The 57,671-nt window shown below is 71.2% G+C and carries 46 protein-coding genes, 3 tRNA genes and 8 pseudogenes (2 of these 57 cut by a window edge); 31 read left to right on the forward strand and 26 right to left on the reverse strand.

From position 1 onward, the window contains the following. The 7 genes and pseudogenes from LUW75_RS12335 to trxA all read left to right on the forward strand — a co-directional run. Positions 1–969: the end of a DUF6049 family protein gene (locus LUW75_RS12335; RefSeq protein ID WP_250335652.1), read on the forward strand. 1,380 nt of this gene lie to the left of the window's left edge; 969 of the gene's 2,349 nt are visible here — the last part of the coding sequence; its start codon lies off the left edge, out of view; it ends in the stop codon at positions 967–969. A 45-nt stretch (positions 970–1,014) separates the two neighbouring features. Next, on the forward strand, positions 1,015–3,225 hold the full coding sequence (gene murJ, locus LUW75_RS12340; RefSeq protein ID WP_250335653.1) for a murein biosynthesis integral membrane protein MurJ: 2,211 nt from the start codon (positions 1,015–1,017) through the stop codon (positions 3,223–3,225). A 119-nt stretch (positions 3,226–3,344) separates the two neighbouring features. Then, positions 3,345–5,059, forward strand: a pseudogene (locus LUW75_RS12345) (protein kinase family protein). Between the two features lie 58 nt (positions 5,060–5,117). Further along, the gene (sigM, locus tag LUW75_RS12350) at positions 5,118–5,822 is read left to right on the forward strand and encodes an RNA polymerase sigma factor SigM (RefSeq protein ID WP_250335654.1); all 705 of its coding nucleotides are present in this window, start codon (positions 5,118–5,120) and stop codon (positions 5,820–5,822) included. After that, positions 5,819–6,733, forward strand: coding sequence for a hypothetical protein (locus LUW75_RS12355; protein WP_250335655.1), 915 nt, complete (start codon positions 5,819–5,821; stop codon positions 6,731–6,733). The genes sigM and LUW75_RS12355 overlap by 4 nt, the downstream gene beginning before the upstream one ends. Positions 6,734–6,857: 124 nt before the next feature. Next, positions 6,858–7,832 carry a thioredoxin-disulfide reductase gene (gene trxB / locus LUW75_RS12360; RefSeq protein ID WP_250335656.1) on the forward strand — a complete coding sequence of 325 codons (975 nt, stop codon included), beginning with the start codon at positions 6,858–6,860 and terminating at the stop codon, positions 7,830–7,832. A 47-nt stretch (positions 7,833–7,879) separates the two neighbouring features. Then, complete coding sequence (gene trxA / locus LUW75_RS12365; RefSeq protein WP_250335657.1) at positions 7,880–8,224, forward strand: thioredoxin; 345 nt, start codon at positions 7,880–7,882, stop codon at positions 8,222–8,224. Positions 8,225–8,309: 85 nt separating this feature from the next. Here the strand turns inward: trxA and LUW75_RS12370 are convergent, their stop codons facing one another. The 9 genes from LUW75_RS12370 to rpmH form a co-directional block, all read right to left on the reverse strand. Then, positions 8,310–8,927: a GNAT family N-acetyltransferase gene (locus tag LUW75_RS12370; protein WP_250335658.1), complete on the reverse strand. Its 618-nt coding sequence runs from the start codon at positions 8,925–8,927 to the stop codon at positions 8,310–8,312. 173 nt (positions 8,928–9,100) lie between these two features. Beyond that, positions 9,101–10,201: a ParB/RepB/Spo0J family partition protein gene (locus tag LUW75_RS12375; RefSeq protein ID WP_250335659.1), complete on the reverse strand. Its 1,101-nt coding sequence runs from the start codon at positions 10,199–10,201 to the stop codon at positions 9,101–9,103. Further along, on the reverse strand, positions 10,198–11,283 hold the full coding sequence (locus LUW75_RS12380) for a ParA family protein (RefSeq protein ID WP_250335660.1): 1,086 nt from the start codon (positions 11,281–11,283) through the stop codon (positions 10,198–10,200). Before LUW75_RS12380 ends, LUW75_RS12375 begins: the two co-directional genes overlap by 4 nt. A 234-nt stretch (positions 11,284–11,517) precedes the next feature. Beyond that, a complete protein-coding gene (gene rsmG / locus LUW75_RS12385; RefSeq protein WP_250335661.1) occupies positions 11,518–12,252 on the reverse strand; it encodes a 16S rRNA (guanine(527)-N(7))-methyltransferase RsmG in 735 nt (244 codons plus the stop codon). A gap of 71 nt (positions 12,253–12,323) precedes the next feature. Next, positions 12,324–12,830, reverse strand: coding sequence for a Jag family protein (locus LUW75_RS12390; RefSeq protein WP_250335662.1), 507 nt, complete (start codon positions 12,828–12,830; stop codon positions 12,324–12,326). A 14-nt stretch (positions 12,831–12,844) separates the two neighbouring features. Then, a complete protein-coding gene (gene yidC / locus LUW75_RS12395) occupies positions 12,845–14,065 on the reverse strand; it encodes a membrane protein insertase YidC (protein WP_250335663.1) in 1,221 nt (406 codons plus the stop codon). Between the two features lie 3 nt (positions 14,066–14,068). Next, positions 14,069–14,395: a membrane protein insertion efficiency factor YidD gene (gene yidD, locus LUW75_RS12400; RefSeq protein WP_250335664.1), complete on the reverse strand. Its 327-nt coding sequence runs from the start codon at positions 14,393–14,395 to the stop codon at positions 14,069–14,071. Beyond that, positions 14,392–14,763 (reverse strand): ribonuclease P protein component, encoded by a 372-nt coding sequence (gene rnpA / locus LUW75_RS12405; RefSeq protein WP_250335665.1) that lies wholly within the window; start codon positions 14,761–14,763, stop codon positions 14,392–14,394. The genes yidD and rnpA overlap by 4 nt, the downstream gene beginning before the upstream one ends. Before the next feature lie 18 nt (positions 14,764–14,781). Further along, entirely contained in the window at positions 14,782–14,919 is a 138-nt protein-coding gene (rpmH, locus tag LUW75_RS12410) for a 50S ribosomal protein L34 (RefSeq protein WP_006141295.1), read from the reverse strand. Between the two features lie 361 nt (positions 14,920–15,280). Here rpmH and dnaA point away from each other — a divergent pair, with 361 nt between their 5' ends. The 11 genes and pseudogenes from dnaA (at position 15,281) to LUW75_RS12465 (ending at position 29,930) form a co-directional block, all read left to right on the forward strand. Then, positions 15,281–17,158 (forward strand): chromosomal replication initiator protein DnaA, encoded by a 1,878-nt coding sequence (gene dnaA / locus LUW75_RS12415; RefSeq protein WP_284453830.1) that lies wholly within the window; start codon positions 15,281–15,283, stop codon positions 17,156–17,158. An 873-nt stretch (positions 17,159–18,031) separates the two neighbouring features. Beyond that, positions 18,032–19,162, forward strand: a complete 1,131-nt coding sequence (gene dnaN / locus LUW75_RS12420) for a DNA polymerase III subunit beta (protein ID WP_189534448.1) — start codon at positions 18,032–18,034, stop codon at positions 19,160–19,162. Positions 19,163–19,254: 92 nt separating this feature from the next. Continuing rightward, positions 19,255–20,129: pseudogene (gnd, locus tag LUW75_RS12425) on the forward strand (phosphogluconate dehydrogenase (NAD(+)-dependent, decarboxylating)). Between the two features lie 31 nt (positions 20,130–20,160). Then, entirely contained in the window at positions 20,161–21,291 is a 1,131-nt protein-coding gene (gene recF / locus LUW75_RS12430) for a DNA replication/repair protein RecF (RefSeq protein ID WP_250335666.1), read from the forward strand. Next, positions 21,288–21,845, forward strand: coding sequence for a DciA family protein (locus LUW75_RS12435; protein WP_250335667.1), 558 nt, complete (start codon positions 21,288–21,290; stop codon positions 21,843–21,845). Before recF ends, LUW75_RS12435 begins: the two co-directional genes overlap by 4 nt. A 384-nt stretch (positions 21,846–22,229) precedes the next feature. After that, positions 22,230–24,362 (forward strand): DNA topoisomerase (ATP-hydrolyzing) subunit B, encoded by a 2,133-nt coding sequence (gene gyrB, locus LUW75_RS12440; protein WP_250335668.1) that lies wholly within the window; start codon positions 22,230–22,232, stop codon positions 24,360–24,362. Between the two features lie 41 nt (positions 24,363–24,403). Continuing rightward, on the forward strand, positions 24,404–27,061 hold the full coding sequence (gene gyrA, locus LUW75_RS12445) for a DNA gyrase subunit A (protein WP_250335669.1): 2,658 nt from the start codon (positions 24,404–24,406) through the stop codon (positions 27,059–27,061). Between the two features lie 3 nt (positions 27,062–27,064). After that, entirely contained in the window at positions 27,065–27,715 is a 651-nt protein-coding gene (locus LUW75_RS12450) for a DUF3566 domain-containing protein (RefSeq protein ID WP_462933725.1), read from the forward strand. Between the two features lie 58 nt (positions 27,716–27,773). Beyond that, positions 27,774–27,847, forward strand: a tRNA-Ile gene (locus LUW75_RS12455). Between the two features lie 185 nt (positions 27,848–28,032). After that, positions 28,033–28,161 (forward strand): DLW-39 family protein, encoded by a 129-nt coding sequence (locus LUW75_RS12460; protein WP_010467770.1) that lies wholly within the window; start codon positions 28,033–28,035, stop codon positions 28,159–28,161. A gap of 446 nt (positions 28,162–28,607) precedes the next feature. After that, a complete protein-coding gene (locus LUW75_RS12465; RefSeq protein ID WP_462933792.1) occupies positions 28,608–29,930 on the forward strand; it encodes a hypothetical protein in 1,323 nt (440 codons plus the stop codon). Between the two features lie 22 nt (positions 29,931–29,952). Here LUW75_RS12465 and LUW75_RS12470 read toward each other — a convergent pair. Together LUW75_RS12470 and LUW75_RS12475 are read right to left on the reverse strand one after the other, a co-directional pair. Further along, positions 29,953–31,217: pseudogene (locus LUW75_RS12470) on the reverse strand (serine/threonine-protein kinase). Positions 31,218–31,297: 80 nt separating this feature from the next. Next, on the reverse strand, positions 31,298–31,846 hold the full coding sequence (locus LUW75_RS12475) for a helix-turn-helix domain-containing protein (protein ID WP_250335672.1): 549 nt from the start codon (positions 31,844–31,846) through the stop codon (positions 31,298–31,300). Positions 31,847–31,995: 149 nt separating this feature from the next. Here LUW75_RS12475 and LUW75_RS12480 point away from each other — a divergent pair. Together LUW75_RS12480 and LUW75_RS12485 are read left to right on the forward strand one after the other, a co-directional pair. Further along, positions 31,996–32,068: transfer RNA gene (locus LUW75_RS12480), tRNA-Ala, on the forward strand. Between the two features lie 413 nt (positions 32,069–32,481). Continuing rightward, entirely contained in the window at positions 32,482–32,898 is a 417-nt protein-coding gene (locus LUW75_RS12485; protein WP_250335673.1) for a DUF6344 domain-containing protein, read from the forward strand. Between the two features lie 28 nt (positions 32,899–32,926). Here the strand turns inward: LUW75_RS12485 and LUW75_RS12490 are convergent, their stop codons facing one another. Next, on the reverse strand, positions 32,927–33,610 hold the full coding sequence (locus LUW75_RS12490; RefSeq protein WP_250335674.1) for a DUF5324 family protein: 684 nt from the start codon (positions 33,608–33,610) through the stop codon (positions 32,927–32,929). Positions 33,611–33,803: 193 nt separating this feature from the next. Between LUW75_RS12490 and LUW75_RS12495 the strand changes: the two genes are divergently transcribed. Together LUW75_RS12495 and LUW75_RS12500 are read left to right on the forward strand one after the other, a co-directional pair. Next, complete coding sequence (locus LUW75_RS12495) at positions 33,804–34,331, forward strand: peptidylprolyl isomerase (protein WP_250335675.1); 528 nt, start codon at positions 33,804–33,806, stop codon at positions 34,329–34,331. A 102-nt stretch (positions 34,332–34,433) separates the two neighbouring features. After that, positions 34,434–35,312 (forward strand): rhomboid family intramembrane serine protease, encoded by an 879-nt coding sequence (locus LUW75_RS12500; protein WP_250335676.1) that lies wholly within the window; start codon positions 34,434–34,436, stop codon positions 35,310–35,312. 262 nt (positions 35,313–35,574) lie between these two features. Here the strand turns inward: LUW75_RS12500 and crgA are convergent, their stop codons facing one another. Continuing rightward, a complete protein-coding gene (crgA, locus tag LUW75_RS12505; RefSeq protein ID WP_250335677.1) occupies positions 35,575–35,832 on the reverse strand; it encodes a cell division protein CrgA in 258 nt (85 codons plus the stop codon). Between the two features lie 144 nt (positions 35,833–35,976). Here crgA and LUW75_RS12510 point away from each other — a divergent pair, with 144 nt between their 5' ends. From LUW75_RS12510 to LUW75_RS12530, 5 genes are all read left to right on the forward strand, one after another. After that, on the forward strand, positions 35,977–36,744 hold the full coding sequence (locus LUW75_RS12510) for a DUF881 domain-containing protein (RefSeq protein WP_250335678.1): 768 nt from the start codon (positions 35,977–35,979) through the stop codon (positions 36,742–36,744). A gap of 91 nt (positions 36,745–36,835) precedes the next feature. Beyond that, positions 36,836–36,997 carry a hypothetical protein gene (locus LUW75_RS12515; RefSeq protein WP_250335679.1) on the forward strand — a complete coding sequence of 54 codons (162 nt, stop codon included), beginning with the start codon at positions 36,836–36,838 and terminating at the stop codon, positions 36,995–36,997. Further along, complete coding sequence (locus tag LUW75_RS12520; protein WP_250335680.1) at positions 36,994–37,632, forward strand: aminodeoxychorismate/anthranilate synthase component II; 639 nt, start codon at positions 36,994–36,996, stop codon at positions 37,630–37,632. The genes LUW75_RS12515 and LUW75_RS12520 overlap by 4 nt, the downstream gene beginning before the upstream one ends. Further along, on the forward strand, positions 37,629–39,005 hold the full coding sequence (locus LUW75_RS12525) for a class E sortase (RefSeq protein ID WP_250335681.1): 1,377 nt from the start codon (positions 37,629–37,631) through the stop codon (positions 39,003–39,005). Before LUW75_RS12520 ends, LUW75_RS12525 begins: the two co-directional genes overlap by 4 nt. Before the next feature lie 23 nt (positions 39,006–39,028). Then, positions 39,029–39,706 carry a class E sortase gene (locus LUW75_RS12530; protein WP_250335682.1) on the forward strand — a complete coding sequence of 226 codons (678 nt, stop codon included), beginning with the start codon at positions 39,029–39,031 and terminating at the stop codon, positions 39,704–39,706. Positions 39,707–40,074: 368 nt separating this feature from the next. Here LUW75_RS12530 and pknB read toward each other — a convergent pair whose 3' ends face one another. The 6 genes and pseudogenes from pknB to LUW75_RS12560 form a co-directional block, all read right to left on the reverse strand. Then, the gene (pknB, locus tag LUW75_RS12535) at positions 40,075–42,126 is read right to left on the reverse strand and encodes a Stk1 family PASTA domain-containing Ser/Thr kinase (protein WP_250335683.1); all 2,052 of its coding nucleotides are present in this window, start codon (positions 42,124–42,126) and stop codon (positions 40,075–40,077) included. 145 nt (positions 42,127–42,271) lie between these two features. Next, the gene (locus LUW75_RS12540; protein WP_250335684.1) at positions 42,272–43,738 is read right to left on the reverse strand and encodes a peptidoglycan D,D-transpeptidase FtsI family protein; all 1,467 of its coding nucleotides are present in this window, start codon (positions 43,736–43,738) and stop codon (positions 42,272–42,274) included. Beyond that, complete coding sequence (locus LUW75_RS12545; protein WP_250335685.1) at positions 43,735–45,156, reverse strand: FtsW/RodA/SpoVE family cell cycle protein; 1,422 nt, start codon at positions 45,154–45,156, stop codon at positions 43,735–43,737. Before LUW75_RS12545 ends, LUW75_RS12540 begins: the two co-directional genes overlap by 4 nt. A 28-nt stretch (positions 45,157–45,184) precedes the next feature. Beyond that, a complete protein-coding gene (locus LUW75_RS12550; protein WP_250337642.1) occupies positions 45,185–46,660 on the reverse strand; it encodes a Stp1/IreP family PP2C-type Ser/Thr phosphatase in 1,476 nt (491 codons plus the stop codon). Positions 46,661–46,786: 126 nt separating this feature from the next. Further along, positions 46,787–47,280 (reverse strand): annotated as a pseudogene (locus LUW75_RS12555) (FHA domain-containing protein FhaB/FipA). Between the two features lie 10 nt (positions 47,281–47,290). Continuing rightward, the gene (locus tag LUW75_RS12560) at positions 47,291–48,130 is read right to left on the reverse strand and encodes an FhaA domain-containing protein (RefSeq protein WP_250335686.1); all 840 of its coding nucleotides are present in this window, start codon (positions 48,128–48,130) and stop codon (positions 47,291–47,293) included. A gap of 469 nt (positions 48,131–48,599) precedes the next feature. On the opposite strand from LUW75_RS12560, the gene LUW75_RS12565 reads away from it, so the two are divergent. Beyond that, a tRNA-Leu gene (locus LUW75_RS12565) sits at positions 48,600–48,683 on the forward strand. 183 nt (positions 48,684–48,866) lie between these two features. On the opposite strand, the gene LUW75_RS12570 is transcribed toward LUW75_RS12565, so the two are convergent. The 6 genes and pseudogenes from LUW75_RS12570 to LUW75_RS12590 form a co-directional block, all read right to left on the reverse strand. Further along, a complete protein-coding gene (locus tag LUW75_RS12570; protein WP_250335687.1) occupies positions 48,867–49,166 on the reverse strand; it encodes a hypothetical protein in 300 nt (99 codons plus the stop codon). A gap of 156 nt (positions 49,167–49,322) precedes the next feature. Beyond that, positions 49,323–50,545: pseudogene (locus LUW75_RS12575) on the reverse strand (IS3 family transposase). A 105-nt stretch (positions 50,546–50,650) separates the two neighbouring features. After that, positions 50,651–51,442, reverse strand: a complete 792-nt coding sequence (locus tag LUW75_RS12580) for a thioesterase II family protein (protein WP_250335688.1) — start codon at positions 51,440–51,442, stop codon at positions 50,651–50,653. A 72-nt stretch (positions 51,443–51,514) separates the two neighbouring features. Continuing rightward, positions 51,515–51,919, reverse strand: coding sequence for a phosphopantetheine-binding protein (locus tag LUW75_RS12585; RefSeq protein WP_349816415.1), 405 nt, complete (start codon positions 51,917–51,919; stop codon positions 51,515–51,517). Then, a pseudogene (locus LUW75_RS24650) lies at positions 51,920–52,105 on the reverse strand (condensation domain-containing protein); the annotation flags it as partial. A 44-nt stretch (positions 52,106–52,149) separates the two neighbouring features. Next, a pseudogene (locus LUW75_RS12590) lies at positions 52,150–52,890 on the reverse strand (phosphopantetheine-binding protein); the annotation flags it as partial. A gap of 748 nt (positions 52,891–53,638) precedes the next feature. On the opposite strand from LUW75_RS12590, the pseudogene LUW75_RS12595 reads away from it, so the two are divergent. From LUW75_RS12595 to LUW75_RS12605, 3 genes and pseudogenes are all read left to right on the forward strand, one after another. Then, positions 53,639–55,149: pseudogene (locus tag LUW75_RS12595) on the forward strand (DUF2252 domain-containing protein). Between the two features lie 34 nt (positions 55,150–55,183). Then, a complete protein-coding gene (locus LUW75_RS12600) occupies positions 55,184–56,134 on the forward strand; it encodes a hypothetical protein (protein ID WP_462933726.1) in 951 nt (316 codons plus the stop codon). A 3-nt stretch (positions 56,135–56,137) separates the two neighbouring features. After that, entirely contained in the window at positions 56,138–56,482 is a 345-nt protein-coding gene (locus LUW75_RS12605; RefSeq protein WP_250335689.1) for a rhodanese-like domain-containing protein, read from the forward strand. 358 nt (positions 56,483–56,840) lie between these two features. Here the strand turns inward: LUW75_RS12605 and LUW75_RS12610 are convergent, their stop codons facing one another. Beyond that, on the reverse strand, positions 56,841–57,671 hold the 3' portion of the coding sequence (locus LUW75_RS12610; protein WP_250335690.1) for a 2Fe-2S iron-sulfur cluster-binding protein. 231 nt of this gene lie beyond the right edge of the window; the window shows 831 of its 1,062 coding nt (coding positions 232–1,062); its start codon lies beyond the right edge, outside the window; its stop codon occupies positions 56,841–56,843.

A 57,671-nucleotide genomic window follows, 5' to 3' on the forward strand; every position in this document is an offset into this window, starting at 1 on the left:
AGCATCGTCGTCGCCCCTCAGCGGATGCCCACGGCCTCCCAGGCGGAGTCCCTGGCGAGCGCCTTGCGGATTCTGGGTTCGGAGCGCTGGTCGCAGTTCTCGGATCTGATCACCGCAACGACCGCCAAACCCGACCCCAGGGCGACGACGAGCGTGCCGTCCGCCGGGAAGTACCCCAAGGCGCTCAGTCGGCGTGAGCTGCCGGAGGCAGTGTTCCGGCAGATGCGGAACACCCGGGACAGTCTGGAGAACTTCCAGGTCATCCTCACCGCCGCCTACCGCGTCGTCACTCCGTTCGGGAATGCGATCAAGCGGGAGATGTCCACGTCGTGGCGGGGCCGCCCCGAGCAGGCCGTCGAGTACGGCAGGGGCGTCCAAGCCCACCTGGAGAGCCTCACCGACGAGGTGAAGCTGATCGAGAAAACGGACCTGACGCTCTCCGGGCGCAGCGCCACTATCCCGGTGACCGTGCAGAACAAACTGGTGCAGGGGGTCGAGCACCTGGTGTTGAGGCTGAGGTCGACCAAGCCGACCCGTCTGAAGCTCAACGGCGGCGAGACGGTCGCCGAGCTCCCGGTGCGGATCGAGGGCGGTCACAGCCAGTCGGTGAAGTTCACCGCCTCCGCCAACGCGAACGGTCCCGTCCCCGTCGAGGCTCAGCTGTACACGGAGGACGGCCGGCGGTACGGCGCCGCCATGACCTTCACCGTCAAGGTCTCCGAGATCACGTCGACGGTGATGCTCGTCATCGCCGGGGGAGTGCTGCTTCTGGTCCTCGCCGGTGTCAGGATGTACAGCCAGCGCAAGCGTGCCGCGGCACGACGTGATGACGCCGACACGACCGAGGAGGCCGGCCCCGCCCAGCCGGTGGCCGGGAGCGCTGCTCCGGTGCAGCCGAGTGACCCCGCGACGGACACCGGACCGCAAAGCACCGACCCGTCGGGCCCGGGTGAGAAAGTGGAGCACTGAGCGATGTCGTGGCCGGCCGGCCGGGGACGATGAGGTGGGGTAACCATGAACGCGCCGTACGACGGTGACCGCGGCCAGGGCGCGGCTGGCGGCAGTACGCCTCCGGGTGGGACACCGTCCGTTCCGACTCCGGAGTGGACGGCGCCCGCCGGCCCGCCCGCTCCGCACGCCCCCCACCCGCACGATCCCTACGTCCAGGATGCCTACGACCACGATCCGTACCGCTTCCACGACCTCTCCTCGCAGGACCCCGTCGACGAGGTCCTGTACGACCGGGCCGCGCATCCGCCGCCTCCGCCCGGCACGGAGCCCCGACCGCTCTACCAGCAGCCCGCCGCTCCGCAGTACGCGCCCGATCCCCGGGTGTGGGCCCAGACGCCTCCGCCCGAGCCCTCCGGTCCCTCCCGCCGTCTCCCCTACGGCGACGACGCCCGAACCGTGCAGTTCACCGGGGTCGACGACCTGGTGACCCATGCCTCCGAGGGGAAGCCGACGGCCGACGTCTTCGCGCATCTGTACCGGGACCAGCAGCTCCAGGGCCAGTCGACGGCGGCCCCGCCGGCCCCCGAACCGGTGGAACCGGACGTCTCCGAGGAACCGGTGGCGGCCCCGCCGAAGAAGCCGGGTGGAAAGGCGTCCGGGCTGCTGAAGTCCAGCGCCGTGATGGCGGCGGGCACCCTGGTGTCGCGCCTCACCGGCTTCCTGCGGAGCCTGGTGATCACCGGCGCCCTGGGAGCGGCGACGCTCGGCGACGCGTTCACCGTCGCCTCCACGCTCCCGACGATGATCTACATCCTGACCGTGGGCGGCGGCCTCAACTCGGTCTTCGTGCCGCAGCTCGTCCGCTCGATGAAGAACGACGAGGACGGTGGCGAGGCGTACGCCAACCGGTTGCTGACCCTGGTGATGGTCGCCCTCGCCGTGATCGTGGGCATCGCCGTCTTCCTGGCGCCCCTGCTCGTCCACGCCATGTCGCCCACCCTCGCGAACGACCCGGACGCCAACAGCGTCGCCGTCACCTTCGCCCGGTTCTGCCTGCCGACCATCTTCTTCATGGGCGTCCACGTGGTGGCGGGACAGATCCTGAACGCCCGCGGCAGGTTCGGCGCCATGATGTGGACGCCGGTCCTCAACAACGTCGTCGTCATCTTCACGTTCGGCCTCTTCATCTGGGTGTACGGCGCCTACTCCGAGACGAAGATGGGCGTGGACGTCATTCCCGACGAGGGCGTGCGGCTACTCGGCGCCGGCATGCTGCTGGGCCTCGTCGTCCAGGCCCTCTCGATGGTCCCCTACCTGCGCGAAGCGGGCTTCCGCTTCCGGCCGCGCTTCGACTGGAAGGGCCAGGGCCTCGGCAAGACGGTCGGGCTGGCCAAGTGGACGGTCCTGTTCGTCCTCGCCAACCAAGCGGGCGTCGTCGTCGTCACACAGCTCGCCACCGCCGCCGGAAAGGCATCCGGCGCGGACGGGGCGGGCATCCTCGCCTACTCCAACGCCCAGCTGATCTGGGGCATGCCGCAGGCGATCATCACCGTCTCCGTCATGGCCGCGCTGCTGCCCCGCATCTCCCGTGCGGCCCACGACGGCGACCCCGGTGCCGTCCGGGACGACATCTCGCACGGCCTGCGCAGCTCGGCCGTCGCGATCGTGCCGGTCGCCTTCGGCTTCCTCGCGCTGGGCATGCCGCTGTGCACCCTGCTCTACGCCTCCAGCGGCCCGGAGGCTGCCACGGGCATGGGCTTCATGCTGATGGCGTTCGGCCTGGGCCTGGTCCCGTACTCCGTCCAGTACGTGGTGCTGCGCGGCTTCTACGCGTACGAGGACACCCGCACGCCGTTCTACAACACCGTCATCGTGGCGGCCGTCAACGCCGCCGCCTCCGCCCTCTGCTACTTCGCGCTCCCCGCACGGTGGGCCGTCGTCGGTATGGCCGCCGGCTACGGCGTCGCCTACATGGTCGGTGTGGGCGTCGCCTGGCGACGGTTGCGCAACCGGCTGGGAGGCGACCTCGACGGGGCCCACGTCGTACGGACGTACGCCCGCCTCTCCATGGCCTCGGTCCCCGCGGCACTGGCCGCCGGCGCGGTCGCGTGGGGCCTCCTCGCCCTGCTCGGGAAGGACGCGCTGGGCTCCCTCGCGGCACTCGCGGCCGGCGGAGCCGTACTGATCGGCGTGTTCTACATGGCGGCCCGCAAGATGCGCATCGAGGAGCTCAACGCCATGGTGGGCATGGTCCGGGGCCGTCTCGGCCGCTAGAGCACGGGGCCGACGCACAACCATCGGCGCCCACCGCGTGTCGTGCACAGCGGTGGACTGTGGGCACAATTGGCATGGCTGTTGGATATGGCGCATCGGATGGGGAGGCGGGAACGACGGTGGCGGAACGTAGCACGGCTGCCGTCGACGTGGCCGACAACAGCGGTGACGACCCGCTGGCCGCCAAGGCGGACACGACCACGGCCGACGGGGCGGAAGCGCAGGACGCGACGGACATGTCCCCCCCGGACACCGGCGGCGGGCGGGAAGCCGCCGACGGCACCGTCGCGAGCTCCCCGGAGCTGCACAGCGGGTACAGACTCGCCCGCCGCTACCGACTCGAGGAGTGCGTCACCCGACTGGACGGTTTCAGCAGCTGGCGTGCGGTCGACGAGAAGCTGCGTCGCGCCGTCGGCGTGCACGTCCTGCCCGCCGACCATTCAAGGGCACGGTCGGTCCTGGCGGCCGCGCGCTCCTCCGCGTTGCTCGGTGACCCCCGGTTCGTCCAGGTCCTCGACGCCGTCGAGGAGAACGACCTCGTCTACGTCGTGCACGAGTGGCTGCCGGACGCCACCGAGCTGACCGCCCTGCTCGCCGCCGGCCCGCTGGAGCCGTACGACGCCTACCAGCTCGTCAGCCAGGTCTCCCAGGCGATGGCCGCAGCGCACCGCGAGGGCCTGGCCCACCTGCGGCTCACGCCGAGTGCCGTGCTGCGCACCTCCACCGGCCAGTACCGGATCCGCGGCCTCGCCGTGAACGCGGCGTTGCGGGGCATCACCGTCGACCGCCCGCAGCGCACCGACACCGAGGCGATCGGCGCCCTCCTCTACGCCGCGCTGACCCAGCGGTGGCCGTACGAGAACGACGCACACGGCTTGTCCGGACTGCCCAAGGGCATGGGTCTGATCGCACCCGACCAGGTACGGGCAGGGGTCCACCGGGGCCTGTCCGACCTCGCCATGCGGGCGCTCGCCAACGACGGCGCGACCGCCTCCCGCCAGGACCCCCCTGTACGACACCGGACGAACTCGCCAAGGCCGTCGCGGCCATGCCCCGCATCCGCCCGCCGGAGCCCGCCTTCCCCCCGGCCCCGGAGTACCAGCGCACGACCTACCAGCAGGGCACCTACGGCCGTCCGCAGCAGCCGAGCATGGCCGCGCAGCCCGTGCTCCCTCCGCCCGCCCCCTTGGAGAGCCGCACCGGCAAGGTGCTGAAGTGGACCGTCTCCGCGCTGCTGATCGCCGCGCTGGGGCTCGGCAGCTGGCAGGTGGCCGACCGCCTGCTCGACCAGCGCGGCGCGAACGGTGGCCCCGGCACGACGGAGCCGTCCCCCGGAGCCTCGGCCGACGACAAGCCGATGCGCCCGCTCCGCCCGTTGAAGATCGTCGACGCCCGGGAGTTCACGCCCGGGGGCTCCGGCATACAGCTCGACCAGGTGGAGAACGCGGTCGACGGCGATCCCCAGTCGGCGTGGGTCACCCCCGAGTACCACGGCTACGCCAACTTCGGAAACCTGCCGAACCGCCGGGGCGGCAGCGGCATCGTGGTCGACCTCGGCAGGGAGCAGAACATCTCCCGGCTCCGCGTCGGCCTGTACCGGAGCGGTCAGACGGTGCAGCTCCGCGCGGCGGGAGAGGCGGCCACGGGGTCGAGCTCTCTCTCGGACTTCCCCCGGGAGCTCACTTCCCCGAAGCGGGCGGACGGCAACCTGGACGTGGAACTGGACAAGCCCGTCCGCGCCCGCTACGTGCTGATCCACATCACGGAGCTGCCCACGGACGGCTCACCCGGCAGGTATCGCGGCGGTATTTCCGAGGTTCAGCTTCTGGGTTGACCGCCGCCCGCACGAGAATCCTCGTGGAGTGGGCTCGAGCAACCGGAGAGAAGGGCGCATGGGAGCGGGAACAGAGCAGGAGCCCGGCGACGCGGACCTGCTCGCCCGGCACGTCGCGGGCGACCCCGACGCCTTCGGTGAGCTGGTGCGACGCCATCGCGATCGGCTCTGGGCAGTGGCCCTGCGCACGCTCGGCGACCGCGAGGAGGCCGCCGACGCCGTCCAGGACGCCCTCGTCTCGGCGTTCCGGGCTGCTCACACCTTCCGTGGCCAGTCCGCCGTCACCACGTGGTTGCACCGCATCACGGTCAACGCCTGCCTGGACCGGGCACGCAAGACCGCTTCGCGTCGGACGACGTCCGTGGACGACGCGGAACGGTTGGAGCGACTCCTGGAGCCCCACGAGTCGGCCGAGGCCCCTGCCGAGCGGCAGGACCTACACCGCCAGCTCCTGGCCGCCTTGGCGAAGCTTCCGGCCGACCAGCGCGCCGCCCTGGTTCTCGTCGACATGCAGGGCTACGCGGTGGCCGAGGCTGCCCGGATACTCGAAGTGCCGGTGGGAACGGTGAAGAGCCGCTGCGCCCGGGGCCGCGCCCGCCTCGTCCCGATGCTCATCCATCTACGCGGCGGCCCCGTGGATAACACCGGTATCGCCGGGGGAAGGAACCGGACGCCGGGGACATCCGTCCCACCGGCGTCGGGACCCAAGGATCCAGGACCAAATGGCCCTGCTGCTGTGAAGGGCGGAGGTGGACGCGCGTGACATCCACGGCCGACACGACTCGGCACCCGGACGTCTCGGAGATCTCCGATCTCACGGAGGGGATCCTCCCGCCGTCCCGTACGGCGTACGTACGCCGCCATCTGGACCGCTGCGGCCTCTGCGCCGACGTGCACAGCTCCCTGGAGGAGATCCGCGGCCTCCTCGGCACACTGCCCGGCCCGGCCCGTATGCCGGTCGACGTGGCGGAACGGATCGAGGCCGCGCTGGCCGCCGAGGCGCTCCTCGACGCCAGCGCTCCGGACGACGTCACGTCCGTTCCACGTGAAACCACGCACGGAACCGCTGAAACGGACACGGGTCGGCTCAGGGCGGCGGAGCGCGCCGTGTCCGCACCGGCCGGCCGGCCCTCCGGCTCCACCGGGCCCGGCCGCCCTCCGGTCCGGCGGCGCCGCCACGTGGTTGTGAGCGCCGTCTGCGGCTTGGCGGCGGTCGGCCTGGGTGCCTTGTTCGCCCAGACGGTGGACACGGACAGCGAAGCTCCCAGCACCCTCCGCGCCGGAAGCGCTACGGCCTCCGACGACACCCGGTTCTCCGGAAGCGTGCTCACGGACAGGGTGCGGGCCCTCCTCGCCGTTCCCGAGCAGGACCGTACCGCCATGTCCCCGCGCCTCCAGCCGGGGTCCGAGTCCCCCGAAGTCGTCAGCCCTCTGATCGACAAGGCGAGCCCTCAGCTTCCCGGCTGTGTACAGCAGGGGATCGACCGGAGTGAACAGCCACTCGCCGCGGAACGCGGCGAGTACCAGGGACGGCCCGCCTATCTCGTGGTGTTCCCGCACGCCCGGGACGAAAACCGGATCGACGTCTACGTCGTGGACGCCTTCTGCACGACGGCGAAGAACGCATCCGACGCTGCGGACATCTTCCTCAAGCAGTCCCACCCCCGCCCCTGACCAACGCGCCCGAAGCCGTACGGTTCCACGGGAATGCGCGGCCCGTAGGATCCGTTGGGCGGGATGAGAGTCTTGATCCGGTCCCGTAAGCAGTAGGTAGCCTGCAGAGACGAGGAAGAAACCCGTGAGCGACGTCCGAAACGTGATCATCATCGGCTCCGGACCCGCCGGTTACACGGCAGCGCTCTACACCGCGCGAGCGTCACTGAAGCCGTTGGTGTTCGAAGGTGCCGTCACCTCCGGCGGCGCCTTGATGAACACGACCGACGTGGAGAACTTCCCCGGGTTTCGTGACGGCATCATGGGCCCCGAGCTCATGGACAACATGCGGGCCCAGGCAGAGCGCTTCGGCGCGGAGCTTGTTCCCGACGACGTCGTCGGCGTCGACCTCACCGGTGACGTCAAGACCGTGACGGACACCGCCGGAACGGTGCATCGCGCCAAGGCGGTCATCGTGGCCACCGGTTCCCAGCACCGCAAGCTCGGTCTGCCGAACGAGGACGCTCTTTCCGGCCGTGGCGTGTCGTGGTGCGCCACCTGCGACGGGTTCTTCTTCAAGGGCCACGACATCGCCGTCGTCGGCGGTGGTGACACGGCGATGGAGGAGGCGACCTTCCTTTCCCGCTTCGCGAAGTCGGTCACGGTGGTGCACCGCCGGGACACCCTGCGGGCCTCCAAGACGATGCAGGAGCGCGCCTTCGCCGACCCGAAGATCACGTTCGCCTGGGACAGCGAGGTCGCCGGCATCCACGGCGACCAGAAGCTCAGCGGTCTCACCCTGCGCAACACCAAGTCGGGCGAGACCTCGGAGCTGCCGGTGACGGGCCTGTTCATCGCCGTCGGCCACGACCCGCGCACAGAGCTGTTCAAGGGGCAGCTGGAACTGGACGACGAGGGTTATCTGAAGGTGGACGCGCCGTCCACACGCACCAACGTGAGGGGTGTCTTCGCCGCCGGTGACGTCGTCGACCACACCTACCGCCAGGCGATCACGGCCGCCGGCACCGGCTGCTCCGCCGCCCTGGACGCCGAGCGCTTCCTGGCCGCCCTCTCCGGCGCAGAGAAGCCGACCGCGCCGGAGAAGACCCCCGTGGTCTGAGTCCTCGATTCCCCACTCCCATCCCCCGCACAACGAAGGAGGCCGCCGTGGCCGACCTCAAGGAAGTGACCGACGCCTCGTTCGAGGAGATCGTCCTCCAGAGCAAGAAGCCCGTACTGGTGGATTTCTGGGCCGCCTGGTGCGGCCCGTGCCGTCAGATCGCTCCCTCCCTCCAGGCGATCGCCGATGAGTACGGCGACCAGATCGAGGTCGTCAAGCTGAACATCGACGAGAATCCGGCTACTGCCGCGAAGTACGGCGTCATGTCGATCCCTACCCTGAACGTCTACCAGGGAGGCGAGGTGGCCAAGACGATCGTCGGTGCCAAACCGAAGGCCGCGATCGTCCGCGACCTGGCCGACTTCATCAGCGACGAGGCCGCCAAGGCGTGAGCCCGACCCGCTTTCGCGCGGAACGCTGTTTCACGTGAAACGCCGACGGCCCGTTCCGAAGGGACGGGCCGTCGGCGCGGGGCGATCAGAGCGGGCGCAGCGCCGGTTCCTTCTGGACGGCGCCGAGTAGACGGTCCAGGGCCAATTCCACGTCTTCCTTCCACGACAGGGTGCTGCGCAGTTCGAGCCGCAATCGCGGATAGACCGGATGGGAGCGCACGGTCTTGAAACCGACGGACAGCAGGTGGTCGGCGGGCAGGACACAGGCCGGCTCTTTCCAGCGGGCGTCCCCGAACGCCTCGATGGCCCTGAACCCGCGCCGCAGCAGGTCCTTCGCCACCGTCTGCACCAGTACCCTTCCCAGCCCCTGCCCCTGATAGCCCGGGGTGATCCACGCGGTCATCAACTGCACGGCATCGGGGGACACCGGACTGGTCGGAAAGGCCGTGGAACGCGGCACATAGGCGGGCGGCGCGTACAACACGTATCCCACCGGAACCTCATCCACATAGACGACGCGGCCACAAGAGCCCCAGTCGAGGAGGACGGCGGAGATCCACGCCTCCTTTTCGAGTTCCGGCGTTCCCGCTTTGACGGCGGCTTCCCCGCTGACGGGGTCGAGTTCCCAGAAGACGCAGGTACGACAGCGCTCGGGCAGATCCGGAAGGTTGTCCAGTGTGAGCGGTACCAGCCGACGCCCCATGAAGGTTGTCCCTCACTTCCTTCGCCTGCCGTCCCGTGGACAGCGAATGCGCATATCCGAACGCATCGTATCGATCGGGTGATGACTCGCATACGGGAAGACGCCTAAGGGCGGACCTCGCCCGGGGGAATCCCGGAGCAAGCCCGCCCCCTGTTCCTGACCTACGACGCAGGTCAGCTCCGGTTGTCCGCACCCGGATCTTCGGAGGCCCCCTTGTCGAGAACCCGCCCCTCACCGGGGGCGAGGGTGCCGAGGATGCGGTTCAGATCCTCCATCGAGGCGAACTCGACGACGATCTTGCCCTTCTTCTGGCCGAGATCCACCTTCACCCGGGTCTCAAAACGGTCCGAGAGACGTGTGGCGAGTTCGCTCAGCGCCGGAGAGACCCGGGTGCCGGCCCGAGGTCCCTTCGCCTTGGCGTTCCTGCGCGGCTCGGAGGCCATCAGCGTGACGATCTCTTCGACCGACCGGACCGAAAGCCCCTCGGCGACGATGCGGTGCGCCAACTCCTCCTGCTCCTTCGGGTCCTCCAGGGAGAGAAGGGCCCGTGCATGACCGGCGGACAGCACTCCGGCGGCGACCCGGTTCTGGACAGGAGGGGGAAGGCGGAGCAACCGCAGTGTATTGGAGACCTGGGGACGGGACCGCCCGATGCGGTCCGCCAGCTGGTCGTGCGTGCAGTTGAAGTCCTTCAGCAGCTGGTCATAGGCGGCAGCCTCCTCCAGCGGGTTGAGCTGCGCCCGGTGCAGGTTCTCCAGCAGTGCGTCCAGCAGCAGCTTCTCGTCCTCGGTCTCACGGACGATTGCCGCGACGCGCTCCAGCCCGGCCTCACGGCAGGCCCGCCAGCGGCGCTCGCCCATGACGAGTTCGTACCGCTCCGGGGCGACCTGGCGGACGACGACGGGCTGGAGGAGACCCACCTCCTTGATGGAGGTCACCAGTTCGGCGAGGGCGTCCTCGTCGAAGACCTGCCGGGGTTGGCACGGGTTGGGTGCGATGAAGTCCACCGGCAGTTCGGCAAAGTGGACGCCGGCAGGCGTCCCCGCCACGGGGTCACCCTCCGGCCGCTCCCGTACTGCCGCACCGCTCTCGGTGGACGCCGAATGGGGCAGAGTCGTCACCTTGGCGGCGGCGATGCCCCGCTCGGCACCCAGCGCCGGGATGGCCGCAGGCGATGTGGACGCCGTTCCGACCGTAGCGGTCTGCCTCTCCTGCGGAGCGGCGGGAATCAGTGCGCCGAGCCCGCGTCCCAGTCCCCTACGTCGCTCACTCACTGGATCCCCTCCGACATGCTGTGCTGACTGTGCTGATACTGGTGACCGCCTGTGTGGGCGTGCTGAGCGTCATACCGGATGCCCACCCCCCGGAAGGCGATCTCACGGGCGGCTTCCAGATAGGAGAGCGCCCCGCTGGAGCCCGGGTCGTACGTGAGTACCGTCTGCCCGTAGCTCGGGGCCTCCGAGATGCGGACTGATCGCGGAATGCTGGTGCGCAGCACGTCATCACCGAAGTGGTTGCGCACCTCCTCTGCGACCTGTGAGGCGAGTCTGGTCCGGCCGTCGTACATGGTGAGCAGGATCGTCGAGACGTGGAGGCCCGGGTTGAGATGGGCCCGCACCAGGTCGACGTTGCGCAGAAGCTGCCCCAGGCCTTCCAGCGCGTAGTACTCGCACTGGATGGGGATCAGCACCTCCGCGCCGGCCACCATGGCGTTGACCGTCAGAAGGCCGAGGGAGGGCGGGCAGTCGATGAGGATGTAGTCCAGCGGCTGCTCATACGTCTGGATTGCCCGCTGGAGTCGGCTCTCTCGCGCCACCAGTGACACCAGTTCGATTTCTGCGCCGGCGAGATCGATGGTGGCAGGGGCGCAAAAGAGACCTTCGACGTCCTTGACCGGCTGCACCACGTCGGAGAGCGGCTTACCGTCCACAAGGACGTCATAGATCGAGGGCACCTCCGCATGATGGTCGATCCCCAGTGCCGTGGACGCGTTGCCCTGGGGGTCAAGGTCGACCACGAGGACGCGTGCCCCGTGTAGGGCGAGGGAAGCGGCGAGATTGACCGTTGTGGTGGTCTTCCCCACGCCGCCCTTCTGGTTGGCGACGACCATGACGCGGGTCTGGTCTGGCCGGGGAAGGCCTTGACCGGCGCGCCCCAGGGCCTGCACGGCCAGGGGAGCGGCGGAACCCGTGGAGGCGTCATCCAGCGGCGGGTGCGTTTCACGTGAAACGTCGTCCCGGGGCGATTCGGTGCGGGGGCCGGGGACCGGGTCGGTCATCGGCCCCGCGATGTTGGCGTCGGACCGCAAGGATTCACTCTCCTCGGCTTCGGACTCGCGATGAACAGAGCCTGCCATGGCTCCCGGGTCGTGAACCAGCGAGGCCCCGGGTTCTGTGGAGGAGCCCACTCTTGTGGACAACTCCATCGCCCCGTCGAGGGGCCTGCGGAGTCGTGGCGTGGCGACCATACGACCGCGACTGAAGATTCCCGGCAACAGTGAGCGAGGTTTCACGTGAAACACGATGCACGCCCCGCAGAGTGGGGGCGTTACGACACTCTGAAACAGGTCATATGAGGACTAAAGCGCCACTCAACGGCGGCGGCGTGAAGTCCTCGCGGCCTTTGCCCGCTTGGCGGCGAACCGGACACCACCGGGGCTTTCTCCGACCTCCACACGGACCACGGTGGACATCGGGTCGACGACGCCCCCTCCAACCTGCAGCACAGAGGTACGGACGACACCCAGCTTGCTGAGAGCGGCCCGCGAGTTCTGAACTTCCTCCTCCGCTGTATCCCCCTTCAGGGCGAGCATCTCACCGTAGGGACGCAGCAAGGGCACGCCCCAGCCCGCCAGCCGGTCCAGCGGGGCGACGGCGCGGGCTGTGACCACATGAACCGGGGGGAGCTTGCCCAGCACCTCCTCGGCACGGGCGCGCACGACGGTCACATGGTCCAGTCCCAGGAGCTCCACCACTTCCTGGAGGAAGTTCGTCCGCCGGAGCAGGGGCTCCAGGAGGGTGATCTTCAGATCGGGGCGTACGAGTGCGAGCGGGATACCGGGCAGACCGGCCCCGGAACCCACATCGCAGACGGTGACGCCTTCAGGCACCACCTCGGAGAGCACTGCGCAGTTCAGCAGGTGCCTTTCCCACAACCGCGGCACCTCACGGGGGCCGATGAGACCGCGCTTCACCCCTGCCTCCGCGAGCAACTCCGCGTATCGAACCGCTTCCGGGAAGAACTCGCCGAACACCGTGTGCGCCTCCTGGGGCGCAGGGGGAAGTTCCTCTGCCTCGGACACGGGAACCGTCCTTCCGTACCGCACTGGGTGGCTGACTATCGGGCTGACAGAGATCGGCCCCGCCTGCGAACAGACGGGGCCGACACTACGGGGGATCAGGCAGGGAGCACGACGACGAAGCGCTGCGGCTCCTCGCCCTCGGACTCGCTGCTCAGACCGGCGGCGGCGACCGCGTCGTGGACGACCTTGCGCTCGAAGGGGGTCATCGGCTTCAGCCTCACAGGCTCGCCGGTGTTCCTGGCCTCGTCCGCGGCCTTGGCACCCAGTTCGGTCAGTTCGGCGCGCTTCTTGGCCCGGAAGCCGGCGATGTCCAGCATGAGCCGGCTACGATCACCGGTCTCACGATGCACCGCGAGGCGCGTGAGCTCCTGCAGCGCCTCCAGCACCTCACCGTCGCGGCCTACGAGCTTCTGCAGGTCGTGGCCCGTGTCGCTGATGATCGAGACCGCGGCGCGGTCCCCCTCGACGTCCATGTCGATGTCACCGTCGAGGTCGGCGATGTCGAGCAGGCCCTCGAGGTAGTCGGCCGCGATCTCACCCTCCTGCTCCAGGCGGGTCAGGGTGTCGTCACCCTGGGAGGCGAGCGTGGTGCCTTCCGTCACGGATGGACTCCTTCTTACTTCTTCGACGACGGGTGCTTGGGCCGCTGCTGGCCCTTGCGCTGTCCGGACTTGGCTTGACGTGCGGAGGCGGTCTTCCCCGGCTGTTCGGACTTCGCCTCGCCCGTCTTCTCCAGGGAGGGCTTGGCGGTGCCCGGCTGCACGGTGGCGGCCTGGCGCTTCGCCTTCGTCTGGCGCTTGGGCTGCTGGCGGCGCACCGCCGCGGCCTCCGCCTCGACCTCGGCCGGGTCGGCCCTCCGCACCGTGCCGTCCGCCTGGGCGGTGAAGCCGGCCTTGGTGAGGCTGCCGATGAAACGGCGCTCGTTGTCGTTGCGGTCCGGCCCCTTGGCGACGATGGCCTGGATGACGTTGCGCTTGCGGCGGCCGCGCACTTCGCCGTGGTGGCTGATGCTCTTGAGGAGTCGCTGCAGGTAGTGGTCCTGGGCTTTGCTGCCCGGCGTCGGGTTCTGGTTGATCACGTACATCTGCTGGCCCATGGTCCACACGTTGGTGGTCAGCCAGTAGACGAGGACGCCGACGGGGAAGTTGACGCCCATCACGGCGAAGATGAGCGGGAAGATGTACATCAGCATCTTCTGCTGCTGCATGTACGGAGTCTTCACCGTCAGGTCGACGTTCTTCTGCATCAGCTGGCGCTGGGTGAAGAACTGCGACGCCGACATCAGCACGATCATGATCGCGGTGACGACGCGGACATCGGTCAGCGAGGCGTTGAGCGCCCCGACCGTGCCGGGGTCGTCCGTGAACTTCGCGGCGATCGGCGCACCGAAGATGTGGGCCTCACGCGCGCTGTCGACCAGCTGCTGGTTGAGGCTGCCGATCGTGTCGCCCGAGGCGATCTTGCTGAGCACGTGGTAGAGCGCGAAGAAGAACGGCGACTGCAGGAGGATGGGGAGGCACGAGGAGAGCGGGTTGGTACCCGTCTCCTTGTAGAGCTTCATCATCTCTTCCGACTGGCGCTGCCGGTCGTTCTTGTAGCGCTCCTGGATGGCTTTCATCTTCGGCTGGAGCGCCTGCATGTTCCGCATCGACTTGATCTGCTTCACGAAGAGCGGGATCAGGCAGATACGGATGAGGATCACCAGGGACACGATGGACAGACCCCAGGCCCACCCCGTGTCAGGCCCGAAGATCGCCCCGTACAGCTTGTGGAACTGGACGATGATCCACGAGACAGGTCCGGTGATGAAACTGAACAGATTTCCAATCGTGTCCACTAATCAGGCTCCTTGAGCGTTGGGCGAGGTCTCTGCGGCCGGGCTCGCCCCGTCGGAGCGCCCACCCCTGTCGCCGCGCAGCCGTGCGCGCAGCAGTTCGTGCCAGCGGGGGCGCCTGCGCGGCGGCACGTGGTCCACTCCGCCGGGCGACCAGGGATTGCAGCGCAGGATGCGCCAAGCGGTGAGGGCCGTGCCCTTGACGGCGCCGTGCCGGTCGATCGCGGTGTATCCGTAGTGGGAACACGACGGGTAGTACCTGCAGACGGGGCCCAGGAGGGGGCTGATCGTCCACTGGTAGAACTTGATCAGGGCCAGCAGCGGGTACTTCATCGCGTGCCCCCTCCCAGGAGCCGCTGGAAGGCGGCGTCCAGGTCTCGGGCCAGCTGTGCGTGGTCGGCGTCACCCGCGCCGGGCAGCGCCCGTACCACCACCAGGCTACCGGGGGGCAGCAGGACGAGGCGCTCTCGCACCAGGTGCCGCAGCCTGCGCTTCACCTGGTTGCGGACGACCGCCCCGCCGACGGCCTTGCTGACGACGAAACCCGCACGCGTCGGGGGAGCACTCTCCCCCGACGCGTGCGGGTCCGTTGCACCGCTGCGTAGGTGGACGACGAGGCTCGGGCGGCCTGCCCGACGCCCTCGCCGTACAGCGATCGCGAAGTCCTCGCGCCGCCTCAGCCGATTCTCGGAAGGCAGCACGTCATGACCTGACCGCGATCAGGCGGACAGGCGGGTGCGACCCTTGCTGCGGCGGGACGCGAGAATCGCGCGGCCAGCACGCGTACGCATGCGCAGGCGGAAGCCGTGGGTCTTGGCGCGACGACGGTTGTTCGGCTGGAAGGTGCGCTTGCTCACTCGGGGGCTCCAGAAATGATTCGTGGGGTGGCGGGGTATCGCTTGGCTGTCACCGTGCGCCCACGAGTAGCTCGCAATACGCCCGAGTGCACCGCTGAACGGTCACGCGATGTGACCTTTGCCCATCGGAGGCAGGCGGCAGCAGCCATCGACAACTCGACCTGGTTACGGTACGCGCGGCTACGCCATCCGGTCAAACCAGCGGCCCGACGGCGCACACTATGCACAGGCTGTGGACAACAACTTGAACCACGCGAGCCGCCGCGACTACCGTGACGGGACCCGCATTCCTTTCCTGCCTGTCCTTCCCATCCCGTCCCGAGAAGCACACATTCGCGGGACCTGCGAGAGAGCGTGCCCCGTGGCTGACGTACCTGCCGATCTTGCCGCAGTGTGGCCACGAGTGCTGGAGCAGCTCCTCGGCGAGGGGCAGCAGGGCATCGAGCCGAAGGACAAGCAGTGGGTCGAGCGCTGCCAGCCCCTCGCGCTGGTGGCCGACACCGCCCTCCTCGCCGTCCCCAACGAGTGGGGCAAGCGCGTTCTGGAGGGCCGCCTGGCGCCGCTGATCAGCGACACGCTCAGCCGTGAGTGCGGTCGGCCGATCCGGATCGCCATCACCGTCGACGACTCCGCGGGCGACCAGTCCCCGCCGTCGGCCCCCCGGAGCGGCACCAACCGGAGCGCCCGCGTTACGAGGACGGCGGGCAGGGCTACGACGAGCGCGGCCAGGGAGATCCGTACGACGTGTACGGGCGGTCCGGAGCGGACGACGGGCTGCCGTCCGTGCGCCCCGCCTACCCCGACTACCAGCAGCAGCGCCCGGAGCCCGGAGCGTGGCCGCACGTCCGGGAGGACCTGCCCTGGCAGCAGCCGCGTCCGGTCGGCTTCCAGGACCGCGATCCGTACGCGACGGTCCGCCCGCAGCAGCCGCACCACGACTACGGCGCCCCGCAGGGCCCCGAGCACGGGGGATACGACTCCTCCCGCACGGAGCGAGGGGAGCAACCCGACCCACGGGACCGGAGCCGGCCGGGCGGGCCCGCGGCCTCCGGAGGCCCGGGGGTCCGGGGCGGGGCCGGGGGCCGCGGCGTGCCGGGGCCCGGACCGGTCGGCGGCCACGGACCCGGGGCGGGCCCGGGGCCGGTGGGCGGCGTGGGGGGGGCCGGGCCGGAGCGGTTCCGGCGGCACGGGCGGGCCCGGGGAGCAGCACGCCCGGCTGAACCCGAAGTACCTGTTCGACACGTTCGTCATCGGTTCGTCCAACCGCTTCGCCCACGCGGCGGCGGTCGCGGTCGCCGAGGCGCCGGCCAAGGCGTACAACCCCCTCTTCATCTACGGGGAGTCGGGCCTCGGCAAGACGCACCTGCTGCACGCGATCGGGCACTACGCGCGCAGCCTCTACCCGGGGACGCGGGTGCGGTACGTGAGCTCGGAGGAGTTCACCAACGAGTTCATCAACTCCATCCGCGACGGCAAGGGCGACACGTTCCGCAAGCGCTACCGGGACGTGGACATCCTGCTCGTGGACGACATCCAGTTCCTGGCGAGCAAGGAGTCGACGCAGGAGGAGTTCTTCCACACCTTCAACACGCTCCACAACGCCAACAAGCAGATCGTGCTCTCCTCCGACCGGCCGCCCAAGCAGCTGATGACGCTGGAGGACCGGCTGCGCAACCGCTTCGAGTGGGGCCTCACCACGGACGTCCAACCGCCGGAACTGGAGACGCGCATCGCGATCCTCCGGAAGAAGGCGGTGCAGGAGCAGCTCAACGCCCCCCCGGAGGTGCTGGAGTTCATCGCGTCTCGGATCTCGCGGAACATCCGGGAGCTGGAGGGCGCGCTGATCAGGGTGACGGCGTTCGCGAGCCTCAACCGCCAGCCGGTGGACCTGGTGCTCACCGAGAGCGTGCTGAAGGACCTGATCCCGGGCGGCGAGGACACGGCGCCGGAGATCACCGCGGGCGCCATCATGGCGGCGACGGCCGACTACTTCGGGCTGACGGTCGAGGACCTGTGCGGCTCGTCGCGCAGCAGGGTCCTGGTGACGGCGCGGCAGATCGCGATGTACCTGTGCCGGGAGCTGACCGACCTGTCACTGCCGAAGATCGGTGCGCAGTTCGGCGGGCGGGACCACACCACGGTCATGCACGCGGACCGGAAGATCCGTGCGCTGATGGCGGAGCGGCGCTCCATCTACAACCAGGTGACCGAGCTGACGAACCGCATCAAGAACGGCTGACGGCGCGCGGAGGGGCGTCCCGGGGAGGGCTCCGGGGCGCCCTCCGTCGTTCCCGGACACCGTGCGGACCGATCCCGCGGAGGCGGTGCGCACGGAGGTCCTGTTCGAATAGCTGTGGCGGTCACACCTTCCTCCACAAGTTCGGGGACTTTTACTCATCCACAGGGTGGGGACTGAGAAGTTATCCGAAACTTGTCCACAGCCTGGGTGAAGACGAGACGATCCTCGCAGTTCAGACCCCTGTGGACTTGTGATCAACTACAATCCACAAGCTGTGGAAAAACATCCTGTCCACAGACGCCGATCACTGTTGTCCACCGGCGTCCCACAGGCACCGGTCTGCGGTCCACAGCTTCTCCACACAGCCGTCCACTGTTCGGCAACGAAACACCCCTGCTCACCACGACGAGTGAAAGCGGTCACACCAACGAGCCGGATTGGGCTGTGGGGAACCTGGGTAAAACTGGGGACGCCGCTGGGGAGAAGTCGGCCCTGCCTGTGCATCGGGTGTGCAGAACTTCGCGGTGTCCACAGCGGACCCTGGTTGTCCACGGCTGTCGCCCACAGGGACGGTGGACAAAATTTCCGCTGTGACCTGCGTGGACAGGGTTATCCACGGTTTCCACAGGCCCTACTACTACTCCCACTCAGAGTTAGCTGGGATTCCGTCTGGAAGCAGGGCCTGTGCACAACTCGACGCCGGCGCCCCGACTGCGGCTCGCCGCGACTTGACCCCCGAGCCGCACCGGCTGTCGGCGGCGTACGTCAGACTGGTCCCCGGCATCCCCGAAGCGGCCGCTGCGGCGGTGGACGGACGGATGCCGGACGAGGAAGGCCAGCAGGGCGAGCCAGTAGCAGCAGGAGGCGGCTTACGTGAAGATCCGGGTGGAGCGCGATGTACTCGCGGAGGCGGTGGCCTGGGTGGCCCGCAGCCTCCCGGCCCGTCCGCCCGCGCCCGTGCTCGCGGGCCTTCTGCTGAAGGCCGAGGACGGCGCGCTGAGCTTCTCCAGCTTCGACTACGAGGTCTCCGCACGGGTCTCGGTCGAGGCCGAGGTCGAGGAGGACGGCACGGTCCTGGTGTCCGGGCGGCTGCTCGCCGACATCTGCCGCGCCCTCCCCAACCGGCCGGTGGAGATTTCCACGGACGGTGTACGGGCGACGGTGGTCTGCGGGTCGTCCCGCTTCACCCTCCACACACTGCCTGTGGAGGAGTACCCGGCGCTGCCGCAGATGCCGACCGCCACCGGCACGGTGCCCGGCGAGGTCTTCGCCTCCGCCGCCGCGCAGGTCGCCATCGCCGCGGGCCGTGACGATACCCTGCCCGTCCTGACGGGCGTGCGCATCGAGATCGAGGGCGACAGGGTCACGCTGGCCTCCACCGACCGCTACCGCTTCGCGGTCCGCGAGTTCCTGTGGAAGCCGGAGTCCCCGGACGCCTCGGCCGTCGCCCTGGTGCCCGCCAAGACCCTGCTGGACACGGCCAAGGCGCTGACCAGCGGTGACACGGTGACGCTGGCGCTGGCCGGCTCCGGTGCCGGCGAGGGGCTGATCGGTTTCGAGGGAGCCGGGCGCCGCACCACCACCCGGCTGCTCGAGGGTGACCTGCCGAAGTACCGGACGCTGTTCCCGACGGAGTTCAACTCGGTCGCGACGATCGAGACGGCCCCGTTCGTGGAGGCGGTGAAGCGCGTGGCGCTGGTCGCCGAGCGGAACACCCCGGTGCGGCTCAGCTTCGAGCAGGGCGTGCTCATCCTCGAGGCGGGCTCCAGCGACGACGCACAGGCTGTGGAGCGCGTCGACGCGCAGCTGGAGGGCGACGACATCTCGATCGCCTTCAACCCGACGTTCCTGCTCGACGGCCTGAGCGCCATCGACGCTCCGGTCGCCCAGCTGTCCTTCACCACCTCCACCAAGCCCGCCCTGCTGAGCGGCAAGCCGGCCGTGGACGCGGAGGCGGACGAGGCGTACAAGTACCTCATCATGCCGGTCCGGCTCAGCGGCTGACCGGGCGGGCCGACCCCACGGGTGTGCACCCGCGTCCGGGCGTAGTCTCGGACGCGGGTACGAACTCGCACACGACGCGTAAGGAAGATCTGATGGAGCTCGGTCTCATCGGCCTCGGCAAGATGGGCGGCAACATGCGCGAGCGCATCCGCCGCGCGGGCCACACCGTCGTCGGCTACGACCGCAACCCGGACCTCGCCGACGTCCACAGCCCGAGGAACTGGTGGACGGGCTGGAGGGCCCGCGCGTCGTGTGGATCATGGTGCCCGCCGGTGAGGCCACCCAGTCCACCGTCGACCGGCTGGCGGAGCTCCTCTCCCCCGGTGACGTCGTCGTCGACGGCGGGAACTCCCGCTGGACGGACGACGAGAAGCACGCGGAGGAGCTCGCCGCCAAGGGCATCGGCTTCGTCGACTGCGGCGTCTCCGGCGGCGTGTGGGGCCTGGAGAACGGCTACGCCCTGATGTACGGCGGCGACGCCGAGCACGTCGCGAAGGTCCAGCCGGTCTTCGACGCGCTGAAGCCGGAGGGCGAGTTCGGCTCCGTCCACGCGGGCAGGGTCGGTGCCGGCCACTTCGCGAAGATGGTCCACAACGGCATCGAGTACGCGATGATGCAGGCCTTCGCCGAGGGCTGGGAGCTGCTGGAGGCCGTGGACTCCGTCACGGACGTCCGCGAGGTCTTCCGCTCCTGGCAGGAGGGCACGGTCATCCGTTCCTGGCTGCTGGACCTGGCCGTCCGCGCCCTGGACGACGACGAGCACCTGGAGAAGCTGCGGGGCTACGCCGCGGACTCCGGCGAGGGCCGCTGGACGGTCGAGGCCGCCATCGACAACGCCGTCCCGCTGCCCGCGATCACCGCGTCGCTGTTCGCGCGGTTCGCGTCGCGCCAGGACGACTCGCCGCAGATGAAGATGATCGCCGCCCTGCGCAACCAGTTCGGCGGGCACGCGGTCGAGAGCAAGTAGCACGCACAGCCGGGAGAGGTCGGCGCACACCATGCACGTCACGCATCTGTCGCTGGCCGACTTCCGCTCGTACGCCCGGGCCGAGCTCCCGCTCGATCCGGGCGTCAGCGTGTTCGTGGGGGCCAACGGGCAGGGCAAGACGAACCTGGTCGAGGCGGTCGGCTACTTGGCGACACTCGGCAGCCACCGGGTGTCGTCCGACGCGCCCCTCGTCCGGATCGGCGCCGAGCGGGCCGTGATCCGGGCGGCCGTCCGGCAGGGCGAGCGGCAGCAGCTCGTCGAGCTGGAGCTCAACCCCGGGAAGGCCAACCGCGCCCGCGTCAACCGGTCCTCGCAGGTCAGACCGCGTGATGTGCTGGGGATCATACGCACCGTGCTGTTCGCGCCCGAGGACCTCGCCCTGGTGAAGGGCGACCCCGGCGAACGGCGGCGCTTCCTCGACGAGCTGATCACCGCCCGGTCGCCGCGCATGGCCGGCGTGCGGTCCGACTACGACCGGATCCTCAGGCAGCGCAACACCCTGCTGAAAACCGCCGCGATGGCCCGGCGGCACGGTGGCCGCTCCATGGACCTGTCCACCCTCGAGGTGTGGGACCAGCACCTCGCGCGGGCCGGCGCCGAACTGCTCGCACAGCGGCTCGACCTCGTCGCCGTGCTCCAGCCGCTCGCCGCCGAGGCGTACGAGCAGCTGGCCCCCGGCGGCGGTCCGGTCGCCCTGGAGTACCACGGTTCGGCGGTCGGCGACGCCTCCGGGCCGGCCGGCCGGGAGGAGCTGTACGAGCGGCTGCTCGCCGCGCTCGCCGGTGTGCGCAGGCAGGAGATCGAGCGCGGTGTCACCCTCGTCGGGCCGCACCGCGACGACCTCGGCCTGGTACTGGGGCGGATGCCGGCGAAGGGGTACGCCAGCCACGGCGAGTCCTGGTCGTACGCGCTGGCGCTGCGGCTGGCCTCGTACGACCTGCTGCGCGCGGAGGGCAACGAGCCCGTGCTCGTGCTGGACGACGTCTTCGCCGAGCTGGACGCGAGGCGGCGGGCGCGGCTGGCGGAGCTGGTCGCGCCCGGTGAGCAGGTGCTGGTGACGGCGGCGGTGGACGACGACGTGCCGGGGGTGCTGGCGGGGGCGCGGTACGCGGTGTCGGAAGGGGCGGTGGAGCGCGCATGAGCACACAGCCGCAGTCGCCGGCGGGCGCGGTGCGCGTCCCGGTCCCCGAGCCGTCCGGCGTGGACCTCGCGCGCGTGGCGCTGCGCGCGGCGAAGGAGCAGGCGAAGGCGCGGGGCGCCGCCGCCCGGCAGAAGAAGCAGGCGCGCCGCGGCGGCGGGCTGCGCTCCGGGGCGCGCGCCGACGGGCGCGACCCGCTGCCGCTGGGCGCGGCGATCAACCGGCTGATCACCGAGCGCGGCTGGGAGGCGCCCGCGGCGGTCGGCGGCGTCATGGGGCGGTGGCCGCAGATCGTGGGCGAGGACCTGGCGAAGCACTGCGTGCCGCTGCGGTACGACGAGGACCCCGACGAGCGCGTCCTCACCGTCCAGTGCGACTCCACGGCATGGGCGACACAGCTGCGGCTGCTCGCCCCGCGGCTGGTGGCCCGGCTCAACGAGGACCTGGGGCACGGGACGGTACGCCACATCCGCGTGCTCGGACCGGGCGGGCCGCGCCGCGGCTACGGCCCGCTGCGGGCGCCCGGGAGCACCGGGGCCGGCGACACCTACGGCTGACGGCCTCCCGCGGGGCGACGGCCGGCCCCTCGAACGGGGGAGCGCGGCCGGGACCGGACGCCCGGCCGCGCTCCCGCGCACGCGCCGGGGTGCCCGCCCGCCGGCCGGTGAGCGTCGGCACCGGCGCGACCTGCGGCGCGGGGGGTCGGCCGAGGGCCCCGGACGGCTGCGGAGGGAGAGGTTCCGGAGGTGGTCGCGGTGGTTGCGGGTGGTTGACGGGCCGAAGCGCTGAGTGGCCGTGTGAGCCCCTTGGAGCCCCGTACCAGATATGGGGAGTCGGTGGGCGCCGGTTCAGAGCGGCACATGCGGACCCAGGCACCGGCAAACCCCCATGACTGTCAGCGCTACCGGTAGACTGGTAGGTAATCCCGCCCACTGCGGAACATGTCGAACGACGCAGCCACTCCGGGGCCTCCCGGGCGGTGGTTCGCGCTGTGCCAGAAAGGGCGCTTCGTGGCCGATTCCGGCAACCCCAACGAGAGCATTCCGTCCACTCCTGCCGGCGAGAGCGGCGCGGTCCCGGCGTCGGGCTCCCCCGCGTACGACGCCAGCGCGATCACCGTCCTCGAGGGACTGGACGCGGTCCGCAAACGGCCCGGCATGTACATCGGCTCGACCGGTGAGCGTGGACTCCACCACATGGTTCAGGAGGTCGTCGACAACTCCGTCGACGAGGCCCTGGCCGGCCATGCGGACACCATCGACGTCACGATCCTGGAGAACGGCGGCGTCCGCGTCGTCGACAACGGCCGCGGCATCCCGGTGGGCATCGTCCCCTCCGAGGGCAAGCCCGCCGTCGAGGTCGTCCTGACCGTGCTGCACGCGGGAGGCAAGTTCGGCGGCGGCGGCTACGCGGTCTCCGGCGGCCTGCACGGCGTGGGCGTCTCCGTGGTCAACGCGCTGTCGACGCGGGTCGCCGTCGAGGTGAAGACCGACGGCCACCGCTGGACGCAGGACTACAAGCTGGGCGTCCCCACCGCGCCCCTGGCCAAGCACGAGGCCACCGAGGAGACCGGGACGTCGGTCACCTTCTGGGCGGACCCGGACGTCTTCGAGACCACCGACTACTCCTTCGAGACCCTCTCCCGCCGCTTCCAGGAGATGGCGTTCCTCAACAAGGGCCTGACGATCAGGCTCACCGACGAGCGCGAGTCGGCCAGGGCGACGATGAACGCCGACGACGCCGACGCCTCCGCCGAGGCGGTGGAGGAGCAGCCGGCGCGCACGGTGACGTACTACTACGAGGGCGGCATCGTCGACTTCGTCAAGTACCTCAACTCCCGCAAGGGCGAGCTGATCCACCCCACGGTCATCGCGGTCGAGGCCGAGGACAAGGAGCGGATGCTCTCGGTCGAGATCGCGATGCAGTGGAACTCGCAGTACACGGAGGGCGTGTACTCGTTCGCCAACACGATCCACACCCACGAGGGCGGTACGCACGAGGAGGGCTTCCGCGCGGCGCTGACCGGCCTCGTCAACCGCTACGCGCGCGACAGGAAGCTGCTGCGCGAGAAGGACGACAACCTCACCGGCGAGGACATCCGCGAGGGCCTGACCGCGATCATCTCGGTCAAGCTGGGCGAGCCGCAGTTCGAGGGCCAGACCAAGACCAAGCTGGGCAACACGGAGGCGAAGACCTTCGTGCAGAAGGTCGTCCACGAGCACCTGTCGGACTGGTTCGACCGGAACCCGAACGAGGCGGCGGACATCGTCCGCAAGGCCATCCAGGCCGCCACCGCGCGCGTGGCCGCCCGCAAGGCGCGGGACCTGACGCGCCGCAAGGGCCTGCTGGAGTCGGCGTCCCTGCCGGGCAAGCTGTCCGACTGCCAGTCGAACGACCCGACCAAGTGCGAGATCTTCATCGTCGAGGGCGACTCCGCCGGCGGCTCCGCCAAGTCCGGCCGCAACCCGATGTACCAGGCCATCCTGCCGATCCGCGGCAAGATCCTGAACGTCGAGAAGGCGCGGATCGACAAGATCCTGCAGAACACCGAGGTCCAGGCGCTGATCTCCGCCTTCGGCACCGGTGTCCACGAGGACTTCGACATCTCCAAGCTCCGCTACCACAAGATCATCCTGATGGCGGACGCCGACGTCGACGGCCAGCACATCAACACCCTGCTGCTGACGTTCCTCTTCCGCTTCATGCGGCCGCTGGTCGAGGCCGGCCACGTCTACCTCTCCCGCCCCCCGCTGTACAAGATCAAGTGGGGTCGGGACGACTTCGAGTACGCCTACTCGGACCGCGAGCGCGACGCGCTCGTCGAGCTCGGCAAGCAGAACGGCAAGCGCATCCGCGAGGACTCCATCCAGCGCTTCAAGGGCCTGGGCGAGATGAACGCCGAGGAACTGCGCATCACCACCATGGACCAGGACCACCGGGTGCTCGGCCAGGTCACGCTGGACGACGCGGCCCAGGCCGACGACCTGTTCTCGGTGCTGATGGGCGAGGACGTGGAGGCACGGCGCTCGTTCATCCAGCGCAACGCCAAGGACGTCCGCTTCCTCGACATCTGAGTCGGTCTCAGCTGACCGCACGAAAGGACTGAAGACCAGCAATGGCCGACGAGAACACCCCCGCCGTGACACCCGAAGAGGAGCCCGCCGTCCCCGGCGCGGGCCTCCGCGTCGAGCCCGTCGGGCTCGAGACCGAGATGCAGCGCTCGTACCTCGACTACGCGATGTCCGTCATCGTGTCGCGCGCGCTGCCCGACGTGCGGGACGGCCTCAAGCCCGTCCACCGGCGCGTCCTGTACGCCATGTACGACGGCGGCTACCGGCCCGAGAAGGGCTTCTACAAGTGCGCCCGCGTCGTCGGCGACGTCATGGGCACGTACCACCCGCACGGCGACACCTCCATCTACGACGCCCTGGTCCGCCTGGCCCAGCCGTGGTCGATGCGCATGCCGCTGGTCGACTCCAACGGCAACTTCGGCTCCCCCGGGAACGACCCGGCCGCCGCCATGCGCTACACCGAGTGCAAGATGGCGCCCCTGTCCATGGAGATGCTCCGGGACATCGACGAGGAGACCGTCGACTTCCAGGACAACTACGACGGCCGCAACCAGGAGCCGACGGTCCTCCCGTCGCGCTTCCCGAACCTGCTGGTCAACGGCTCCGCCGGCATCGCGGTCGGCATGGCCACCAACATCCCGCCGCACAACCTGCGCGAGGTCGCGGCCGGGGCCCAGTGGGCGCTGGAGCACCCCGAGGCCACCCACGAGGAGCTGCTGGACGCGCTGATCGAGCGCATCAAGGGCCCCGACTTCCCGACCGGCGCCCTCGTCGTCGGCCGCAAGGGCATCGAGGAGGCGTACCGCACCGGCCGCGGCTCCATCACGATGCGCGCGGTCGTCGAGGTCGAGGAGGTCCAGAACCGGCAGTGCCTGGTCGTCACCGAGCTGCCGTACCAGGTCAACCCGGACAACCTCGCGCAGAAGATCGCCGACCTGGTGAAGGACGGCAGGATCGGCGGCATCGCGGACGTCCGCGACGAGACCAGCTCCCGCACGGGCCAGCGCCTCGTCATCGTCCTCAAGCGCGACGCGGTCGCCAAGGTCGTCCTTAACAACCTCTACAAGCACACCGACCTCCAGACCAACTTCGGCGCGAACATGCTCGCGCTGGTCGACGGGGTGCCGCGCACGCTCTCGCTGGACGCGTTCATCCGCCACTGGGTGACCCACCAGATCGAGGTCGTCGTCCGCCGCACGCGCTTCCGCCTGCGCAAGGCCGAGGAGCGGGCCCACATCCTGCGCGGCCTGCTCAAGGCGCTGGACGCGATCGACGAGGTCATCGCCCTGATCCGGCGCAGCGACACGGTGGAGGTCGCGCGCGGGGGCCTGATGGGCCTGCTGGAGATCGACGAGGTCCAGGCCAACGCCATCCTGGAGATGCAGCTGCGCCGCCTGGCCGCCCTGGAGCGCCAGAAGATCGTCGCGGAGCACGACGAGCTCCAGGCGAAGATCGACGACTACAACTCCATCCTCGCCTCCGAGTCCCGCCAGCGGCGGATCGTCAGCGAGGAGCTGGCGCAGCTGGTGGAGAGGTTCGGCGACGACCGCCGCTCGCAGCTCGTGCCGTTCGACGGCGACATGTCCATCGAGGACCTGATCGCCGAGGAGGACATCGTCGTCACGATCACCCGCGGCGGCTACGTGAAGCGGACGAAGACCGACGACTACCGGTCGCAGAAGCGCGGCGGCAAGGGCGTGCGGGGCGCGAAGCTGAAGGAGGACGACATCGTCGACCACTTCTTCGTCTCCACCACGCACCACTGGCTGCTGTTCTTCACCAACAAGGGCCGCGTCTACCGCGCCAAGGCGTACGAGCTGCCCGACGCCGGCCGGGACGCCCGGGGCCAGCACGTCGCCAACCTGCTGGCCTTCCAGCCGGACGAGCGGATCGCCCAGATTCTCGCGATCCGCGACTACGAGGCGGCGCCCTATCTGGTCCTCGCGACCAAGGCGGGCCTGGTGAAGAAGACCCCGCTCAAGGACTACGACTCCCCGCGCTCGGGCGGCGTCATCGCCATCAACCTGCGCGAGCGGGACAACGGCGCCGAAGGCCTCGCCGACGAGCTGATCGGCGCGGAGCTGGCCTCCGCCGAGGACGACCTGCTGCTCATCAGCAGGAAGGCCCAGTCCATCCGCTTCACCGCGACGGACGAGGCGCTGCGCCCCATGGGCCGGGCCACCTCCGGCGTGAAGGGCATGAGTTTCCGCGAAGGCGACGAACTCCTCTCGATGAACGTCGTCCGTCCCGGTACGTTCGTCTTCACGGCCACGGACGGCGGTTACGCCAAGCGGACGCCCGTCGACGAGTACCGCGTCCAGGGTCGTGGCGGTCTCGGCATCAAGGCTGCGAAGATCGTGGAGGACCGCGGTTCGCTCGTCGGCGCGCTGGTGGTCGAGGAGGGTGACGAGATCCTCGCCATCACGCTGTCCGGCGGTGTGATCCGCACGCGCGTCAACGAAGTCAGGGAGACCGGCCGTGACACCATGGGCGTCCAGCTGATCAACCTGGGCAAGCGCGACGCCGTCGTGGGCATCGCGCGGAACGCCGAGGCCGGCGCCGAAGCCGAGGAGGTCGAGCAGACCGACGCGGCGGAGGGCGCGGGCACGGACGCGGAAGGGACCGAGGGCGCCGTCGGCACCGGCGCCGCGGTCGAGGCAGCCGGGGGCACGGAGTCCTCGGCCGGGGAGCACGAGGAGTAAAGCGTGAGCGGAGCCACGGGCGCCGGTTCGGCCGCTTCGAGGAAGAACGGTGCCCGTGGCCCTGCCACGGACTCCCAGGGGGTTGCGGTGACCGACCCGCGCGGGCCGCAGGCCCCGTACGAGACGTACGACGAGGGCCCGCTGCCCGGTGAGCGGCCCTCCGCCGGCCGGCCGGCCCAGCCGTACCGCCCACCGCAGGCGTACGCGGCCCAGGACGTCCGCGGGGACGACCGGACCGGGGAGCGGGTGCGCCGGCCCCGTACGGGCGCCAGGACGACGCCCCGGACGCGCAAGGCGCGGCTGCGGGTGGCCAAGGCCGACCCGTGGTCGGTGATGAAGGTCAGCTTCCTGCTCTCCATCGCCCTGGGCATCTGCACGATCGTCGCGGCGGCCGTGCTGTGGATGGTCATGGACGCGATGGGCGTCTTCTCGACGGTCGGCGCGACGATCAGCGACGCGACCGGGTCCACCGAGAGCAACGGGTTCGACCTGCAGGCGTTCCTGTCGCTGCCGCGCGTCCTCCTCTTCACATCGGTGATCGCCGTGATCGACGTCGTACTGGCCACGGCACTGGCCACGCTGGGCGCCTTCGTCTACAACCTGGCGGCCGGCTTCGTGGGCGGAGTGGAGCTGACGCTCGCCGAGGACGAATAGCGATTTTGGCTGGAGCCGCCCTGTGCGCTAATCTTCAGAGGTCAGCGCGCAGCGCGGAGGGGCTATAGCTCAGTTGGTTAGAGCGCATCCCTGATAAGGATGAGGCCACAGGTTCAAATCCTGTTAGCCCCACAGAAACGTAGGCCCCGGTCGGGAGACCGGGGCCTACGGCTTTTCCAGGCCCGTACGGTCGTGCGAATGGGACGCCGGGGCGGTGTCGTACTGCCGTGCGCAGCTAGGTCACCGATTGGTATCGATCGGTGTGTATAGTCGGGCGCCATAAGGACTCCCACGTCAACGAAAGACGAGGTCGCGCGGTGAAGAAGCTTCTCCTGGTCGCACTGGCCGCCATCGGCGGGCTCCTCGTGTACCGCCAGATCCAGGCGGATCGCGCCGAGCAGGACCTGTGGACGGAGGCGACCGACTCCGTGCCCGCGGGTTCGTGAGCGCTCCACACGCATGAGGGGCCCCGGCTGCTGGGAAGCGGCCGGGGCCCTTCTCGTCGTGGGGCCCCCTCCGCCGCGGGTCCTTCCCGTCGCGGAGACCGAACGGATCCGCCGCGGGTTCGCCCGAGCGAACCCCCGCCCGTCTAAGCGGAGGGCGGGGCCGTCCCCGGTCCGGAACACCGACCGGGGCGTCGGCCGGAGCGCAGGGCCGTACGCGCGGCCGCGGACCGGCGGGGCGATCGGCGGCCCCGGGCGCCGGCGGTGGACGCCGGGCAGGATGGTGCGGGCAGGGAGACGAGGAGGGGAAGCGCGTGGACGTGCGAGGACGGGCCGGCGGCGCGGCCGGGGCCGACGGGGCGGGAACCGCCGCGGGACGCGTGGCGGCGACCGGCCGCGCGAGGGGGGTCCGCTGCGGGACGGGGGTCCGGACCGCGCGCGCCGGCGCGGTGGCGGCGCTGGCCGGGGCGGTGGTCCTCGCCTCGGGGCCACCCGCACCGGCGGCCCCCGCGGCCGGTGCGCCCGCCCCGTACGCCTTCGCCGGGGACGCCCGGACGGTCCGGGGCTCCTCGACCACGAGCGACGCCCCCCGCCTGACCGCCGGCCCGGTCTACCGGGACGACCTCCCCCGGGACGGCAGGCTGGTCTACCGCGTCGACCTGGACGCCGCCGACCACGCGTACGTCTCCGCCGTCGCCGTACCGCCCCCGGGCGCCCGGCCCTCGTACCGGGACGGGCTGAAGGTCTCCCTCCAGAACCGGGACGGTTCCGACTGCGGCAGCGGAACCGCGCGGTTCGGCTCCGCGGGGTTCGCCCGGCCGATCGCCGCGTACGCCGACCGCACGCTCACCCCGGGCCGGTCGCTGTGCCGGGAGGCCGGCTCGTACTACGTCGTCGTCGAGCGCGAGGGCGGGGAGTCGTCGACGGGGGAGCCCTGGGGATTGGAACTCCGGCACTTCCTGGAGCCGGGGCTGGGGAAGGCCGGCCCGACCGCGGCCCCCGGCGACTGGCCCAGCGCCTCGCCGGAACCACCCGCGGGCGGGCCCCGCGAGCGGGCCGGCGGCGCCGGTTTCTCCGACGCGCCCGGCCTCACCGAGGGCGAGTGGACCGACCGCATCGAACCCGGCCAGAGCCGCTTCTACCGCGTCCCCGTCGACTGGGGCCAGCAGCTGTTCGTCAGCGCCGACCTCGGCAGCTCGTCCGGTGGCGGCTTCGTGGCCGGTGCGCTGCCCGTGTCGCTGTACAACCCGGCGCTGGGCCCGGTCGTCGGCGAGGACTCCCTGGCGTACGACGGCAGACAGAAGTCGGTGGCCCTCGACCCGCTGCCGCCGGTGGCGTACGAGAACCGCTTCAGCTCCGACCCCAGGGTCGGCGGCCTGCGCTTCGCGGGCTGGTACTACCTGCGCGTGAGCCTCAACCCGGGGGTGGGGGAGGAGTTCGGCGACGGGCCGTACGGGCTGACCCTGCGCGTCAACGTCGAGGGCGGGGCCGCGGCACCGCCGCCGTACGCCGGTCCGGCCGGGGTCTTCGAGGTCACCGGGGAAGACCGGAGGGCCGCGGCCGCCGGGGAGAGCGGCGCGCGTGCGGGGGACGCCGGCACGATGAGGCTCGTCGCGGCGGCGGGCATCGGCACCGGGACGGCACTGCTGCTCGGTCTCGGCCTGTGGACCGCGCTGGCGCGGCGCCGTCCGGGTGCGACGGCCGGTCCGGGACCGGCGGCCCCGGCGGCGGGCGGCCCCGCACCGCCGTCGCCGGGCGGGCCGGTGCGGTGAGGGACGCCGCGGGACGGGTGGCTCAGATCCGGGTGAGCGCCCAGAAGCCGACGGCGTAGCAGACCAGGGCCAGCAGGACGACCGGAACCGCCACCGCGCGCGGAGGACCCGGCCGGCGCGGGACCGTCACGGGGGCGGGCGCCGTGACGGTAGGGGGAGGGGGCGCGTGCCCGTTCGGCGCGGGCGCGCCCGGGTACGGTGCCGGTGCCGGATACGGATACGGGTACGGCGCCGGGGGGTGCGGGGAGTGGGGGTCGGGCGGCGGGGGAGCCGCGACGGGCCGGGGCGGGGCGGGGCGCGGGAGTGGCGGGGCCAGGTGGAAGCCGCCCGTCCCGGACGGCGACGGCAGCCCCCGCGTCGCGGCGGCCGGCCGCCCCGGTACGGGAGGGGGTGCGGGCACCGGGGTGGGCACGGGGCCGTCCGGGCCGTACCCGGGCGGCAGCGGGCCGAGCTGGTCGAGGACCTCCACCGGCTCCTCCCCGTCCACCGGGCCGGGCAGCAGCTCCACCGCGGACGAGAGCGCCTTGCGGGCGCCGTTCGCGGTGCGGAACCGGGCCTCGGGGTCGGGCTGGAGCAGTCCCGCCAGGACCTGCCACAGCGGTTCCGGGATGCCCTGGGGCGCACCCGGGGTGCCGTGCGTCTGGAAGTGCGCCACGAGCGCCCGGGAATCCGGCTTCCGGCCCTGGAGCAGGTACAGGGCGACCAGGCCGACCGCGAACAGATCGGCGGGGAAGTCCGGTTCGGCGCCCATGAGCTGCTCGGGCGCGAAGTAGCCGGGGGTGCCGACCACGTAGTCGGTCTCGGTCAGGCGCGGCTCGCCCTTGCGCATCGAGATCCCGAAGTCGGACAGCCGCAGGTGCGGCCGCCCCGTGCCGGTGGCCTCCAGCAGGATGTTCGCCGGTTTGATGTCGCGGTGCACCACCCCTCGGAGTGCACCGCGGCCAGGCCGGACAGCAACTGGTCGAGCAGGGTGCAGACGAACCGCGCCGGCAGCGGACCGTAGTCCCCGACCATGTGCGCCAGGGAGCCGCCGCCGACGAGGTCCATGGTGAACAGGACCTTGTCGTCGTCGGCGGCCCAGCTCGCCGGGGCGAGGACGTGCGGGTGGTCTATGCGCAGGGCCTGCTCGCGCACGAAGCGCAGCAGTGTGTGGGCGTCGCTCTGCTGGAGCACCTTCGCCGCGACGTACCGGCGGCGGCGCTGGTCCCAGGCACGCCAGACGGCTCCCACGCCGCCCCGCCCGATCGGGTCGACCAGCTCGTACCGCCCCGCGAAGACCTCGCCCATCGCGCCGTGTCGCTCCCCGTTCCGTGGCCGCCCGTCACCGCGGCGCGCCGTACCGCCGTCCGCCCCCGCCGCGTCCTTCGTCAGCTCTGGTGCGACTCGTAGTGCGCGACCGCGTCCGCGGTGCGGCCGGCGCCGTACACCCGGAGGAACTCTGCCAGTTCGGGATGGGTGGGGGCGAGCGAGTCGGCGGCGTCGATGATGTCGCCGGCCGCCGCGACCGAGCGCAGCAGCGACTGGATCTCCCGGACGACGCGGCGCACCGTGGGCGCGCCCGAGCCGACGGCGGTCTGGCCGGAGGCAGTCAGCACCGAACCGCCCTGCGACTTCCTGATCTCCTCCATCCGGTCCGTCGCCTCGACGGCGCTCACACTGCCGTCGGCGACCTGGCCGGCGAGCTGCTGCAGGGCCTGGACGCGCTGGACGACGGCCGGGTTGCCGATCTTCGCACGCTGACCGCTCATCAGCTGTGACAGCATGGGGGCGGAGAGTCCCAGTATGGCGGCGAGCCGGGCCTGGTTGAGGCCGAGGTCGTCGATCAGCCGACGGAAGAGCGCCCCCAGCGGTTCGCCGTACCAGCTGCGCTGGAGCTCTCTGGCTCTGGCGGTCGCTTCCTGCTGTGCAGCATCCATTGCGTCTCCCCATCGCTCCGGTTCGCTGCTGCGAACCTTGCGGAGCATCTTACGGAGAGGGGTTGCCCACGGGGAGCCCCAATCTTTTTGCGGGACACCCCCGGTCACCCGGTACTCTGGTCTGCGACCGCCGCCTCCCGGTGGTCTCCGGGGCCTTAGCTCAGTTGGTAGAGCGCTGTCTTTGCATGGCAGATGTCAGGGGTTCGACTCCCCTAGGCTCCACTCCCTTGCACCCCTCTGACCTGTGAGAACACGGTCAGGGGGGTGTTCTTGTCCCGATGTCCCGATGTCCCGATGTCCCGCGTCGTCCGCGTCGACGGGTCGTCCGCGTCGACGGGTCGGGGCGGTGCAGTTGACGCGATCCCCGGAGGTCCGCGTTCCGGACTTCCGCGGGCCCCGCGCTCCCCTCCCGCCCGTCCCGGCGGATGGCGGACCCTGCCGCGCGCGGGAGGCGGGGCCGGTCGGAGCCCGCCGACCCTTCGGGAGGGGGACGGCCGCACAGGCCCGTACGGGTGGTGTTCATCGGAAGATCTGCGAACGGGCGGCGTCGCTCCGCTCGATCCCGAGATGCGCGCACATCATGAGGAAGGTATGTAGATCGCCCAATCCTCAACGCGACGGGAAAGCGAGGGGCCATGGCCGCCGACAGGGTCACGCACTTCTGGACCGCAATCGTCTCCTTCCTCCGTGGGCTCCTCGCCCTCGCGGGGCTCACCCCGCCCGTCGCGCACCGGTGCGGCGGCGCCGCCGCACCCGCCGCACCCGCCGCCCGTACGTCCCGCACCGCGGCCGCGGCCCTGCCGGTGCAGCGACCCGCCGCAGCGCCCGGGGCCGGCGCCGGCCGGGGGGTCGGGTACGGGGTCGGCGGGGGCCGGACACCGCGCGGGTGGGCGCTGCCGCCGACGATCAAGCAGCGCATCCGCGCCGAGGCGCACGGCGCCTCACCCGCCGTGCGCCGTCTGCCCGCCGCCGACGTCCCCGCGCCGGTGTGCCCGGCCGACGCCGGACACACCGCCGCGGCCGCCCTCGTGGGGGCGGCCGCCGCGCACTAGCCGCGGGGCCGGCGGGTGCCGGGCGGCGTCAGCGGAGCCCGTCGCCGTTCTCCGGCTCCTCCGCGTCGAAAGCCTCGGACGCCTCGACCGTCTCCGCCCTCGCGGAGGCCGGCTCGCTGCCGTCGACCGACGTGAGCGCGGCCCCCTCGGAGACCTCCGTGGGCGGTTCGGCCAGCCAGTCCGGGTCGGCCTGCCCCTCCCACCACTTCCACACCGCCGCGGCGCCGCCGAGGACCAGGCCGAGGACGGCCACCCCCTTCATCGCCCGCCGGTTGCGGACGCGGCGCTCGTGCCGGCGGACCAGTTTCCTGACCTCCTTCGCCGTCACCTGGCCGCGCAGCGCGGCGAGGGCGGCGGTCGAACGGGACACGGCCTCCTCGCGTGCGGGCCCCGCGGCGGCCATCACCTGCTCCAGGCGGGGGGCGGTGTAGGAGGCGGCCTGACGCGCGGCCCTCCGGGTCCGGTGCGCCGCTCGGTGAGCGGCCGCGTCGAGCTTCGGCGGTACGTGCGGCGCGACGTACACGCCGTAGTGGACGCGCGCCTGCCGGGCGGCTTCGGAGACCTTCGGCGCCATCCTGACGCGCGCCTCGCGCGCGTACAGCGCCGCCTGCTCCCTGGCCGCGCCGGCGTAGGGCGCCACCACGTCCGCGGCGTGCAGCACGCTCTCCTTGGCCGAATCGGTGGCGGCGCGCACGCTGTCCATGCGGGTCACGGGATCCTCCTCCTCGGTGGCGGTTCGATACCTCACCTTTCCGCCGTTTTGGAAATCATGCCCCTCCGGTTCGGCGTCGGCATGCGGTGCGGGCATCCGGGGCATCCCCGCGTGACCCTCCCGGCTTTTGTTCCCCGCCGCGGCTTCCGTGCGAGGATCGGACGTGTAAGAGGAGACCTAAGGAAGGCACATCGTGGCCGAGCAGCTTTACGCCACCCTGAAGACGAACCACGGCGACATCGAGGTCCGGCTCTTCCCGGACCACGCACCGGTCACGGTCCGGAACTTCGTCGAGCTCGCCAGGGGTGAGCGCGAGTGGACGAACCCGGAGACGGGTCAGAAGACCACCGCCCCCCTGTACGACGGCACGGTCTTCCACCGCGTCATCAGCGGCTTCATGATCCAGGGCGGCGACCCGCTGGGCAACGGCACGGGCGGCCCGGGGTACGAGTTCAAGGACGAGTGCCACCCGGACCTGGCCTTCACCAAGCCGTACCTGCTGGCCATGGCCAACGCCGGCCCGGGGACCAACGGCTCGCAGTTCTTCATCACCGTCTCGCCGACCGCCTGGCTGACCGGCAAGCACACGATCTTCGGCGAGGTCACCGACGAGGCGAGCAAGAAGGTCGTCGACGCCATCGCCGGCACGCGGACGAACCCGCGCACGGACCGCCCGGTGCACGACGTGGTCATCGAGACCGTCGTGGTCGGGGCACGCTGACGCCCGGGTCATCCGCGGTCGCCCCGGTTCCCCCGGGGAACCTTTCCGCCCCGCTCGTCCGTAGGGACGGGCGGGGCGTCGGCACGAGTACGAGGGGATCCCATGGAGCACGACCGGGCGGCGAGCGGGCTGCCGAGCTGTTACCGCCACCCCGGGGTGGAGACCGGCATCCGCTGCACACGCTGCGAACGGCCGATCTGCCCGGACTGCATGGTCGAGGCCTCGGTCGGGTTCCAGTGCCCCGGGTGCGTGCGGAGCGGATCGGGCACGGGCCACCGGCCGGACGCCGCCCGGCCGCGGAACATCGCGGGCGGCGCCGTCACCGACGGCGACCAGCAGCTGGTCACCAAGGTCCTGATCGGGACCAACCTGCTGGTGTTCCTGGGCGGCCTGCTCCTCTCGGGCCTCGTCGACGAGCTGATGCTGATCGGGCTCGCCTTCGACCCGGAGCTGCTCCGGGTGGTGGGGGTGGCCGACGGGGAGTGGTACCGGTTCCTGACGGCGGTGTTCCTGCACCAGGAGGTGTGGCACATCGGCTTCAACATGCTCGGCCTGTGGGTGCTGGGCGGCCCCCTGGAGGCGGCCCTCGGCCGGGTCCGCTACCTCGCGCTGTACCTGCTCTCCGGACTCGCGGGCAGCGCGCTCACCTATGTGCTGGCGGCGCCGAACCAACCGTCCCTGGGCGCGTCGGGGGCGGTCTTCGGCCTGATGGGGGCGACATTCGTGCTGCTCCGCCGGCTCAGGTACGATCCGCGGTCGGTGCTGGGCCTGATCGCGCTGAACGTGCTGATCACGGTCGTCTTCCGGGACACCATCGCCTGGCAGGCCCACCTCGGCGGCCTGGTCGCCGGTGCGGTCGTCGCGTACGGCATGGTGCACGGCCCGCGCGGAAGGCGCCTGCTGCTGCAGTGGGGGGCGTGCGGACTGGTGCTGGCCGCGACGGTGGCGGCGGCCGTCATGAGGACGGCCGCGCTCGGCTGAGCCCAGGCTTTCCCCAGAGTTGTCCACAGTCGGTGACGATGCTGCTGCAAGATGTCGGGAACACCTGCACCCCTCGCCGCTGACCTGGATGTTTCCGGGGCGGCGAGGGGTTCGGACGGCGGGTTCCGGAGGCGGGTGCAGCCATCCGGACACCAGGGCCACCAGAGTTATCCACAGATCATCTGAACTTTTCCACGGCTGTGCACAACGCTGTGGATAACCCGTATGGGTGATTGACGGTGCGGTGATCCGCGCCGACCCGTCACTTCCACTGGGTGGAGACGGCGAAGCCGGCGGCGATGAAGCCGAAACCGACCGCGACGTTCCAGCTCCTCAGCGACTCCATGGGGAGCGTGCCGTCGGTGACGAAGAAGACCACGATCCAGGCCAGCCCGATCGCGAACAGCGCCAGCATGACCGGAGCGACCCAGCTGCGGCTGGTCAGTTTGATGGCGGTCGCCTGCTTCGCGGCGGGGGGCGGCGTGAAGTCGGCCTTCTTGCGGATACGTGACTTCGGCACGAGGAACTCTCCTGTCGATGCGCTGCGTGACCGCGCGGAAACGGTGACTCTTGCTGGTAGGGGCCGGGAGCGAGGTGGTCCGTCCCCCTGCCCGGGCGTCCGTTAGCGTAGTGCTTCCGCGACGCCTGAGGAGATAAGGGTACGTTGAGCAATTCCGCCGACTCTCCCCCGGAGCCGGCCCGGCGCGACGGGTGGCAGCCGGTGAGACTGCTGACGGCCGCCGTCTTCGCGCTCGCGGGCCTGATCTTCGTCACCAGCTTCAACACCGCCAAGGGCACCAACATCCGCACGGACGACTCCCTGCTGAGGCTCTCCGACCTCGTCCGGGAGCGCAGCGACAAGAACGCCGGGCTGGAGGAGTCCACGGCGGCCGTACGCGACCAGGTCGACGGGCTGGCCCGCCGCGACGACGGATCCAGCGACGCCGAGGACGCACGGCTCGGCGTCCTGGAGAAGGCCGCGGGGACCACGGACGTCTCCGGCGACGGCCTCACGGTCACGCTCAACGACGCCCCGCCGGACGCCCGGGCGGCCCCCGGCTACCCCGAGCCGCACGCCAACGACCTGGTCATCCACCAGCAGGACCTCCAGGCCGTCGTCAACGCCCTCTGGCAGGGCGGCGCCCGGGGCATCCAGGTCATGGACCAGCGCCTGATCTCCACCAGCGCCGTGCGCTGCGTCGGCAACACCCTGATCCTCCAGGGCCGCGTCTACTCCCCGCCCTACAAGGTCACGGCCGTCGGCGACACCGGCAGGCTGCGCAAGGCCCTCGTCTCCTCCCCCGCGATCCAGAACTACCAGCTCTACGTGAAGGCGTACGGGCTGGGCTGGAAGGTCGAGGAGCGCGGGACGACGACCCTGCCCGGCTACTCGGGCACGGTGGACCTGCGGTACGCGCGACCGGCCCCTTAGCACGGAACGTCCGTGTTTTCCCCAGGGGCCCCGCCGGCGGGGGATCGCCCCTTACTCTGGTGCGGTACCGAAGGAAGGGACGGCGGACGCCATGTACGGCTGGATCTGGAGGCATCTCCCGGGCAACGCGTGGGTGCGGGGGCTGATCTCGCTCCTGCTCGCCCTCGGTGTCGTCTTCCTGCTCTTCCAGTACGTGTTCCCCTGGGCGGAGCCTCTGCTTCCGTTCAACGATGTGACGGTGGACGGTCAGTGAGCGCGCGCATCCTCGTCGTCGACAACTACGACAGCTTCGTCTTCAACCTCGTCCAGTACCTGTACCAGCTCGGCGCCGAGTGCGAGGTCGTCCGCAACGACGAGGTCGAGCCGCGGCGTGCGCAGGACGGCTTCGACGGCGTCCTGCTCTCGCCCGGCCCCGGCACGCCCGAGGAGGCCGGGGTCTGCGTGGACATGGTCCGGCACTGCGCCGCGACGGGCGTCCCCGTCTTCGGCGTCTGCCTCGGCATGCAGTCGATGGCCGTGGCGTACGGCGGAGTCGTCGACCGCGCACCCGAGCTGCTGCACGGCAAGACGTCCCCGGTGGTCCACGGGGGGCGGGGCGTGTTCGCCGGTGTGCCGTCGCCGTTCACCGCGACCCGGTACCACTCGCTGGCCGCCGAACCGGCCGCGTTGCCGGACGTCCTGGAGGTCACGGCGCACACCGAGGACGGGATCGTCATGGGGCTCCGGCACCGTGAGCACGCCGTGGAGGGCGTGCAGTTCCACCCCGAGTCGGTGCTGACCGAGCACGGCCACCTCATGCTCGCCAACTGGCTGGAGCGGTGCGGCGACACCGGTGCGGTCGGCCGCTCCGTGGGCCTCGCGCCGGTGGTGGGCAAGGCCGTCGCGTGACCTCCGCGCGCCCGGGGCCCGACGCGGCCGGGAGCGGCTCGGAGGGCTCGCCCTGGTTCCGGGCCGCCGGTCGGCCCCAGCAGGAGGAGCCGGTGCCGGAAGCCGTGCCGGAGCCCAGGGAATGGCGGCAGCCGCACCGGACGCCCGCCGGGCCGCCCGGTGCGCCGGGGGCGCCCGACGCGTACGAGGTCCCGTACGAGGCGTACGGGGCGCCCGCGGCCCAGGGCGCCCCGCAGGCCCCGTACGCCGTGCCGCCGCAGTACTACGCCGCGCCCCGGCCGCCGTCCGGCGACGTGCCGCCGGGCGGGAGGCCCCGGTCGCACGAGGCCCCGCAGCCCCAGCCGTGGCCGCAGGAGGGGTACGACCGTCCCGACCCGTACCCGCAGCCCCACGCCCCGTACGGGGCGGACCTGCCGGCCGACGTCGGCACGACGGCGGTGCTTCCCGTCGTCGACCCGGCCGCCGGTCCCGACCCGGCTCTCACCGGGACCGGCGCCCCCGGCGCCGCACCGGCGGCCGACCACGCGCCGCGAGGCGCCGGGGAGCCGCGGACCGGGGGACGGGCCGAACGGCGCCGTGCCGCGAAGGGCCGCGGTGGCCGCCGCCGCGCCTCCGGACCCCCGCCCCCGCCGGTCTCCCCGACCGGTGCGCCGCTGTCCCGGGTCGAGGCGCGTCGCGCCGCCCGCGCGGCGAAGGACGGCTTCGGCGTGGTCGTCAGCCGCGTCATGGGGGAGATCTTCATCACCTTCGGCGCGATCATGCTGCTCTTCGTCGCCTACCAGCTGTGGTGGACGAACGTCCAGGCGGGCCTGGAGGTCGACAGGGCGAAGGACCGGATCGCGGAGGACTGGGCGAAGGGCGGCTCCGCGAGGAAGCCGGGCGCCTTCGAGGCCGGCGAGGGCTTCGCGCTGCTCCACATCCCCAAGCTGGACGTCGTCGTACCCGTCGCCGAGGGCATCGACAAGGAGAAGGTCCTCGACAGGGGCATGGCCGGCCACTACGCCGAGGGCGCCCTGAAGACCGCCATGCCGTCCGACGAGGAGGGCAACTTCGCGGTCGCCGGACACCGCAACACCCACGGCGAGCCCTTCCGGTACATCAACCGGCTGCGCCCCGGGGACCCCATCGTCGTGGAGACCCGCGAGGCGTACTACGTCTACGCGATGGCCAGCATCCTTCCGCAGACCTCGCCCTCGAACGTCGCGGTGCTCAAACCGGTCCCCGACGGCTCGGGGTTCACCGGACCGGGCCGGTACATCACGCTGACCACGTGCACCCCGGAGTTCACCAGTACCTACCGCATGATCGTGTGGGGCAAGATGGTCGAAGAACGGCCGCGCAGCAAGGGCGTACCGGACGCGCTCGCGGGCTGACACCTCAAGACGGGACAGATGTTGTGGCACGTGCGCGCAGCCGGATCGCCGGCGTCATCAGTGTCTTCGGCGAACTGCTGATCACCGCAGGCGTGCTGATGGGGCTGTTCGTCGTCTACTCGCTGTGGTGGACGAACGTACTGGCCGACCGCGAGGCGGACAAGCAGGGCGACGCGGTGCGCGACAGCTGGACCGACACGAGCCCCGGAGCCCTCGACACGAGGGGCGGGGTCGGCTTCCTCCACGTCCCGGCGATGGGCGGCGACGAGGTCCTGGTGAAGGAGGGCACCAGCCCGGACGTCCTCAACCACGGCGTGGCCGGGTACTACACCGATCCGATCAAGTCGGCGCTCCCGAAGGACAGGACCGGCAACTTCGCGCTCGCCGCGCACCGCGACGGGCACGGCGCCAAGTTCCACAACATCCACAAGCTGAAGGCCGGCGACCCGATCGTCTTCGAGACCAGGGACACCTGGTACGTCTACAAGGTCTACGGGATCCTGCCGAAGACCTCCCGTTTCAACGTGGACGTGCTCCAGCCCGTCCCGAAGGAGTCGGGCAGGGCCAGGCCGGGCCGGTACATCACGCTCACCACCTGCACGCCGATCCTGACCTCGGACTTCCGGTACGTCGTCTGGGGCGAACTGGTCCGCACGGAGAAGGTCGACCACGAACGGACCAAGCCGGCCGAGCTGCGCTGAGCCCGCCGCGGCGGCGCGGAGCCCGGGGCGGCCCGACGGCGACCCGTGCCCGCGGTGCGGCGGGGGCCTGCATAGAGGTACGGCGGGGGCGGGAGAGCGCCCCGTACGCGGCGCGTCAGCGGGCCGTACGAAGGGCGCCGCGAAGGACCCGCACGGGCTCGGCGGAGGGCCGGGCGCGGGGCGGCCCGGCGAAGGACCTGCACGGGAGCGCGGCGGCGGGCCGTACGGGAGCGTGCGGTGAAGGACCCGCGCGAGGTACGGGCGGGGTACGGCGGGCGGGACCGGCGCGAGCGCGGGTGCGGCGACGGCCCGGCACCCGCTGCTCGGGTTGCCGGGCCGTCGCCGTGTCCGTCCGTCGTGCTCCGCCCCTACGGCTCGGGGCGGTAGGCCGCGCCGGTCACGCCGCCGAACCAGCCGGAGTCGTCGTCGCCCTCGCCGTCGCCGCCACCCGGGTTGCCGCCGTTGCCGCCGTTTCCGCCGTTGCCGTTCCCGCCCAGGCTCTGGGTCTTCACGGTGACCGGCGTACCCTGGTCGACCTTCTTGCCCGGCTTCGGGTTCTGGTCGACGACGAACACCATGTCGTTGTCGGGGCCCTCGCCGACGACCAGCTGGAGACCCCGCTGCGCGAGCACCTGCTTCGCCTGGCCCAGGAGGAGGCCGGTGACCTGGGGCACGTCGACCTGCTGCTGCTGCGGCCCCTTCGACACCTTCAGGGTGATCGACGAGCCCTCGGAGACCCGCTCGTCCGGCTTCGGGTTCTGGTCGACCACCTGGCCCGCCGGCTTGTCGGAGTCCACGTCCTCCCTCACCACCTGGAACTTCAGTGTCTCCAGTTGCGCCTTCGCGTTGTCGAACTGGCTGTCGACGACCCTCGGTACGGACACCTTCCCCTTCACGGCGATGGTGATCGTGACCTCGGTGCCCTTCTCCTGCTCCGTGCCGCCCTCGGGGTCCTGCTTGATGACGGTGCCCTCGGGCTTCTCCGACTCCTCCGTCACGACCTTGACCTTGAACTCCTCGTTCTCGAGGTTGGTCGTGGCCAGGTCCCTGGACTGCTCCAGGACGTTGGGCACCTTGACCTTCTCCGCGCCCTCCGACACCCAGACCTCGATGGGGGTGTTCTCCCGCATCTGCGCGGTGCCGTCCGCGACCGGGTTCTGGCGGCAGACCGCCCCCTTGGGCTGGTCGCACCGCTCCCCGCCCATGTTGGTGACCCCGACGCCGACACTCTTGGCCGTCTTCTCGGCGTCCGCGTACGGCTTGCCGACGAGGTTCGGGACGGTCACCTCGCGGGCGCCCTCACCGCCGAAGACCGTCCTGCCGATGAGGATGGCGCCGACGAGCACCAGGACACCCGCGAGGACCAGCAGGACCGTCGAGAGGTTCGACTTCTTCTGCGGCTGGCGACGGCGCCCGGCGCCCCGGTCGTCGTAGCCGTAACCGCCGTCGTCCGGGTTCATCGGCGGCAGCATCGACGTCTGCGCGCCCGCGTCCGCCGGGCGCATGGCCGCCGTCTGCTGTTCCGGGTGCGGATAGCCGTAACCGCCGGGCGTGCCCAGCGCGGCCGTCGCGGCGACCGGCTGGCCGTCCAGGCACGCCTCGATGTCGGCGCGCATCTCGTCGGCCGACTGGTAGCGGTAGTCCGGGTCCTTGACCAGCGCCTTCAGGACGATCGCGTCCATCTCCGGAGTGATCTCCGGGTCGAAGACGCTCGGCGGCTGCGGCTCCTCCCGCACGTGCTGGTAGGCGACCGCGACCGGGGAGTCGCCGATGAACGGCGGACGGACGGTGAGCAGCTCGTACAGCAGACAGCCGGTGGAGTACAGGTCGGAGCGGGCGTCGACGGTCTCGCCCTTCGCCTGCTCCGGGGAGAGGTACTGCGCCGTGCCGATCACGGCGGCCGTCTGCGTCATCGTCATGCCGGCGTCGCCCATCGCACGGGCGATGCCGAAGTCCATGACCTTGACCTGGCCGGTGCGCGTCAGCATGACGTTCGCCGGCTTGATGTCGCGGTGGACGATGCCCGCGCGGTGCGAGTACTCCAGGGCCTGGAGGATGCCGACCGTCATCTCCAGCGTGCGCTCGGGGAGCAGCTTGCGACCGGAGTGGAGCAGCTCGCGCAGGGTGGACCCGTCGACGTACTCCATCACGATGTACGGGATGGACACGCCGTCGACGTAATCCTCGCCGGTGTCGTACACGGCGACGATCGCCGGATGGTTGAGCGAGGCGGCCGACTGGGCCTCACGGCGGAACCGGGCCTGGAAGGACGGGTCGCGGGCCAGGTCGGCCCGGAGCGTCTTCACGGCGACGGTGCGGCCGAGCCGGGTGTCGTGGGCGAGGTAGACCTCGGCCATGCCACCACGGCCGAGCACCGAGCCCAGCTCGTACCGGCCGCCGAGGCGACGCGGCTCATCCATAACTGTTCCAGCCCTCTCCGTCAGTCCCGGCCGCAACCGTGTGTGTGGTCCGGCGGTGTGCTGTCCGCGCAAAGGCTACCGGCCACCGGGAGCCGATCCGTCCGGTACCGGAAGCTGATACGGGACCGGTACACAGGGTCCGCCGTCACCTCCGGCTGTCCAGCACCGCCTTCATCACGTCACGGGCGATGGGTGCGGCCAGGCCGCCGCCGCTGATGTCGTCGCGGGTCGCGTCGGAGTCCTCCACGACCACGGCGACCGCGACCGGGGAGCCGCTGTCCGTCTTCGCGTACGAGATGAACCACGCGTACGGGCGGGCCTTGTTCTTCTCGCCGTGCTGCGCCGTACCGGTCTTGCCGCCGACCGTGACGTCCCGGATGCGGGCCTTTGTGCCGGTGCCCTTCTCGACGACGTTCTCCATCATCTTCTGGACGAGCTGCGCGGTCTCCGCCGACATCGGCCGGCTCATCTCCTCGGGCTCGTTCTTCTCGATCACGTCGAGGTTCGGAGCGACGAGCTGGTCGACCATGTACGGCTTCATCAGCTTGCCGTCGTTGGCGATGGCCGCGGTGACCATGGCCATCTGGAGCGGGGTGGTCGCGGTGTTGAACTGGCCGATGGCCGACAGGGCGTTGCCGCCGCGGTCCATCGTCTTGTCGTAGACCGAGGCGGCGGCGCGGACCGGGGTGTCGATCTCCGGGTTGTTGAAGCCGAACTTCTCCGCCATCTCGACCATCTTGTCGCGGCCGACCTCGTCGCCGAGCTTCGCGAAGACCGAGTTGCACGACACCTGCATCGCGTAGTTCAGCGTGGCGTTCTCGCAGCCGCCCGCGTGATTCTTCATCGGCACCCTGGACAGCGGCAGGAAGTACGGCTCCGGCGTGTCCGTGGGCGCGTCGATGTCCCTGACCTTGCCGTTCTCGATCGCGGCGGCGGCCGTGAGGACCTTGAACGTCGAACCGGGCGGGTAGATCTCGCGGAGCGCCCGGTTCAGCATCGGCTTGTCCTTGTTCCTCTTCTCGTCCAGCGCCGTCCAGGCCTTCTCGTCCTCCCGCGAGTAGCCGGCGAAGGTGCCCGGGTCGTACGACGGGGTGGAGACCAGGGCGAGGATCCTGCCGGTCTGCGGGTCTATCGCCGCGACGGCGCCCTTCTTGTCGCCCAGGCCCTCGAAGGCCGCCTTCTGGGCGGCGGCGTTGAGGGTGGTGACGACGTTGCCGCCCTTCTTCTGCTCGCCCGTGAACATCGAGAGCGTGCGGTCGAAGAAGAGGCGGTCGTCGTTGCCGGTGAGGATCGAGTCGTTCAGCTTCTCCAACTGGTTCGAGCCGTACGCCTGCGAGGCGTACCCGGTGACCGGAGCCCACATGGGGCCGTTGACGTAGGTCCGCTTGTACCGGTAGAGCGGGTCCTTCGAGTCGACGGAACCGGTGATCGGCTTGTCGCCGACGATGATGTCCCCGCGGACGGAGGCGTACCGCTCGATCGTGACGCGTTTGTTGCGCGGGTGCTTGTTCAGCTCATCACTGCGGGCGAACTGCACCCAATTGTCCCGCAGGAGCAGCGCGAGCACCAACAGGCCGCAGAAGATCGCGATGTGGCGCAGGGGCTTGTTCACGGGCGGACCACCTGGGTCATCTCGGCGTCGGGGTTGGGGGCGGGTGCGGGCGCGGGGCGGCGCGCGGTGTCGCTGATGCGGAGCAGGATCGCGATCAGGGCCCAGTTGGCGATCACCGACGAACCGCCGTACGCGAGGAACGGCATCGTCATGCCGGTCAGCGGGATGAGGCCCATCACGCCACCGGCGACCACGAAGACCTGGAGCGAGAACGCACCGGAGAGGCCGGTTGCGAGGAGCTTGCCGAAGGGGTCCCTGGCGGCGAGCGCCGTACGGATGCCGCGCTCCACGATCAGGCCGTACAGGAGGAGGAACGCCATGACACCCGCCAGACCGAGCTCCTCCCCGACGGTGGCGAAGATGAAGTCCGAGTTGGCGGCGAAACCGATGAGGTCCGAGTTGCCCTGGCCGAGTCCTGCGCCGATCGTGCCGCCGGAACCGAAGGACATCAGCACCTGCGTCATCTGGTCACACGCCTGGGACGTCTCGTAACACGAGAACGGGTCCTGCCACGCCTGCACGCGTGCCTGGACGTGGCCGGCGAAGGACGCCACGGTCACCGCGCCACCGACGGACATCAGCAGACCCATGACGATCCAGCTCGTACGCTCGGTCGCCACGTACAGCAGGATGACGAACATGCCGAAGAACAGCAGCGACGTGCCGAGGTCGTTCTCGAAGACCAGGATGGCCAGGCTGAGCGCCCAGATGGTGAGGATCGGGCCGAGGTCGCGGCCGCGGGGAAGGTAGAGGCCCATGAAACGGCGACTGGCCAGGGCGAGCGCGTCGCGCTTCACCATCAGGTACCCGGAGAAGAAGACCGCCAGGACGATCTTGGCGAACTCACCTGGCTGGATGGAGAACGGGCCGACCCGGATCCAGATCTTGGCGCCGAGGACGTCCGCGCCGAGCCCCGGCACGAGCGGCAGCAGCAGCAGCACGATCGCCACGACCATGGAGATGTACGTGTAGCGCTGGAGCACCCGGTGGTCCTTGAGGAACACCAGCACCAGCAGGAACAGCGCCACGCCGATCGCGGAGTACATCAGCTGCTGCGGGGCGTCGCCGCTGTGGCTGCCGTAGCGGCGCATGGAGTCGGCGATCAGCCGGGGCGACTGGTCGAGGCGCCAGATCAGCACCAGGCCCAGGCCGTTCAGCAGGGTCGCCAGCGGCAGCAGCAGCGGGTCGGAGTACTTGGCGAAGCGGCGCACCAGCAGGTGCGCGATGCCCGCGAGGAGGCCCAGGCCCAGGCCGTAGCCCAGCATGCCGGCGGGGATCTCGCCGTCGAGGGCGAGGCCCACGTTCAGGTAGGCGAAGACCGGGATCGCCACGGCGAAGCCGAGCAGCATCAGCTCGGTGTTGCGGCGGCTCGGCGCGTCGATCGCGCCGATGGTGGTCGTGTTGGTGACAACGCTCATGGTGGTGGAAAGGCCCCCCTACGGGTGCTTACTGCTTGCCGCAGTTCGAGGCCAGCCTCTTCTCGTCCTCCGTGAGGGTGGGGCCCGGGGAGGGGACGGCTGTGGTGGGCGTGGGCTTGGGCTTGCTGGTACCGGCGGAGCCCGTGGTGCCGCCGGCCTGCTCCTCGCTGGGGGGCGCGGCCGCGCGGGCCTGCTCCTGCTTCCGGCAGGCGCTCGCCTGGACGCCCAGCTCTCTGATCTTGGCCTCGGCCTTCGCCAGGCTGTTGCCGGGGATCGTCTCCTCGACCTTCTTCTGCTGGTAGGCGGGGAGGTACTTGAGTTCGATGTCGGGGTGGTCCTTCTCCACCTTCGACAGCGAGATCCACGCCAGGTCCTGGCTGATGCCCCGGTACAGCGCGACGTGGCCGTCGTTGGCACCGATGTAGTACTGGGTCTGCGTCCAGCGGTAGCCGCCGTACGCGCCGCCGCCGATGAGCGCGACCACCAGCAGCGTGAAGAAGATCCGCTTGAACCACCTGCGGCCCGTTCGCGGCTTGCTGAGGTCGGCGTCGCCGTACGCGCCGTAGCCGCCCCCGGGGGGCATGCCGCCGTAACCGATGTCGTCGCCGCTGCCGGGAGGGCCGAAGCCGCCCGCCGGCGGCGGACCGGACCTGCCCAGGCCGGACGCGCGGCCCGCCGGGGTCTGCATGGCGCCGCCGTCGTTGAGCTGCGGCTGGTTCTCGGCGACCGCGCCGACGACCACCGGGCTGTCACTGGGCCGGCCGGAGGCGGTGTCGCCGCCGTCCACGTCCAGGACGTCCGCGACGATCACGGTGATGTTGTCGGGGCCGCCGCCGCGCAGCGCGAGCTGGATGAGCTCCTGGACGGTCTCGTGCGGGTTCTGGTAGCCGGCGAGCGTCTCCTCCATCGTCTGGTGGGAGACGACGCCGGACAGCCCGTCGGAGCAGATCAGGTACCGGTCGCCGGCGCGGACCTCGCGGATGGACAGGTCCGGCTCTACGTGGTCGCCGCTGCCCAGCGCGCGCATCAGGAGGGAGCGCTGCGGATGGGTGGTGGCCTCCTCCTCGGTGATCCTGCCCTCGTCGACGAGGCGCTGGACCCAGGTGTGGTCCTGGGTGATCTGCGTGAGGACACCGTCGCGGAGGAGGTACGCGCGCGAGTCGCCGACGTGGACGAGACCGAGCCGCTGACCGGTCCACAGCAGGGCGGTCAGGGTGGTCCCCATGCCTTCGAGCTGGGGGTCCTCCTCGACCATCACGCGTAGCTGGTCGTTGGCGCGCTGCACCGCGGTGCCGAGGGAGGTCAGGATGTCCGAACCGGGGACGTCGTCGTCGAGCGTGACGAGGGTGGAGATCACTTCGGAGGACGCGACCTCGCCCGCGGCCTGGCCGCCCATGCCGTCGGCGATCGCGAGCAGGCGGGGGCCGGCGTATCCCGAGTCCTCGTTGCCCTCGCGGATCATGCCCTTGTGCGACCCGGCGGCGAAGCGCAGTGACAGGGTCATGCGCACCTCGCCCGTCGGCTCGGGGTACAGCCGGTCTCGAGCCACACTGCCCACCCTCCGGTCGGGAGCCCCCTCCGGTCCCCTGGGACCGACGCGGCTCGCTCGCTCCGCTCGCTCATTGTCGTACTACTTCCGCAGCTCGATGACGGTCTTGCCGATGCGGATCGGCGCGCCCAGCGGAATCGGGGTCGGCGCGGTGAGTCGGGTCCGGTCGAGATAGGTGCCGTTGGTGGACCCGAGATCCTCGACGATCCACTGGCCGTCACGGTCCGGGTAGATCCTGGCATGCCGACTGGAGGCGTAGTCGTCGTCCAGCACGATCGTGGAGTCGTGGGCCCGGCCCAGAGTGATGGTCTGGCCCTGGAGCGCGACCGTCGTACCGGTCAGCGTGCCCTCGGACACGACCAGCTTGGTCGGGGCGCCGCGGCGCTGCCGCTGCTGGGGGGCGCGGCCCCCTGGCGCCCGCCCTGCTGCGGCCGCGCGCCCTCGCGGCGCGAACCGCGCTGCGTGACCCGCGTCCCGAACAGGTCGCTGCGGATGACCTGGACGGCCACGATGACGAACAGCCACAGTACGGCGAGGAAACCCAACCGCATGACCGTGAGGGTCAGCTCTGACATTGCCCCCGCTTCACCCTTCGGCTTGCCGGTAAACGATGGTGGTACTGCCCACGACGATCCGCGAGCCGTCGCGGAGCGTAGCGCGGGTGGTGTGCTGGCCGTCCACCACGATGCCGTTGGTGGATCCGAGATCCTGGATCGTCGAGGGCGTTCCGGTCCGGATCTCGCAGTGGCGGCGGGACACGCCGGGGTCGTCGATCCGCACGTCGGCGTCGGTGCTGCGGCCCAGCACGAGGGTGGGGCGGGAGATCTGGTGGCGCGTGCCGTTGATCTCGATCCAGCGGCGTACCTGTCCGGCACCCGGTGCGTGGCCCGGGAGGCCGGGCGGGCGGTGTGCGCCGCCGACGCCGGGCGGCGGCGCGGCGGGCATCGGCGGGGCGCCGGTGGGCGGGTAGCCGTAGCCGCCACGGCCGCCCCGGCCGTGCGGCGGGCCTGCCGGGGGCGCGCCGTCGGCGGGCTGCGCCGATTGCGAGGAGCTGGCCGCCAGCGTGCGGCTGCGGACGCGGTAGAGGCCGGTGTCGAGGTCGTCGGCCTTCTCCAGGTGGACCTTGATGGGGCCCATGAACGTGTACCGCTGCTGCTTGGCGTAGTCCCTGACCAGGCCGGCGAGCTCGTCGCCGAGCTGCCCCGAGTACGGGCTGAGGCGCTCGTAGTCGGGTGTGCTCAGCTCGACGATGAAGTCGTTGGGGACGACCGTCCGCTCGCGGTTCCAGATCGTCGCGTTGTTGTCGCACTCGCGCTGGAGGGCCCCGGCGATCTCGACCGGCTGGACCTCGGACTTGAAGACCTTGGCGAAGGTGCCGTTGACCAGGCCTTCGAGTCGCTGCTCGAACCGCTTCAGGACTCCCATGGGGCACCTCCTCCGTCGTTGCAGTCCTGGTACTGCTTACCGATCGTATCCACGCGTCGGGAAATCGGCTGGTTCCCCTTCCCTGCCCTGTGGACGAGTGTCACCTCTCACATCTCCCGTACGGATCGTAGAGGTGGTCTGCGCACAGTGTCCCGCACCCGGGACCCGCCCGGGGCGCGCGGGGCGGAGCGTTCCGGTCCGCGCCGATCGAGCACGTCGGGCCCGTCGCCCGGTGGCCGGGTGTCCATGTGTACGTCTCCGTGGCGTGCGTGGTGTGCGTGACGTGAGCGAAGTGCACCGTGGAGGGCGGTGCGCGTGCGCTCCGGTGCCGTCCCTCCCTCTCCTCCTTGTTCGTCCGCCGGTCACCCGAAACAACGGATGTGAATCCACCCCCTGCGACGTGCTAATCTTCAGATGTCGCCAAGCGGTCGCGCCGAAAAGACGGGGCCCGGGGCGACGACACCCAAATGCGCGGGTGGCGGAATAGGCAGACGCGCTGGATTCAGGTTCCAGTGCCCGCAAGGGCGTGGGGGTTCAACTCCCCCCTCGCGCACTGAGGGACACCGACGAAAGTGTCCTTGCAGCACCGACGAAACGGTCGGCATCGTGATCACGATGCCGACCGTTTCGCTTTTCCCTGCTGGTCAGGTGGGGCGTGGTGCGGTTTGCACGCGTGACTGCCCGGAGGCTGGGGAGCCGTCGGGCAGTCGTGTTCCGGGTTTTCGGTTGTTGGCCTTCAGTCGGCTTGCCGGGGCGTGACCCCTCTCACGCAGTCGTCTCGGTGAGGTAGCCCTTGGGTGTCCAGGGGCTTGGTCCTGCGGCGGCGGGTGGGGCGGCGGTGGGGCTGGCCGCCGTGGAGCGCGATGTTGCCGGCCCGGGTGGCGAGCTTGCGTTTGTTGGCGTGGGCGAGCTGGAAGGCCAGGAGGACGGCCTGGGCGGCGATGCCGCGGATGCGGCGGGTGCCGGCGGACTCCAGGCGCTCGTAGAGGGGGTCCTTGCCGAAGCCGTTCCTGTCCTCGACGGCGTTGTCGTTCATGCCCTCGACGGCGTTGCGGAGCCGGGAGTGGACGCGCTGCCATTCCGCGGTGCCGTACTGGAGGGGTCGCCAGAGCTGGGCGCCGGCCTCGGGCGGGAGGGTGACGGTGCGCTGGGTTCAGGCCGGGGGTGAACCGCTCCGGGATCGGCGGGGGCTCTACGTGTTGACTCCAGCCGCCGGTCGGGGCCGGTGCCGAGCGCGGTAGCGGGTTTCGTGTTCGTGGGACGGGACGTCTCCGATCGCGGAGCGGAGGCGCTGGTTGGTGAACCGGTCCACCCATTCCGCGGTGGCGAGTTCGACCTCGGCAAGGCCGTGCCAGGGTCTGCGCGGTTTGATCGACTCCGTTTTGCAAAGGTCGGTCTGGGACTTCATGAGGGTGTTGTCCGGGCGTCGCCGACGGTGCCGATCGAAGCATCGACGCCGGCCTCGAGAAGGCGGGCGGTGAACGTGGAAGACGTCTACCGGCTGCCCGCATCCGAGTGATGCACCGAGCCCTGGCTCAGCGGGAGTTCGGGAACGGTCCCGACGCCACGACGCCATGTCCAGGGCATCGAGTACGAAGCTTGGCCCGCTTGCCGGTGGCCGCGGACCAGCCGGCGGTCGTCCGCGAGTACACGTCCACGACGAAGGCGACGTGGACGATCCCGGACCAGGTGGCCACGTGGACGATCCCGGACCAGGTGGCCACGTAGGTGAAGTCGGCAACCCACCGCTGGTTCGGACGGGACGCGGTGAAGTCGCGCATGAGCGGGTCAGAGGCCCGCTCGTCGTCGCGGATGGCGGTGCGGATCTTCCTCCCGCGCCGGGCGGCCGGGCGCCCTGAAGGCCGGGTTCGCGCATCAGCCGGGCCACCGTGCAGCGGGCTGCCGGTATGCCTTCGCGGTGCAGCCGCCGCCAGACCCTCCGCACCCCGTGGACGCCGGAGCTGTCCGCGTGAACGCGGCTGATCCGCGCCTTCAGCTCCGCGTCGCGAACCGACCGTGAGCCGGGGATCCGGTTTTCGGCGGCGTAGTAGGTGCTCGGTGCGTTCTTCAGCCCGTGACCGGTCAGGCCCCGGCGGATCGGCCCGACTCCGCACACCTGGCGGTGTGCGTCGACGAACGCTGCGAGCGTTTCGACGGCCGGTCGAGCTCGGCCGTGAAGGAGGCCGATGCCGCCCCCGAAATCTCGTTCGTCCGCCGCAGCCCGGCGTTCTCGGCCCGCAGCCGCTTGACCTCCACGGCCTCCTCGGACGTGGCACCGGGCCGTCGGCCGCCGCCGACTTCGGCCTTGCGGCCCCAGGTCCGCACCGTCCCAGCCGCACCGATCCCCAGCTTGGCTGCGACCGCCTTCATCGGGGACTACTCGGTCGGGTGGTTGGGACGGATCTCCGCGACCATGCGCACCGCGCGCTCACGAAGCTCGGGCGGGTAGGGGGACGGACGGGCCACGACTCGCTCCTCTCAGGGAACCGGGCCCCCGTCAGGCCCGGAGTGTTTCGTTCGTCACTGTCCCTTTCGTTCGGGTCGGTCCAACAGGTCGGTCGGGCGCCCCGCGGCCCCTGACGGACGCCCGGCGGTGGCCGTCAGCGCGGCGCGGACCGAGTCCAGGAGCGCGGTCCGCGCGCTGTGCAGGAAGAAGTGGTCGCCGGGCAGGAGACGGCGGGTGAAGCCGCCCGTCGTCTGCTCGTGCCAGGGGTCCACCCGGTCGGCCGGCACCTCCCGGTCCTCCGTTCCGGCGAAGGCCACGACGGGGCACCCGAGTGGTGGCTCGGGCCGGTGAACGTACGTTTCGACGACCGAGAAGTCCGCGCGGATCGTCGGCATGAGCAGGTCGAGCAGCTCCGGTTCGGCGTACACCTCTTCCGGGACGGCGCCCAGTTCGCGCAGCCTGCCCACCACGACGTCGTCCGGCTGGTCGTGGATCTGCCGGTGCCGGCGCCGGAGCTGGGGAGCCGGGGCGCCGGAGACGAAGAGGACGCGCGGCTCGGCGGCGCCGCGCCTCCGCAGCGCCCGGGCCAGTTCGAACGCCAGCAGGGCGCCCATGCTGTGCCCGAAGAGCGCGTAGGGGACGTCGAGTTCGCCGGACAGCGCGGTGGCGAGCTCGTCGACGAGCGGTTCAGCCCGTTCGAAGGCCTTCTCCCTCCAGCGGGTCAGCCGGCCGGGCAGCTCGACCGGGCAGACTTCGACGTCGTCCGGGAAGAGAGAGGGCCACGCGGCGTAGATCGAGGTCCCGCCTCCGCCGTACGGAAGGCAGAAGAGGCGGACGGACGGTGCGGCCGGGCGCCGCGCGGCCACGATCCAGCCGTGGGCACGCGTCGCTCGGGGGGTGGGGTTCGGTTCATGTCGAGGTCTCCGTGACAGATCGGCTCAGCCGGCGAGCAGTGCCCGAGCTTCTTCCCCGGACAGTTTCCCGATCCCAGCGAGGAGATGGTCCTCGATGACGAGAGCGGTGTCCTCCAGCGTCTCGTCGTCGAAGGAGACACGGACCGGCAGCTCGGTGCCGAGCGCCTTGCACAGGTGGACCACGGCACGCATGGCCGTGAGCGAGTCCCCGCCGAGGGCGGAGAAGTCGTCGTGGACACCGACGCGCTCGACCCGGAGCGTGTTCGCCCAAAGCTCGGCGACGGCCTCCTCGACCGGCGTGCACGGCGCCTCGTAGGGCGGGAGGTCTTCGGGAAGGTGCGCGAGTTCGGTGACCTTCAGGCGGTCGGTGACCTGGTCGACGACCTGACGGGGCTCGGTGTGCCCACCGGCGAAGCGAGTACGCGGCACCTCGTGACGGTCGAGCAGCTCCTGAAGGGCGGCACGCGGCGCCGACAGGTCGAGTCGGCCGGTGGTCTCGAGGACGAGGGGCACGTTGTAGGGCGCGCTCCCCGGGGTGAGACGGTCGAGGAACCAGAGTCGCTGCTGAGCGAAGGAGAGCCGGTGCGGCCCGGATCCGAGGCGCGGGACGGGGATGTGCGCGGCGGCCCGGGGAGGCCGGCGGCACGGGCGGCGAACCGCGCCACGGTGGGGACCTCGAACAGGTCGCGGACGCCGATTTCCACACCGGGCCGTCCCGCGGCCCGGGCGACGGCCCGGGTCGCGAGGAGGGAGTGCGCGCCGAGAGCGAGGAAGTCGTCGTGGACGGAGATCTCGGGCGGGCCGGGCAGTTCGGCCCGGACCCGCGCGACGGTCTCCTCGGCGGCGTTGCGCGGGGCGACGTGCTCGGCGGCCTGGGCGCGGTCGCCGTGCGCCGGCTCCGGGAGGGCTCGGCGGTCGACCTTGCCGTTCGGGGTGACCGGCAGCGCGGGGAGGGTCACGTACCGGGACGGGACCATGGCGGCGGGCAGCCGGGCGGCGAGGCCGGCACGCAGTGCGGCCGGGTCGGCGGGGAGACCGTCGTGGGTGGCGACGTGGCCGACGAGACGGCGGCCGTCACCCTCGCCGCGCACGTCGACGACGGCGGCCCGCACGGCCGGGAGGTCGACCAGGGCCCCGGTGATCTCCTCGGGTTCGATCCGCACCCCGCGGATCTCGATCTGGGAGTCGACGCGGCCGGGGTACTCCGGTTCCCCGTTCTTACGCCACCGCACGATGTCACCGGTGCGGTGGCGCCGCTCGCCGTGGCCGAAGGGGCCGGGAACGAAGCGTTCGGCGGTGGGGTCCGGCCGCCCGCCGTGGCCGCGGGCGAGGCACGCGCCGCCGAGGTGGAGTTCTCCGGGCACCCCGATACCGGTCCCTCGCCCCCACGGGTCGGGCACATGGAGGCGGGTGTCGGCATCGGCCGGCCGATCGGCGGACGGGAGCCGTCGGGCGGAACCGCGGACACGGGGTGGACGGCCGCGACGGGGCGGTGCGTGAGCCGCGCCGGGCCCTGCCGTCGACTGTCGTCGCCCGTAACCCGGGCCCGGCCGGGGCGGCGCGGGCGGTGAGGAAGGCGCCGATCACCCGATCCAGAGCGTCGCCGTCGAGCTGGACGAGAAGACGTCGCAGGGTGGGGCCCTGCCCGTTGGACCGCCTCCGGGCCGTCCCCGACGGCGTTGGCCGGTCCCGCTCGCGGTGGGAGGGACGATGCGGTGGGCCGCCGTCCTCACGCACGGAGGTAAGGGCTGGACCGTCGGGTTGCGGCGGCGGGTGTTCCCGGCGGGGGAGGGTCGGGTTCGCCCGGGGTGCTGGTCGCCGGAGTGAGCCCGGATGGCCTGCGGGCGGCCCAGGCCACTGGGGAGGGTGTGGGTGCCGGTGGCGATGCCGTAGGGGCGCGCGGTGGCGGTGGCGGTGGCGGAGTGGGGGTGGTGGGGTGTCGGCGTGCGCGGCGGCGTGGCACGGGTGTGCACGGCGGTCGCGATGCCGGTCCTCAGGAGAGCGGTCCTCACGGCGGCCGGGGAACCGCAGCGGCCCGTGGCGGAGACGGGGGTGTGTGAGTGAGGGTTATCCACAGGGGAAGACGGACGGGTGCCGGAGGGGTACCGTCGTCGCACATCGGGTCGAAATCACGTGATGGGGGGGCGTATGGACGAGATCCGGGCCACGGTACCCGCGCAGCGGACGGGTAGTGGCGGGGTCGCGGGCGCGGGCGCGGGGACGGCCGGTGCGGTCGGGGCCGGAGCTGCGGGCGGAGGCCGGATTCCGGTTGTGCCGGGGTTCGCACGGCACCCCGCCGGGGCGTACGGGCTGGGCGGGACGGGAGGGCCGAAGGCGTACGGCAAGGCCCTGCGTGAACGGGTGCCGCGCGCCGCGCACGACGTGCTGGCGCTGCGCGCCGGGCGGCCCGACGCGGTGCGTGCGGTCGAGGAGTCCAACCGCGGCCGGGTGCCCGCGTTGGCACCGATACGGGTCGGGCGCATGGTGGCGACGCCGTTCGCGTTCCTGCGCGGCACCGCCGGGCTGATGGCGTACGACCTCGCGGGCACACCGGTGACGGGCATAGGTGCGCAGATATGCGGGGACGCCCACGCGGCCAACTTCGGCCTGTACGGCGACGCGAGCGGCCGACTGGTCATCGACCTGAACGACTTCGACGAGACCGTGGTCGGCCCGTGGGAGTGGGACGTCAAGCGGCTCGCCGCCTCCCTGGTGCTGGCCGGGCGGGAGACCGGGGCCGACGAGGACGTGTGCCGGGCGGCCGCGTACGACGCGGTGGGCGCCTACCGGCGGACCATGCGGCTGCTGGCGCGGATGCCGGTGCTGGACGCGTGGAACGCCATCGCCGACGAGGAGCTCGTCTCGCACACGGACGCGCGGGACCTGCTCGGCACGCTGGAGCGGGTGTCGGAGAAGGCCCGCCGCAACACGGGCGCCCGGTTCGCCGCGAAGGCGACGGAGGTCTGCGAGGACGGTTCGCGCCGGTTCGTGGACGCCCCGCCGGTGCTGTCGCGGGTGCCGGACGCGGAGGCCGCGGCGGTCGCCTCCGCACTGGGCCCGTACCTGGGGACGCTTCCTCCGGACCGGTTGCCGCTGCTCGCCCGGTACGCGATCCAGGACGTGGCGTTCCGCGTCGTCGGCACGGGCAGCGTGGGCACCCGGTCGTACGTGGTGCTGCTTCTGGACCACCGGGGGAGGCGCTGGTGCTGCAGGTGAAGGAGGCCAGGCCCTCGGCGCTTGCACCGTACCTGCCCGAGGCCGGGTTCGAGGTCGAGGACGCCGGGCACGAGGGGCGCCGGGTCGTACTCGGTCAGAAGCGGATGCAGGTCGTCAGCGACAGCCTGCTGGGCTGGACGACCGTGGAGGGGCGACCGTACCAGGTGCGGCAGTTCCGTAACCGGAAGGGCAGCGTCGACCCGGCGGCGTTGGCGGCCGACCAGGTCGACGACTACGGACGGATGACGGGCGCCCTGCTGGCGCGGGCACACGCGCACAGCGCCGACCCACGGCTCATAGCGGCGTACTGCGGCAAGAACGACGAGTTCGACGCGGCCGTCGCCTCCTTCGCCGTCGCGTACGCGGAGCGCACGGAGGCCGACCACGCCGACCTGGTCGCGGCCGTGCGGACCGGACGCGTCGCCGCCGAGCCGGGCGTGTGACGGGTTGGGCGCCGATCGCCCGTAGTCTGGTCGGGTGACGACCCCGAGCGACGATCCGACCGGCGCCCCCTTGGACGAGGCCGCGGCCGCCGAACGGCCCCCGCAGTCCGGGCGGCAGGGCCCGACGACCGCCGCGTCCGGTGCTGAGGAGGCGCCCGGCGCAGCCGAGGCGGGCCGGCGGCAGGAGGCTCCCCAGGCGCGGCTCGCCCGTGCCGTGCGGGCGGCGGAGCAGGCGCTGATCGAGTTCGAGATCGCGGTGGAGACCTTCCGGGTCGAGGTGGAGAACTTCTCCCGGCTGCACCACCAGAAGCTCGGCCCGATGTACGCCCGCCTCGACGAGCTGGACGCCCTGATCGCGGAGGCGCGGGCGGCGCACACCGGTGACCCGGAGGACCTGCGCAGGGCGCAGGAGGCCAGGGCCCTGGTGATGCCGATGCCGGGGGTCGACGAACTCTTCCACGGCTGGATCGACTCCGAGGGCCTGTCCCCGGAGGCCGCGGCCATGCTGAACGAGCAGCCCGTGCAGGCGCCTCGTCGGGTGCGGCCCGGCGACGAGGCGCGCAGGATCTACCGCGACCTCGTCCGCAAAGCCCACCCTGATCTGGCGGCCGAGGAGGCGGAACGCAAGCGGCGCGACGCGTTCATCACGCGCGTCAACGCCGCGTACGCCCGTGGGGACGAGGCGGGGCTGCGGCAGCTCGCCGACGAGTGGGAGGCGGGGCCGGCACCCGTCGTGCCGGCGCTGGGCGAGAGCGAGGAGCTGTACGCCCGCTTGGAGTGGCTGGCGCAGCGCAAGGAGATGCTGACGGTCGTCGCGCGCGAACTGGAGGAGAGCGCGATCGGCGCGATGCTGCGGATGGCACCGGACGACCCCGACCGGCTCCTCGACGAGGTCGCCGAACAGTTGCTGGCCCAGGTGTCCGAGCGTGAGGCGGAGCTCGCGGCGCTGACGACTTCCCCGTATCCGCCGCAGAAAGAGGAATGACCTGTGAACTTCGCACCGCTGCCCGCCGTGCCCGCCGCGTCCGTGCCGGACGACGCCCTGGTCCTGGACGTACGCGAGGCCGACGAGTGGGCCGCCGGGCACGTCGAGGGTGCCCTGCACGTACCGATGAGCGAGTTTGCCGCTCGCTTCGGCGAGGTGACGGAGGCGGTCGCCGACGGACGGCGCGCCTATGTGATGTGCCGGGTCGGCGGCCGCTCCGCCCAGGTCACGCAGTACTTGGTGCAGCAGGGTCTCGACGCGGTGAACGTCGACGGCGGCATGGTCGCCTGGGAGGGCGCCGGCCGACCCATGGTGAGTGAACACGGCGGTCCCGCGACTGTCGCGTGACCGACCCCCGGACGGCACCGCGTGGGACACGGCGGTCTCCCCCGAGCTCGTGGAACTCAGAGAGGACCGCGGTGGTCGGGGCCGTCGAGGCCGGGGCCGGGGATCGGGGCTTGAAGCCCGGAGTCTGGGACCCAGGGGCGTCGAGACCGGGGACGCCGCAACGGGGAGCGTTGGGCTTCCGGGGTGTCGAGGCCGGAGGCGGCGGGTCCCGGTCCGCGCAGCCCGGGACCCGGGGCGTTGGGGTCGGGCGTGTCGGGGTTCGGCGCGTCGGGACCGGGGACGCCGGGGTTCAGGGGCGCTGGAGGCCGGGGTGGTGTGCGGCGCGCGCTGCAGGCACCACCACCGCCCCCCCGGCACGTCACCGGTCGAAGTCGAGTTCGACTTCCGGTGTCATCGCGTGTGACTGACACGCCAGCACGTAGCCGGCCTCCGTCTCCTCGGTCTCCAGCGCGTAGTTGCGGTCCATCCGGACCTCGCCCGAGACCACGAACGCCCGGCAGGTGCCGCACACGCCGCCCTTGCAGGCGTACGGCGCGTCCGACCGGCCGCGCAGTACGGTCTCCAGCAGAGCCTCGCCCTCCTGGACCGGCCATGTTCCGGACCGGCCATCCAGGGTCGCGGTCAGCGTGGCCGTAGGCACCTCGCCCGGCGTGGGGCGACGCGTCGTCGACGAGCCGTCGTCCACGTGGAAGATCTCCTGGTGGACCCGGTTCTTCGGCACGCCCAGGCCCCGCAGTGCCCGTTCTGCGCCCTGGACCAGCCCGAGCGGGCCGCACAGGAACCAGCCGTCCACCCCGTTCACCGCCAGCAGTGCCGGAAGGAGGCGGGCCAACCGCTCCTCGTCCAGTCGGCCGGACGGCAGCCCCGTCTGCTGCTCCTCGCGGGACAGCACCGTGACCAGCTGGAAGCGGTCGGGGTAGCGGTCCTTCAGGTCGGCGACCTCGTCGAGGAACATCGTCGACGAAGCCGTGCGGTCGCTGCGCACGAGGCAGAAGCGTGCCTGCGGCTCCCGCGCCAGCAGCGTCGCCGCGATCGACAGCACGGGGGTGATGCCGCTGCCGCCGACGATCGCCGCGAAGTGCCCGGGCCGCGGCGGCAGGACGAACCTGCCCATCGGCTCCATGACCTCCACCGTGTCGCCGACGGCGAGTTCCTTCAGCGCGTAGGTGGAGAACTCGCCGCCCTCGAC

Source organism: Streptomyces sp. MRC013 (assembly GCF_023614235.1).
Lineage (GTDB): Bacteria > Actinomycetota > Actinomycetes > Streptomycetales > Streptomycetaceae > Streptomyces.

Excerpts from the sequence above, each read along its gene's own strand:
- LUW75_RS12550 (WP_250337642.1), bottom strand. The coding sequence starts at position 46,660 with ATGACCCTGTCACTGCGCTTCGCCGCCGGGTCGCACAAGGGCATGATC.
- LUW75_RS12500 (WP_250335676.1), top strand. The coding sequence starts at position 34,434 with ATGGAGCACGACCGGGCGGCGAGCGGGCTGCCGAGCTGTTACCGCCAC.
- LUW75_RS12485 (WP_250335673.1), top strand. The coding sequence starts at position 32,482 with ATGGCCGCCGACAGGGTCACGCACTTCTGGACCGCAATCGTCTCCTTC.
- LUW75_RS12570 (WP_250335687.1), bottom strand. The coding sequence starts at position 49,166 with ATGAACGACAACGCCGTCGAGGACAGGAACGGCTTCGGCAAGGACCCC.
- LUW75_RS12560 (WP_250335686.1), bottom strand. The coding sequence starts at position 48,130 with ATGGGAGTCCTGAAGCGGTTCGAGCAGCGACTCGAAGGCCTGGTCAAC.
- gyrA (WP_250335669.1), top strand. The coding sequence starts at position 24,404 with ATGGCCGACGAGAACACCCCCGCCGTGACACCCGAAGAGGAGCCCGCC.
- sigM (WP_250335654.1), top strand. The coding sequence starts at position 5,118 with ATGGGAGCGGGAACAGAGCAGGAGCCCGGCGACGCGGACCTGCTCGCC.
- LUW75_RS12435 (WP_250335667.1), top strand. The coding sequence starts at position 21,288 with ATGAGCACACAGCCGCAGTCGCCGGCGGGCGCGGTGCGCGTCCCGGTC.
- pknB (WP_250335683.1), bottom strand. The coding sequence starts at position 42,126 with ATGGATGAGCCGCGTCGCCTCGGCGGCCGGTACGAGCTGGGCTCGGTG.
- yidD (WP_250335664.1), bottom strand. The coding sequence starts at position 14,395 with ATGAAGTACCCGCTGCTGGCCCTGATCAAGTTCTACCAGTGGACGATC.
- LUW75_RS12545 (WP_250335685.1), bottom strand. The coding sequence starts at position 45,156 with ATGAGCGTTGTCACCAACACGACCACCATCGGCGCGATCGACGCGCCG.
- recF (WP_250335666.1), top strand. The coding sequence starts at position 20,161 with ATGCACGTCACGCATCTGTCGCTGGCCGACTTCCGCTCGTACGCCCGG.
- LUW75_RS12515 (WP_250335679.1), top strand. The coding sequence starts at position 36,836 with ATGTACGGCTGGATCTGGAGGCATCTCCCGGGCAACGCGTGGGTGCGG.
- LUW75_RS12475 (WP_250335672.1), bottom strand. The coding sequence starts at position 31,846 with ATGGATGCTGCACAGCAGGAAGCGACCGCCAGAGCCAGAGAGCTCCAG.
- murJ (WP_250335653.1), top strand. The coding sequence starts at position 1,015 with ATGAACGCGCCGTACGACGGTGACCGCGGCCAGGGCGCGGCTGGCGGC.
- LUW75_RS12370 (WP_250335658.1), bottom strand. The coding sequence starts at position 8,927 with ATGGGGCGTCGGCTGGTACCGCTCACACTGGACAACCTTCCGGATCTG.
- gyrB (WP_250335668.1), top strand. The coding sequence starts at position 22,230 with ATGTCGAACGACGCAGCCACTCCGGGGCCTCCCGGGCGGTGGTTCGCG.
- LUW75_RS12380 (WP_250335660.1), bottom strand. The coding sequence starts at position 11,283 with ATGGCAGGCTCTGTTCATCGCGAGTCCGAAGCCGAGGAGAGTGAATCC.